52 protein-coding genes (1 of these 52 running past the window's edge) are annotated in these 57,671 nt (G+C 40.1%); 46 read left to right on the forward strand and 6 right to left on the reverse strand.

Annotation, left to right across the window (positions count from 1 at the left end):
* On the forward strand, nucleotides 1–5,835 hold a 5,835-nt coding region (locus H5157_RS07825), incomplete at its 5' end, for an Ig-like domain-containing protein (protein ID WP_182724504.1).
* A 174-nt stretch (nucleotides 5,836–6,009) separates the two neighbouring features.
* On the opposite strand, the gene flgN is transcribed toward H5157_RS07825, so the two are convergent.
* The 3 genes from flgN to flgA all read right to left on the reverse strand — a co-directional run bounded on the left by flgN (nucleotide 6,010) and on the right by flgA (nucleotide 7,538).
* Nucleotides 6,010–6,441 (reverse strand): flagellar protein FlgN, encoded by a 432-nt coding sequence (gene flgN, locus H5157_RS07830; RefSeq protein ID WP_182672290.1) that lies wholly within the window; start codon nucleotides 6,439–6,441, stop codon nucleotides 6,010–6,012.
* Nucleotides 6,434–6,754: a flagellar biosynthesis anti-sigma factor FlgM gene (flgM, locus tag H5157_RS07835; protein ID WP_002959436.1), complete on the reverse strand. Its 321-nt coding sequence runs from the start codon at nucleotides 6,752–6,754 to the stop codon at nucleotides 6,434–6,436. Before flgM ends, flgN begins: the two co-directional genes overlap by 8 nt.
* A gap of 76 nt (nucleotides 6,755–6,830) precedes the next feature.
* Nucleotides 6,831–7,538 carry a flagellar basal body P-ring formation chaperone FlgA gene (gene flgA, locus H5157_RS07840; RefSeq protein WP_007581857.1) on the reverse strand — a complete coding sequence of 236 codons (708 nt, stop codon included), beginning with the start codon at nucleotides 7,536–7,538 and terminating at the stop codon, nucleotides 6,831–6,833.
* 140 nt (nucleotides 7,539–7,678) lie between these two features.
* Here flgA and H5157_RS07845 point away from each other — a divergent pair, with 140 nt between their 5' ends.
* From H5157_RS07845 to fliD, 18 genes are all read left to right on the forward strand, one after another.
* The gene (locus tag H5157_RS07845; protein WP_007581858.1) at nucleotides 7,679–8,611 is read left to right on the forward strand and encodes a chemotaxis protein CheV; all 933 of its coding nucleotides are present in this window, start codon (nucleotides 7,679–7,681) and stop codon (nucleotides 8,609–8,611) included.
* A gap of 20 nt (nucleotides 8,612–8,631) precedes the next feature.
* Nucleotides 8,632–9,462, forward strand: a complete 831-nt coding sequence (locus tag H5157_RS07850; RefSeq protein ID WP_024599234.1) for a protein-glutamate O-methyltransferase CheR — start codon at nucleotides 8,632–8,634, stop codon at nucleotides 9,460–9,462.
* Between the two features lie 145 nt (nucleotides 9,463–9,607).
* Complete coding sequence (flgB, locus tag H5157_RS07855) at nucleotides 9,608–10,015, forward strand: flagellar basal body rod protein FlgB (protein WP_182724505.1); 408 nt, start codon at nucleotides 9,608–9,610, stop codon at nucleotides 10,013–10,015.
* A gap of 5 nt (nucleotides 10,016–10,020) precedes the next feature.
* The gene (flgC, locus tag H5157_RS07860) at nucleotides 10,021–10,452 is read left to right on the forward strand and encodes a flagellar basal body rod protein FlgC (protein WP_010553247.1); all 432 of its coding nucleotides are present in this window, start codon (nucleotides 10,021–10,023) and stop codon (nucleotides 10,450–10,452) included.
* A 13-nt stretch (nucleotides 10,453–10,465) separates the two neighbouring features.
* The gene (locus H5157_RS07865) at nucleotides 10,466–11,146 is read left to right on the forward strand and encodes a flagellar hook assembly protein FlgD (protein ID WP_002959427.1); all 681 of its coding nucleotides are present in this window, start codon (nucleotides 10,466–10,468) and stop codon (nucleotides 11,144–11,146) included.
* Between the two features lie 60 nt (nucleotides 11,147–11,206).
* Nucleotides 11,207–12,577: a flagellar hook protein FlgE gene (gene flgE / locus H5157_RS07870; protein ID WP_182724506.1), complete on the forward strand. Its 1,371-nt coding sequence runs from the start codon at nucleotides 11,207–11,209 to the stop codon at nucleotides 12,575–12,577.
* Between the two features lie 157 nt (nucleotides 12,578–12,734).
* Nucleotides 12,735–13,478 carry a flagellar basal body rod protein FlgF gene (locus H5157_RS07875; RefSeq protein WP_024589964.1) on the forward strand — a complete coding sequence of 248 codons (744 nt, stop codon included), beginning with the start codon at nucleotides 12,735–12,737 and terminating at the stop codon, nucleotides 13,476–13,478.
* Nucleotides 13,479–13,499: 21 nt separating this feature from the next.
* A complete protein-coding gene (gene flgG, locus H5157_RS07880; RefSeq protein ID WP_002959420.1) occupies nucleotides 13,500–14,288 on the forward strand; it encodes a flagellar basal-body rod protein FlgG in 789 nt (262 codons plus the stop codon).
* 16 nt (nucleotides 14,289–14,304) lie between these two features.
* A complete protein-coding gene (gene flgH / locus H5157_RS07885) occupies nucleotides 14,305–14,988 on the forward strand; it encodes a flagellar basal body L-ring protein FlgH (RefSeq protein ID WP_002959418.1) in 684 nt (227 codons plus the stop codon).
* Nucleotides 14,989–14,999: 11 nt separating this feature from the next.
* Entirely contained in the window at nucleotides 15,000–16,094 is a 1,095-nt protein-coding gene (locus H5157_RS07890; protein WP_182693935.1) for a flagellar basal body P-ring protein FlgI, read from the forward strand.
* A 166-nt stretch (nucleotides 16,095–16,260) separates the two neighbouring features.
* Nucleotides 16,261–17,277 carry a flagellar assembly peptidoglycan hydrolase FlgJ gene (gene flgJ, locus H5157_RS07895; RefSeq protein WP_182724507.1) on the forward strand — a complete coding sequence of 339 codons (1,017 nt, stop codon included), beginning with the start codon at nucleotides 16,261–16,263 and terminating at the stop codon, nucleotides 17,275–17,277.
* Between the two features lies 1 nt (nucleotide 17,278).
* A complete protein-coding gene (gene flgK / locus H5157_RS07900; protein WP_182724508.1) occupies nucleotides 17,279–19,282 on the forward strand; it encodes a flagellar hook-associated protein FlgK in 2,004 nt (667 codons plus the stop codon).
* Nucleotides 19,283–19,284: 2 nt separating this feature from the next.
* Entirely contained in the window at nucleotides 19,285–20,538 is a 1,254-nt protein-coding gene (gene flgL, locus H5157_RS07905) for a flagellar hook-associated protein FlgL (protein ID WP_182712646.1), read from the forward strand.
* Between the two features lie 288 nt (nucleotides 20,539–20,826).
* On the forward strand, nucleotides 20,827–22,314 hold the full coding sequence (locus H5157_RS07910; RefSeq protein WP_182712647.1) for a flagellin: 1,488 nt from the start codon (nucleotides 20,827–20,829) through the stop codon (nucleotides 22,312–22,314).
* Between the two features lie 67 nt (nucleotides 22,315–22,381).
* Entirely contained in the window at nucleotides 22,382–23,818 is a 1,437-nt protein-coding gene (locus H5157_RS07915; protein ID WP_182724509.1) for a tetratricopeptide repeat protein, read from the forward strand.
* Between the two features lie 133 nt (nucleotides 23,819–23,951).
* Entirely contained in the window at nucleotides 23,952–25,436 is a 1,485-nt protein-coding gene (locus H5157_RS21055; protein ID WP_182712670.1) for a flagellin, read from the forward strand.
* Between the two features lie 155 nt (nucleotides 25,437–25,591).
* On the forward strand, nucleotides 25,592–26,017 hold the full coding sequence (locus H5157_RS07925) for a flagellar protein FlaG (protein ID WP_182712649.1): 426 nt from the start codon (nucleotides 25,592–25,594) through the stop codon (nucleotides 26,015–26,017).
* Between the two features lie 61 nt (nucleotides 26,018–26,078).
* Nucleotides 26,079–27,479 (forward strand): flagellar filament capping protein FliD, encoded by a 1,401-nt coding sequence (gene fliD, locus H5157_RS07930; protein ID WP_182721216.1) that lies wholly within the window; start codon nucleotides 26,079–26,081, stop codon nucleotides 27,477–27,479.
* Nucleotides 27,480–27,575: 96 nt separating this feature from the next.
* Here fliD and H5157_RS07935 read toward each other — a convergent pair whose 3' ends face one another.
* Together H5157_RS07935 and fliS are read right to left on the reverse strand one after the other, a co-directional pair.
* A complete protein-coding gene (locus H5157_RS07935) occupies nucleotides 27,576–27,890 on the reverse strand; it encodes a hypothetical protein (protein WP_182693698.1) in 315 nt (104 codons plus the stop codon).
* A gap of 8 nt (nucleotides 27,891–27,898) precedes the next feature.
* Nucleotides 27,899–28,300 (reverse strand): flagellar export chaperone FliS, encoded by a 402-nt coding sequence (gene fliS / locus H5157_RS07940; protein ID WP_182712652.1) that lies wholly within the window; start codon nucleotides 28,298–28,300, stop codon nucleotides 27,899–27,901.
* A 432-nt stretch (nucleotides 28,301–28,732) separates the two neighbouring features.
* On the opposite strand from fliS, the gene H5157_RS07945 reads away from it, so the two are divergent.
* On the forward strand, nucleotides 28,733–30,169 hold the full coding sequence (locus H5157_RS07945) for a sigma-54-dependent Fis family transcriptional regulator (RefSeq protein WP_182675115.1): 1,437 nt from the start codon (nucleotides 28,733–28,735) through the stop codon (nucleotides 30,167–30,169).
* Between the two features lie 302 nt (nucleotides 30,170–30,471).
* Here the strand turns inward: H5157_RS07945 and H5157_RS07950 are convergent, their stop codons facing one another.
* A complete protein-coding gene (locus H5157_RS07950) occupies nucleotides 30,472–31,065 on the reverse strand; it encodes a DNA-3-methyladenine glycosylase I (protein ID WP_182721181.1) in 594 nt (197 codons plus the stop codon).
* Nucleotides 31,066–31,197: 132 nt separating this feature from the next.
* On the opposite strand from H5157_RS07950, the gene H5157_RS07955 reads away from it, so the two are divergent.
* The 26 genes from H5157_RS07955 to H5157_RS08080 all read left to right on the forward strand — a co-directional run.
* Nucleotides 31,198–32,310 carry a PAS domain-containing sensor histidine kinase gene (locus tag H5157_RS07955; protein WP_008168789.1) on the forward strand — a complete coding sequence of 371 codons (1,113 nt, stop codon included), beginning with the start codon at nucleotides 31,198–31,200 and terminating at the stop codon, nucleotides 32,308–32,310.
* Nucleotides 32,307–33,773 (forward strand): sigma-54 dependent transcriptional regulator, encoded by a 1,467-nt coding sequence (locus H5157_RS07960; RefSeq protein ID WP_182724510.1) that lies wholly within the window; start codon nucleotides 32,307–32,309, stop codon nucleotides 33,771–33,773. Before H5157_RS07955 ends, H5157_RS07960 begins: the two co-directional genes overlap by 4 nt.
* Nucleotides 33,774–33,929: 156 nt before the next feature.
* On the forward strand, nucleotides 33,930–34,262 hold the full coding sequence (fliE, locus tag H5157_RS07965; protein ID WP_039484631.1) for a flagellar hook-basal body complex protein FliE: 333 nt from the start codon (nucleotides 33,930–33,932) through the stop codon (nucleotides 34,260–34,262).
* Between the two features lie 20 nt (nucleotides 34,263–34,282).
* The gene (gene fliF / locus H5157_RS07970) at nucleotides 34,283–35,998 is read left to right on the forward strand and encodes a flagellar basal-body MS-ring/collar protein FliF (RefSeq protein WP_039484629.1); all 1,716 of its coding nucleotides are present in this window, start codon (nucleotides 34,283–34,285) and stop codon (nucleotides 35,996–35,998) included.
* Nucleotides 35,991–37,031 carry a flagellar motor switch protein FliG gene (gene fliG / locus H5157_RS07975; protein ID WP_007581881.1) on the forward strand — a complete coding sequence of 347 codons (1,041 nt, stop codon included), beginning with the start codon at nucleotides 35,991–35,993 and terminating at the stop codon, nucleotides 37,029–37,031. The genes fliF and fliG overlap by 8 nt, the downstream gene beginning before the upstream one ends.
* 3 nt (nucleotides 37,032–37,034) lie before the next feature.
* The gene (gene fliH, locus H5157_RS07980; protein ID WP_002959339.1) at nucleotides 37,035–37,841 is read left to right on the forward strand and encodes a flagellar assembly protein FliH; all 807 of its coding nucleotides are present in this window, start codon (nucleotides 37,035–37,037) and stop codon (nucleotides 37,839–37,841) included.
* Between the two features lie 18 nt (nucleotides 37,842–37,859).
* Nucleotides 37,860–39,194, forward strand: coding sequence for a flagellar protein export ATPase FliI (fliI, locus tag H5157_RS07985; protein WP_002959338.1), 1,335 nt, complete (start codon nucleotides 37,860–37,862; stop codon nucleotides 39,192–39,194).
* On the forward strand, nucleotides 39,194–39,640 hold the full coding sequence (fliJ, locus tag H5157_RS07990) for a flagellar export protein FliJ (RefSeq protein ID WP_002959337.1): 447 nt from the start codon (nucleotides 39,194–39,196) through the stop codon (nucleotides 39,638–39,640). The genes fliI and fliJ overlap by 1 nt, the downstream gene beginning before the upstream one ends.
* Before the next feature lie 89 nt (nucleotides 39,641–39,729).
* Nucleotides 39,730–41,751, forward strand: a complete 2,022-nt coding sequence (locus H5157_RS07995; RefSeq protein ID WP_182724511.1) for a flagellar hook-length control protein FliK — start codon at nucleotides 39,730–39,732, stop codon at nucleotides 41,749–41,751.
* A 57-nt stretch (nucleotides 41,752–41,808) separates the two neighbouring features.
* Nucleotides 41,809–42,339: a flagellar basal body-associated protein FliL gene (gene fliL / locus H5157_RS08000; RefSeq protein WP_002959335.1), complete on the forward strand. Its 531-nt coding sequence runs from the start codon at nucleotides 41,809–41,811 to the stop codon at nucleotides 42,337–42,339.
* Between the two features lie 9 nt (nucleotides 42,340–42,348).
* Entirely contained in the window at nucleotides 42,349–43,440 is a 1,092-nt protein-coding gene (gene fliM, locus H5157_RS08005) for a flagellar motor switch protein FliM (RefSeq protein ID WP_002959334.1), read from the forward strand.
* Between the two features lie 20 nt (nucleotides 43,441–43,460).
* Complete coding sequence (gene fliN / locus H5157_RS08010; RefSeq protein WP_002959332.1) at nucleotides 43,461–43,859, forward strand: flagellar motor switch protein FliN; 399 nt, start codon at nucleotides 43,461–43,463, stop codon at nucleotides 43,857–43,859.
* Nucleotides 43,856–44,239, forward strand: a complete 384-nt coding sequence (fliO, locus tag H5157_RS08015) for a flagellar biosynthetic protein FliO (RefSeq protein ID WP_182724512.1) — start codon at nucleotides 43,856–43,858, stop codon at nucleotides 44,237–44,239. Before fliN ends, fliO begins: the two co-directional genes overlap by 4 nt.
* A gap of 4 nt (nucleotides 44,240–44,243) precedes the next feature.
* Nucleotides 44,244–44,984 (forward strand): flagellar type III secretion system pore protein FliP, encoded by a 741-nt coding sequence (gene fliP, locus H5157_RS08020; RefSeq protein WP_002959327.1) that lies wholly within the window; start codon nucleotides 44,244–44,246, stop codon nucleotides 44,982–44,984.
* Between the two features lie 40 nt (nucleotides 44,985–45,024).
* Nucleotides 45,025–45,294, forward strand: coding sequence for a flagellar biosynthesis protein FliQ (gene fliQ, locus H5157_RS08025; protein WP_002959325.1), 270 nt, complete (start codon nucleotides 45,025–45,027; stop codon nucleotides 45,292–45,294).
* A 2-nt stretch (nucleotides 45,295–45,296) separates the two neighbouring features.
* Complete coding sequence (gene fliR, locus H5157_RS08030) at nucleotides 45,297–46,076, forward strand: flagellar biosynthetic protein FliR (RefSeq protein WP_024596364.1); 780 nt, start codon at nucleotides 45,297–45,299, stop codon at nucleotides 46,074–46,076.
* Nucleotides 46,077–46,085: 9 nt separating this feature from the next.
* Complete coding sequence (flhB, locus tag H5157_RS08035; RefSeq protein ID WP_024596365.1) at nucleotides 46,086–47,216, forward strand: flagellar biosynthesis protein FlhB; 1,131 nt, start codon at nucleotides 46,086–46,088, stop codon at nucleotides 47,214–47,216.
* 72 nt (nucleotides 47,217–47,288) lie between these two features.
* Complete coding sequence (gene flhA / locus H5157_RS08040) at nucleotides 47,289–49,400, forward strand: flagellar biosynthesis protein FlhA (protein WP_039484610.1); 2,112 nt, start codon at nucleotides 47,289–47,291, stop codon at nucleotides 49,398–49,400.
* Nucleotides 49,401–49,421: 21 nt separating this feature from the next.
* Nucleotides 49,422–50,903 carry a flagellar biosynthesis protein FlhF gene (gene flhF, locus H5157_RS08045; RefSeq protein ID WP_182692825.1) on the forward strand — a complete coding sequence of 494 codons (1,482 nt, stop codon included), beginning with the start codon at nucleotides 49,422–49,424 and terminating at the stop codon, nucleotides 50,901–50,903.
* Entirely contained in the window at nucleotides 50,896–51,756 is an 861-nt protein-coding gene (locus H5157_RS08050) for a MinD/ParA family protein (protein ID WP_002959312.1), read from the forward strand. Before flhF ends, H5157_RS08050 begins: the two co-directional genes overlap by 8 nt.
* Before the next feature lie 26 nt (nucleotides 51,757–51,782).
* Entirely contained in the window at nucleotides 51,783–52,493 is a 711-nt protein-coding gene (locus H5157_RS08055) for an RNA polymerase sigma factor FliA (RefSeq protein WP_002959310.1), read from the forward strand.
* Nucleotides 52,494–52,533: 40 nt separating this feature from the next.
* Nucleotides 52,534–52,917: a chemotaxis response regulator CheY gene (gene cheY, locus H5157_RS08060; protein ID WP_008132609.1), complete on the forward strand. Its 384-nt coding sequence runs from the start codon at nucleotides 52,534–52,536 to the stop codon at nucleotides 52,915–52,917.
* A 17-nt stretch (nucleotides 52,918–52,934) separates the two neighbouring features.
* Nucleotides 52,935–53,708, forward strand: coding sequence for a protein phosphatase CheZ (locus H5157_RS08065; RefSeq protein WP_165742705.1), 774 nt, complete (start codon nucleotides 52,935–52,937; stop codon nucleotides 53,706–53,708).
* A 15-nt stretch (nucleotides 53,709–53,723) separates the two neighbouring features.
* Entirely contained in the window at nucleotides 53,724–55,943 is a 2,220-nt protein-coding gene (locus tag H5157_RS08070) for a chemotaxis protein CheA (RefSeq protein ID WP_182724513.1), read from the forward strand.
* A 58-nt stretch (nucleotides 55,944–56,001) separates the two neighbouring features.
* The gene (locus H5157_RS08075) at nucleotides 56,002–57,165 is read left to right on the forward strand and encodes a chemotaxis response regulator protein-glutamate methylesterase (RefSeq protein ID WP_182724514.1); all 1,164 of its coding nucleotides are present in this window, start codon (nucleotides 56,002–56,004) and stop codon (nucleotides 57,163–57,165) included.
* Nucleotides 57,158–57,671 carry the 5' portion of a flagellar motor protein gene (locus tag H5157_RS08080; RefSeq protein ID WP_024595391.1) on the forward strand. Its footprint extends 251 nt past the window's final position, so the window shows 514 of its 765 coding nt (coding positions 1–514); its start codon is at nucleotides 57,158–57,160; its stop codon lies beyond the right edge, outside the window. The genes H5157_RS08075 and H5157_RS08080 overlap by 8 nt, the downstream gene beginning before the upstream one ends.

A 57,671-nucleotide genomic window follows, 5' to 3' on the forward strand; every position in this document is an offset into this window, starting at 1 on the left:
ACTCAAAGCATTGATGTACAAACCGATGCCAATGGTAACTGGAGTGCGACACCAACAGGCACATTAGCCGAAGGGAATTATAGCGTTAGCGCCAGCATCACCGATGCCGCGGGCAACACAGGTACCGGCACTGACAGTGGCGAAGTGGATGTAACTGCTCCTGAACTTGAAATTATTCCATCGTTTTTATTAGGTAATTTAGTTTCTCTTTCGGGGGATTCTGATTTACCAGGAGGCTCTGTAATCACTATTACAGAGTACCTAGTTGGTGGGTTAGTTGGCGCAACTTATACAGCAACGACAAATCCTGATGGTACCTGGGGGCTTGCAAACATAACAGTACCTTTACTAAACCTTGCCTATGTGACTGCCAGTGCAACGGATGCCGCTGGTAATGTCAGAACAATCAATACACTTGATTTTGATAACGTGGCACCAGACCTAACAGTTAGTGTCGATGCTTTATCTAATGACAGTACGCCAGTAATTAGCGGCACCACCGATATGGGGCAAGGCACTGTAATTAATATAACCGTGACTGATAGTGAAGGAGAAAGCCAAGCGTTTACTGCGACAGTTCAAGCCGGTGGCGACTGGTCAGCAGATGTACCAGCAGAGCTAGCGCAAGGTCAATACACTGTTGTTGCAGAGGTTAGAGACAGTGTTGGTAATTTAACAACGCAGCAGGCTCAAGGTGAAATAGATAGCGTTGCTCCTACATTAATTGTGAACGAAGTTAACGCGACAATAGATACAACCCCTACAATTTCAGGCACGAGTAATGAGATTGGTGCTGATGTAAGCATTATTATTGGTGGTCAAACACTAACAGCAACTGTGGGTACTGATGGCAATTGGCAAGTAGATGTCCCCGTAGCACTTGTTGATGGTGATTATACGGCTCAAGTAAGTGTTACCGATGACGCTAATAATATCAGCAACACGACAATTAATTTAACAATTGATACCCAAGTACCTGTTATTGTACTTAATGATATAACTGTATTTAACACTGAGACACCAATTATAAGTGGCACTACAACTGAACCACAGGATACGGTGGTCGATATAGTTATTACAGATAGCAACGGTGATATACATACTTTAACCGCAATAGTTGATACTAACGGCGATTGGCAAGTTACGGCGCCAAGCTTGCCTGATGGTAATTATGATGTAGAGGTAAGTATTACCGATGATGCTGGCAATCAAGGTGTGGATACAGGCTCGAGCTTTATTGATACTCAAGCACCAAGTATTACTATAAACGCATTAGGTACAATTAATGACAGCACGCCAACTATTTCAGGCACATCCAATGAACCTGAAAACACGAGTATTACAGTAACTGTGACCGATGGAGATAGTACCGAGACTTACACAACTGTTGTTGGTGCAGGTGGTGCTTGGACTGTAGATATTACAGATGCACTGACTGATGGTGAAGTTACAGTTTCTGCAAGTGTTACTGATGCCGCAGGGAATGAATCAGTTGCAAATAGTACCGCAACGTTAAATACCAATGCGCCTACAATTAATATTAATACAATTGTTGATACAAACGATCAAACACCAGCAATATCAGGCACAAGTAGTGCGGCAGATAACACAGAAATCACGGTTGTCATAACTGACGTTAATAACGTTTCACATACTGTAACTACAACTGTGGTAGGTGGGATCTGGAGTGTTGATGCGACAGATATTCTACCTGAAGGTGAATTTACTGTTTCGGCAAGTGTAACTGAAGGAGGCTTAACGAGTAATACAACAGGTAGCGGTGTTATCGATTTAACTCCACCAGCACTTAATATTACACCGCTTACAATTTCAAATGATACAACGCCAACAATTTCAGGCACAACTACAGCTCCACAAGGCGCCATAGTCGCTATTTTAATTACAGATAGCTTAGGTGTAGAGCAAACGGTTAATGCTACTGTTGGTGCAAATGGCACATGGTCAGTCGCTGCAAGTACAGAGTTGAGCGAGGGCACTTACACGGTTTTAGCTTCAACAACAGATACTGCAGGTAATCCTGTAAACACAAGTATTACAGGGGAAGTTGATATAACAGCACCTGTTGTGACTATTAACGATATTGCTGGAAGTACCGATCTAACTCCAGGTATTTCAGGAAGTGTGACAGGTGCTAATGTGGGTGATGCTGTTGCAGTGGTATTCACTGATGCACAAGGTAATGAGCACACTGTAAATACAACTGTTCAAACGGGTGGTATATGGTCTGTAGAGGCAAGTAATTCTCTTTCACAAGGAGATTATTCAGTTGAAGTATTTGTTACTGACAGCGCGGGTAATACCGGGGACGCAACAAATACAGCAACCATTGATACAATTGCTCCCGAAATTAGTATTAATCAAAGTTCATTAATACTTACCCAAGACAGCACGCCATTAATTAATGGCACATCAAACGAGCCAAATACAAACGTTTTAGTTACGTTTACGGACTCAGCTGGTGCATCGCATCAAATGACCGTTCAAACCGATGTGAATGGAGACTGGCAAGCGGCTGCTGATAATATTTTAGCAGAGGGGGTTTACAGTGTTAGTGCAACTATTAGCGATGCTGCGGGCAATACTTCAGTCGACAATAAAACCGGTGGTGAGGTTGATACTGTGGGACCAGAGCTAACAATTGTGCCTTCCTTCCTATTAGGTCAGTTGGTTTCTTTATCTGGTACATCTGATTTGGGCGAAGGTAAAACCGTTACGGTTACTCTAGAGCTTGCAGGTGATTTACTCGATTTAACATACGATGTAACCACAGATGCAAATGGTGATTGGGAGCTATTAGGCCTAGCAGTTAATGTTATTGGCTTATCGGTTGTTGAAGCTTCTGCAACTGATGATGCTGGTAATACAACCACTATAACTACGGCTGATGTAGACGCTTCAACCCCAGTACTGAATGCGGTGGTTGACTTTGTAACTGGAGAAGGCGATTTACCAATAATTAGTGGTACGACCGACCAAGCACCAGGCACTGAAGTGCTAGTTAGAGTGGTGGATAGCGAAAATGTAGTACAAGAGCTTACTGCAATAGTACAAGATGACAATACGTGGGTAGTACAGGTACCTCAATCATTGGCTGAAGGTACATTTAGCATAACAGTTGACGTATTAAGTGAGGTCGGCATTACTACCACGCAACTACTTGACGGAGTTGTAGATACAATATCGCCGACACTTGGCTTACAGGTTATTGGTACAACATCGGATTCAACGCCAATTATCCAAGGTACCAGTGATTTAATTAATGGTGTTGTTGAAATACAACTTGATGGTGGTTCAGTTTTAACCACTACGGTTAATGCAGCTGGATTATTTTCACTCGAGGTAGATGTACTAACTGAAGGGCAACATGTGGCTAATGTAAGCATTACAGATGAAGCAGAAAACGTAGTTACTGATACGCTTGAATTCGTCGTTGATACGCTAGTGCCAGTGGTTGGAATTTTACCACTGAGCATTAGCAACACTGATATATTAACAATTTCAGGTACATCGGAAGAAACACCCGGTACAGACATTGACGTAACAGTTATTGGTAGCAATGGTGATGAAACAGTATTTGATGCTGTAGTTGGTAGCGATGGCACGTGGTCATTAGTAACCACCAGCTTATCAGATGGTGTTTATGATGTGTATGCGAGTATTACTGATGCCGCAGGTAATACTGGGCAGTCAGTCATTGAACAAGTAACTATAGACACCATTCCACCAACGTTAGAAATAGACGCCTTTGGTGTACTTAATACATTAACGCCTACTATTACTGGCACCAGTGACGAAGAAATAGGTAGCTTAATTACGGTTAATGTTACCGACTCTACAAACACACTTTATGAAGTTACCACAACGGTATTAGGAGATGGCACGTGGTTTGTTGTTACCCCTTTACTTGCTGAGGGCGATTTAACCATAGAAGCTATTAGTATTGATGATGCTGGAAATATAGCCACAGTAACGCAAACTGGCACTGTTAGTACCACTTTACCGAGCCTACTAATCAATCCAATAATAGATACAAGCGATACAACCCCTACTATTAGTGGTACTACCGATGTAATAAACGGTAATGTAGAAGTCGTTATTACTGACAGTGACGGTACCGCTACCACTTATAATACAACGGCTATAGCAGGTATGTGGACTCTAATACCTACAACACCATTAGCTGAAGGCGCCTTTACTGTAAGTGCTACAGTTGAAGACTTAGGGCTTTCAAGCTCTACAAGTCTTGGTGGAATAATTGATTTAACACCACCAACAGTTGAAGTTGATCAATTATCTGTAACCAATAACCCGCTACCGACTATAACAGGTATAAGTGATGCACCAGCAGGTACAAATGTGAGTGTTGTTATTACTGATGCTAATAACGATTCACAAACTATTACCGCTCAAGTTTCAGGAAATGGCACATGGTCAGTAACAGCTACCACCGCGCTTAGTGAAGGTGGTTTTAGTGCTACTGCGACAGTGAGTGATGCTGCGGGTAACTCATCAAGCGATACTATGGTTTCAAGCACAGACTACACAGCGCCAACTGTAGTCATAGATCCAATATTGGTAGGGCAAGATACAACGCCTACTGTTACGGGGTCAGTTACTGGAAGCTTTGCAGGTGCAGCGGTTATAGTTATGTTTACTGATTCAGCTGGTGCCACTCACAATGTTCAAACAACAGTTGGAGCTGATGGGACGTGGAGTGTGACATCAGCAGAAGTACTTCCTGAGGGCAACTACAGCGTAGATGTAAGCATTGCTGATGGTGCAGGTAATATCGGTACGCAATCATCAAGTAGCGCAATTGACTCAGGTATTACAATTGACTCGGGGTTAGAGCTAACCGCAGATCAAACACCGCTTGTTACGGGGACTGCCGCTCCAGGTGAGTCTGTAACTGTTACCTTTAATGGTCCAACTGAAAGTATTGTATTAATAAAAACTGTTAATGCATCGGGTGTATGGAGTGCTACAGCTAATACTGACTTAGCTGATGGGGAGTACACAGTAACAGCCGTAGCAACTGATACATCAGGTAATACAACTTCAAGCGGTAGTATATCTGGATTGGTTATTGATACCACGCCAATAGGTTTTGAGGTTACTGATTTTAGTTCAGGAATATTAGGTATTGTACTCCCATCAGTTGAAGGGACAACAGAGCCAGATACTGAAGTATACATTATTGGCTCTTCGTTATTAGGCATTGACTTACTCGGTCTAGATTTAGATGTATTAGAACTTTCAAGGAGCTTTACTTCAGATAGCAATGGAGATTGGGGAGGGTTTTTAAACTTAGCCAACCTAAACATTGGTGGAGGGGAGCAATATTATTTTGTTACTGTTGATGAAGTCGGAAACTACTTGATTAAAAATACGGGTGACGAGGTAGAGCAGTCCGGCAATATTTACACCTCTGAATCAGGCTCAGGTGCTGGCGACATTATGCCAGCGTCATTTAGCGAAGAGTCAGCATTGGGTGATACGCAAGGTGATGAAGTGTTAAACACCGAAACCATTAATTTAGCAAATGTAGGAACAATAGCAAGCACGCCAGAACAGGTGGTAGGAGTTAGTGAAGCAGAACCACTAAGCATAAACGATGTAATAATTGACTCTGAAACAGAGCAGTTAGTTGCTTTAAATAATCTACTTGATGAAGAAGGCTCTGCAATTGCTTATACTCCAGCTCAAAGTGGGGGAAGCATTGATGCAGCAGCGCCTGCGGTTGATGTACAAAATCAATCGGAAGAGATGATTAAACACTTAATTGAAAGTAGTAATAATCAAACGGATATTTAATCTCAATAAAGCCCTCTTAATTATTAAGGGGGCTTACATTATTAAGAAAATTGATATTATTTGACTTGGTCATAATAAATCCTAAATGTGTAAACACATTTCAGGACGAGACAAGGACATTAAAAAAGCCTTATTGATAAATCAATAAGGCTTTTTTAATGTCAAATTTTGGGCTTACGCTTTTAAATTACGAACCAGTTTACTCTCGGTATTTACAGATTTACCGGCTTGGTCGTAGGTCATTGACGTTGGTGCGCCAATTAATATCTCTTTTAATTGTTTAACACTAAGTTGCGCTTGACGGGCAGCATGAGCATTAACATTATTTTGTTTTTGGCATTGCGCAAGTTGAGTTTTAACTTGGCTTATTAGCTCAGATATTTCAGGATTTTGTGTATCGTTACTGGCAATTAGCTTACTTAGCTCTTTATCTAGAGTGCTTAGCTTAGTTAAAAAAGACATTTTTTGTTGGGCAATTTCTTTTAAACCAGCACCACGTCGTGAGGCAATAGCAGTAAGCTCATCGTTTAATAGCGTATGCAAAGAATCTAAACAACTTACTTGTTGGTTTAGTTTTACGCTAATTAAACTATTATGATCAGCCATACACGTTAAACTCAAAATCAGCTAAGTTTTTAGCAAGCTTTTCACTATCCACTTGGTATTTACCTTCAGTTATTGCTTTTTTTAGCTCAGCAACTTTATCGCTGTCAAAGCCAGGCGATTGCTGCGCTTTATCTTGAAGCGTTTTTAATTGCTGTGCCTGCGGCGTTAAACTTACAGAATCACTAGCAGCTTTAGGCGAAGGGGCCTGAGCAGCTTGTGTATTTGCGTTATCTTTTTTTAAATCAACTTGTTGCTGCTTTGCATTTGTAAGCGCATTAGCTTGTTGATTACTGCCATTAACTTGATTAACCATAATAATAAACCCGTATATTACCCAACTTATGCCATGTTATCGGCATATACGTGGGATACTTTAGTATAAATCTAAATTAAATATTCACTTGAACAGACTCTACACCATCTACTCGCGCATTTAAAACTTTACCTGATTTTTTGTTTTTTATTTGTATCTGTTCGCCCAAAGTACCGTCTTCTAAAGCAATACCTGTGGTTTTAATTCTAAGGCCTCTGAGATTAGCGTAAATATTAACAGAGTCACCTTTACACACCATACAAATTTGGTTTAGTAATACTGGCATACCACTTCTAATATTTCGTTTACTTCTGCTGCCTATTAGCATTGTAGGGTCATCTAAGTACTGAATTCGTACAAAGTGAGTTGGTTTCATTTCAATACTTAAATGCGATTTAGTTATTACTTCACCACGAGTTAAATTAGCAGTGGCAACAACAACTGGGGCCATTTCAACAACTCTTACATGAACGTATTGAGCCCACGTTTGCGCATCATTGCACTTGGCTTGTAAGGTTACTTGGCGGTTAAATGGTGGCTCATCGGATGTTGATAATTCAAGCTCTGTATTACAGACACGATCAGGAATGCGACTGTCTAAAGGCAGAGCACTTAATTGAGTATTAGTATTTTGTAATGTACCAATTTGCTTAGCTATGTAAGCAACGGCCATGTCTTGTAATAAATCTTTACTAAACACTTTAGCTTGCAAAGGGAATACAAAGCACAAGCTAGTAACAAAATAAAAAACACTGTATCTTCTGATTTTTTTTAACAAACTCATAATGTTTCGACTATGCTTATGGTTTCAAACAGGGTATAAATATTTTGCGTCAAAAAGTAGACGCACCCGCGATGTTATGTAGCTTTATAAATAGAAAGCAATTATCGTTCCGTATTATTTGTTTTCTTTAGGAGATTTGAATGGCAGGCATTTTAGACTCAGTAAACCAACGCACACAGTTGGTTGGGCAGAACCGCCTAGAATTACTTTTATTTAAGCTCAGAGGGCGTCAGCGTTTTGGTATTAATGTATTTAAAGTGAGAGAAGTGCTGCAATGTCCTCCACTAACAAGCATGCCAAAATCTAATCCGTATATTCGTGGTGTTGCACATATTCGTGGTCAAACCATTTCGGTTATTGATTTATCAATGGCTGTAGGTGGGCGCCCAATCGACAACATTAAAGACAGCTTTATAATCATTGCTGAATACAATCGCTCTGTGCAAGGGTTTTTAGTGGGCGGAGTTGAACGTATTGTAAATATGAATTGGGAAAAAATAATGCCACCGCCATCAGGCGCCGGACGTTATTCATATTTAACGGCAGTGACCGAAATCGAAAATGAATTAGTGGAAATTCTCGATGTAGAAAAAATTCTCAACGAAATTTGCCCAGTAAACACAGAAGTAAGTGCTGAAGTTGCACAAAGTGGCGATATTCAAAAAGATTTAGGCGAACGTATCGTATTTATTGCAGACGACTCTGCTGTTGCGCGTAATCAAGTTAAACGTGCCCTAGAGCCGTTAGGCGTGCAAACAGAGCTTGCCAAAAATGGTAAAGAAGCACTTATAAGATTAAAAGAAATAGCAGAGCTTGATTGTAAAAACGATATTACTGAGCGGGTAGCGTTACTCATCTCAGACGTTGAAATGCCAGAAATGGACGGCTATACCTTAACAGCTGAAATAAAAGCAGATCCCAAACTTGCACCTTTGCATGTTATTTTGCATACCTCTCTGAGTGGTGTTTTTAACCAAGCGATGATTGAAAAAGTAGGGGCTGATGACTTTATTGCTAAATTTAACCCAGACGAATTAGCAACAGCGGTTAAAAAGTGGGTTCATTGTGATTAACAAAAATAGGTGCTACTAACTTGAATAATAAAGATTTGCAGCAAAGTGAATACGACCAGTTTCGTTCGTTTTTAGAGCAGCAATGCGGCATTGTTTTAGGTGAAAATAAACAGTATTTAGTTAAAAGCCGACTTGCTCCGTTAATGACTCGATTTAATGTGGGATCTTTATCGGAGTTGGTTAGTAAAACACTTGGGCCTCACGAGCGGCAATTAAGAGCCGCTGTAGTTGATGCAATGACCACAAACGAAACTTTGTGGTTTAGAGATCAATACCCATTTGAGTTGCTCCAAAATAAGCTTTTTCCTGAGTTTAAAGACTTAAGGAGGCCTTTAAAAATTTGGTCTGCTGCCAGCTCGTCAGGACAAGAACCCTATTCAATAGCTATGTCAGTAGCTGAATTTAACGCCAAGCAACCAGGTGTGCTTCGTATGGGGGCACAAATTATTGGTACCGATATATCTAATACCATGCTTGATATGTGTAAAAATGCAGAATATGACGCGCTTGCACTTGCCAGAGGGTTATCTGCAGAGCGTCGTAAAAAGTTTTTTAAAGACAGCGGCAATGGTATGGCACAAGTAAACGATACAATAAAAAAACAAGTTAGTTTTAGGCACCTAAACCTGCTTGATTCTTACGCGTTAATGGGCAAGTTTGATATTATTTTTTGCCGTAATGTACTTATTTACTTTGCGCCTGAAATAAAAGCTAAAATTATTAATCAGTTTGCACAAGCATTAAACCCAAAAGGGTATTTATTTTTAGGCGCGTCAGAGTCCCTAACAGGCCTAAGTACTGAATATGATATGGTTAGATGCAACCCCGGTATCATTTACCAAAAGAAATAACTAAGTTAATCCATTTCCCTAAAACGACGCCCTCAGCGTCGTTTTTCTATTTAGATACATAACCTTATAAAAATATAACACTTACTAATATTAATGGCTTATTTTTTGCTTTATTCATGGGTAAGTCAATTTTTTGGAGAAGGTTATGGCTATCAGTTTTGATAAAGCATTAGGTGTGCATCCGCAAGCCATGTTGATACGTTCACAGCGAGCAGAATTAATTGCAACTAATATAGCTAACGCTGATACGCCTGGCTATAAAGCAAAAGATATAGACTTTGCCTCAGCTTTAAAAGCGGCAAGGTCAACTCAGCAAAGCGGCAATACTATGGTAAGAACTAATGATAAACACATTGGTGGAGGTACTCGTAGTATGGGCAGCTCTGAATCATTTCGTTCGCCAAATCAATCAGATACAGGCGATGGTAACTCGGTTGATATACAAGTGGAACGAAACTTGTATACACAGAATGCTATGGAGTATCAGGCCAGCTTGCAATTTTTAAGCGGCAGATTCAAAGGTCTGAATAAAGCTCTCGGTAGTCAAGGATAAAAATTATGAGTTTATATAATGTTTTCGATATTGCAGGTTCGGGTATGAGCGCACAAAATGTTCGCTTAAATACCACAGCTAGTAATATCTCTAATGCTAATACCATTAGTTCATCTCAAGATAAAACGTACCGAGCGCGCCAACCTGTATTTGCGGCTGAGCTAACAAAAGCTTCAGCATCAGCAAGTAACCAGCAGGGCTCCGCAGTTGGTGTTAAAGTTTTGGGCATTGTTGAAAGCGATGCTCCATTACAAATTGAATATAACCCAAACCATCCAAGTGCGGATGAAAATGGCTATATCTATAAACCCAACGTTAATGTTGTAGAGGAGATGGCAAATATGATTTCTGCCTCTCGTTCTTACCAAACAAACGTGCAAGTTGCTGATGCAGCTAAGCAAATGCTAAGTAAAACACTGTTGCTAGGGCAGCGGTAACCGAGGGTAGGTTATGAGTAACGATATTAGTACATCTTCATCCTATTTAGACTCTATACGCTGGCAAGAGCAACAAGTTGCTACCAGTGATAATGAGAGTGATGCGTTAACACAAGAAGACTTTTTCTCTTTGTTAACTCAGCAATTATCGTATCAGGATCCCAGTAACCCTGCGGATAATGACCAAATGATTGCTCAAATGACCAGCTTTACGATGGCGCAAGGGATTACAGATTTAAATACTAACTTTGAATCTTTAGCCTCTTCAATGACATCTAATTCAGCACTGCAAGCATCTACACTTGTAGGCAAACAAGCTTTACTAGAGTCAAACACCCTGGATTTAAATGAAACAGGTGATGCCAGAGGCTCTGCAGTGGCAGAAGAAGCCGTTGATAACTTAAAAATTAAAGTTACTGATGCATCAGGTCAGCTAGTAAGAACTATTGATATGGGTTCTCAGCCAGCAGGTGCGGTACGTTTTGCGTGGGATGGCAAAAATGAAGCTGGTGAGCGTTTACCTGAAGGTGAATACTCAGTAACCGCAGAAGGAAGTACTGACGGTGAATTTTCAAGCTTACCCATTGCTACATTTAAGAACATTGAAAGCGTTAATATTAATGGCTCAAGTGGCATTATTATTAACACTAAAGAAGGTGCGGTTAGGTTGACAGACGTCGCAGAAATCGCGTAATAAATTTTAATTATACTTCGCCTGTCAGCAGGCTAAATATTAACAGGTTAGAGGTGAATTATGAGCTTCAATATTGCATTAACTGGCTTAGCTGCCGCACAAAAAGATTTAGACGTAACTGCAAATAATATTGCAAACGTTAATACCACAGGTTTTAAAGAGTCACGCGCTGAGTTTGCCGATGTTTACGCATCGTCAGTATTTAGCTCTGGTAAGACTAAAAATGGTGACGGTGTGCAAACAACCATGGTTGCGCAGCAGTTTCATCAAGGCTCACTACAATTTACAAATAACTCACTTGATTTAGCAATCACTGGTGAAGGTTATTTTGCGATGACAGACGATTTATCTTCGCAAGATTTAACATATACACGTGCGGGTGCATTTAAGCTTAACCAAGATAACTTTATGGTTGACGCAAAAGGTAACTTTTTACAAGCATTCCCTGTTGACTCATCTACAGGTGATACAACGTCGGTAAGTTTGAGCACAACTGATCCAATTCAAATCCCTGATTCGTCTGGTTCACCTCGCGCAACAGAAAATGTATTTTTGTCGTTTAACTTAGATGCAACAGCAGATGCTCCGGGTATTGCTTTTGACCCAACATCTAGTGGTACTTATAACTCATCTACGTCAACAACGGTATATGATTCACTAGGTGAACCACACATTTTACAATACTTTTTTGCTAAAGAAGATGATGCCGCAGCAGGTGGTACAGATAACAGTTGGGAAGTATACGCAACACTCGATGGCAAAGTAGTTGATGCCACAACTGGTGGAGAACAAACAACGACACCTTATACACCACTGACCACCCTAGGTTTTAACTCAAGTGGTTTACCATCAACAACAGGCGGTGTAGCAAATACAAATACAACTACTTTTGATGAAATACTACTACCAGCGGGTTCTGGTACTGGCTTATCAACATTACTAGACAATGGTGCAACTTTCCCAGGTACTGGTATTGAGCTTAACTGGCGCGATGAAAACAACACAGCTGGACGTATCCCAACTCAGTATTCAAGTGGTTTTGAAGTAAAAGCACTCGATCAAGATGGCTCAACAGTAGGTCGTTTAGCCGGAATTGATATAGGAACAGACGGTAAAATTGTCGCTTCTTACAGTAATGGTGACTCAACATTCCTAGGCCAAGTGGCTATGGTACGTTTTCCAAATTCACAAGGGTTATCACAAGTGGGTGATACAAGCTGGAAGCAAAGTATTGATTCAGGTGAACCTGTAGCGGGTGAAGCCGGTTCGGGTACGTTTGGTGGAATTAACTCATCAGCGCTTGAGCAATCAAATACTAATCTTACAAACGAGCTTGTAGACTTAATTACTGCACAGCGTAATTACCAAGCAAACTCACGTGCGCTTGAAGTTAACTCAACTATTCAGCAAAGTATTTTGCAGATTCGATAAGCTAAACCCCATTAAATATATTAGGCTGCATTTTTGCAGCCTTTTTTATAAGTCCTCTTTGTAAGCCCTTCTAAATACCTCTCAATGTTGCGTCAAATTTAATCTGGCACCTATTTTGCATTTATAAGTTCAGAGATTTTTTATGTGAGTCGATACTATGGACAAAATGGTCTACATTGCGGCCTCTGGCGCTAAGCAAAGCCTACAAGGGCTTGCGCTTAAAGCCAATAATTTGGCGAATGCAAATACAACAGGATTTAAAGCTGACTTTGCCCAGGCGCGTTCTATGCAAGCGTTTGGCGAAGGTTTGCCTACACGTGTATTTTCAATGCAAGAGCGTCCGGGTTCAAACATGGTATCGGGTGGCATTGTTCAAACCGGGCGAGACTTAGATATCGCGATGAGCGATAATGCATGGCTTGCTGTGCAAGATGCCTCCGGTAATGAAGCTTACACAAAAGTGGGTACGTTAAACATTACTGCTCAAGGCATGCTCGTAACCAGCCACGGTCGTCAAGTTATTGGCGAAGGGGGACCTGTTATTTTACCCGTCCCAGTCGAAAAAATAGGGTTTAGCCAAGATGGCGCTATTCAAGTTCGACCGCAAGGCGCTCCCGCTAACTTTTTAGAAGAAATAGACACGCTTAGAGTGGTAGAAGCAAATAGCTCCCAGCTCGAAAAAGGTAACGATGGTTTATTCAGACCAAAAGCAAATGTAACAGTAGATACCTCTGCCAATGTAAAAGTTTTAAGTGGTTCGCTTGAAATGTCAAATGTGAACCCTGTTCACGAAATGGTCGACATGATAAGCCACCAGCGCCAATTTGAATTACAAGTGAAATTAATGAAAACAGCTGAAGAAATTGACGAGCGTCAAGATCAGTTATTACGCATAGTTTAACTTTAAAGTGAGGACACGATTATGAATCCAGCATTGTGGATCAGTAAAACTGGGCTAGACGCTCAACAAACCGATATATCGGTTATCTCAAATAATTTAGCGAATGCGAGTACCGTAGGTTACAAAAAAAGCCGCGCTATATTTGAAGATTTACTTTATCAAAATATTAATCAACCAGGTGGTCGTTCATCGCAAGATACCGAAATGCCGTCGGGCTTAATGTTAGGTGCGGGTGCTAAAGTTGTAGCTAACCAAAAAGAGTTTACGCAAGGCAACATGTTGACCACCGAAAACTCACTAGATTGGATGATTTCTGGCGAAGGTTTTTTTGAAGTACTGCAACCAGATGGCAATATTGCTTACTCGCGCAATGGTCAGTTTACTACCGATGGCGATGGACGAATTGTAACATCGGGCGCAGGTTACGTTATTCAGCCAGAAATGAATGTACCTGATGACGCGCAATCAATTACGGTTTCGCAAGACGGCGAAGTATCTGTACGTGTTGCAGGCCAAGCCGATAACGTTGTAATTGGTCAGCTGACTATTAGTGACTTTATTAATCCATCGGGTCTTGAGCCAATTGGTCAAAACCTTTATACCGAAACGGCTGTAAGTGGTGCGCCTGTACAAGGTAATCCTGGTGTTGAAGGGTTAGGTAGTATTATTCAAGGCTCACTCGAAACATCTAACGTAAATGTGACTGAAGAGCTGGTAAATCTAATAGAAACTCAGCGTATTTACGAAATGAACTCAAAAGTAATTTCGGCCGTTGACGAAATGATGAGTTATATCAATCAACAGCTTTAATAGAATAGGGGGAATTATGCGTAATATTATTTTATTTGCAGCGGGCACATTATTTTTAAGTGGCTGTATGTCTACGCAAAATAGTGAGGTAGTGCAGGACGACCCTTACTACGCACCTATGTACCCCGAGCCCATTTTAGAGCCGCTGGTAGCCACAGGTTCATTGTTTAATACTCATACATCAAACGACTTATATTCCGATAAAAAAGCGCTACGTACTGGCGATATAATTACGGTTAAATTGCAAGAGTCTACTCAAGCAACAAAGGCCGCTAAAACAGAAACAGACAAAGAAACTGACGCAAGCTTAGACCCAGTGATTGGCTTAGGTGGTCTACCTGTAAATATAGGTGGCGATAGTATCCAGTTTGGTATTGGCAGCGATTCGTCGTTTACGGGTGATTCAAAATCAAACCAGTCAAACAGCTTAGTGGGCGATATTTCGGTTAATGTAATGCGCGTTTTACCTAACGGTAATTTAGTTATACGCGGCGAAAAATGGCTAACGCTTAATACCGGTGAAGAGTTTATTCGTTTAGAAGGGCTAGTACGCCCGCAAGACGTAAGCGCCGATAATACGGTTGAATCAAATCGTATTGCTAATGCACGTATTCAATACTCAGGTAAAGGGCAAACGCAAGAGGCGCAAAGTCCTGGTTGGCTTACACGTTTCTTTAGCAGTTCGCTGTTTCCATTTTAGAGGGTAACAACATGAATAGCCTTAAAGCTTTATGTTTAGTTGTGTTATTAGGTTGGCAGTTTACTGCCAGTGCTGAGCGCATAAAAGATGTGTCTATGGTTGAAGGCGTACGCTCTAACCAATTAGTCGGTTATGGCTTAGTAGTTGGTTTGCCAGGCACTGGCGAGCAAAACTCATACACACAACAAAGTTTTAGAGGCATGTTGAACAGCTTTGGTATTACGCTACCCTCAACTCAAAGCCCTAAAATTAAAAATGTTGCCGCTGTGGCGGTACATGCAGAATTACCTGCATTTAGAAAGCCTGGGCAAGCAATCGATATTACGGTTTCTTCTATTGGTAGTGCAGGCAGCTTACGTGGCGGTACTTTACTACAAACTTTTTTAAAGGGTGTAGACGGTAACGTGTACGCAATTGCACAAGGTAGTTTAATTGTCGGTGGCTTAGGCGCACAAGGCCTTGATGGTAGTAGAGTTGTAATTAACACCCCTACAGTTGGTCGTATACCAAATGGCGCTACAGTTGAGCGCGCCGTGGAAAGCCCATTTATGCAAGGCGATTACATTACTTTTAATTTAAACCGCCCAGACTTTACAACGGCAAAACGCCTAGAAAAAACAATTAATGACTTAGTTGGCCCAAATAGCGCACAGGCAATTGATTCTGTTTCTATTCGTGTTATAGCTCCACGCGATGCATCCCAGCGTGTATCGTACTTATCAACACTCGAAAACTTAGAATTTAAGCCAGCTGATATGGCCGCTAAAATTATAGTTAACTCGCGCACAGGTACAATTGTAATTGGTAAAAACGTTAAGCTTCAGCCTGCCGCTATAACTCACGGTGGCTTAACAGTAACAATTGCAGAACAACAAAATGTGTCACAACCAAACCCGCTAGCAAACGGTGATACTGTTGTCACGCAGCAGAGCATTATTGATGTAAATCAAGATGACTCGCGCGCCTTTGTATTTAATCCAGGTGTAAGCCTTGACGATTTAGTTCGCGCAATTAACGAAGTAGGCGCAGCGCCTGGCGACTTAATGGCTATTTTAGAAGCACTAAAAGAAGCCGGCGCAATTAACGGACAGCTCGTTGTTATATAAATAACTCAAGCCAATAAATAACGTATTACTTAAGCCCTATATTTTTGAAATTAGGGCTTTTTATTTACAGCAACTTAAGTTTATTATTTTTATCTTCCTTGTTTTATCTGTAGTGGCTCAATTTTTGCATTTTTAACTGTATTATTCATTTTGTGTCAAAAAGCCGATGGAAACTAATCACCTCGATAAACAAAACTTTTTTGATTTAGGCAACTTAGATTCACTTCGTAAAGAAGCCTTAACGAGTGGCGATGCATCAACTGATGCCTCTAAAGCTGCGCTCAAAAAAGCGGCCGCACAATTTGAAGCTATTTTTACGCAAATGTTGCTCAAAGGAATGCGTAAAGCTAACGAAGCATTTGAAGACAAAGACAGCCCATTTAATTCAAGTGGCGTAAAGTTTTTTGAAGAAATGCACGATCAGCAACTTTCAACAGAGCTTTCATCAAATGGCTCGTTAGGCCTTGCCGATCTAATAGTTCAGCAGTTATCGCCTGAGTCTAAAAACTTTATGCCAGGCTCGGTGCTTAGAACAACCAACGATATTTTTAGCGATACGCAAGTCGGTTCCGCTCTTCCTCATGAGCAAAAAAATAAGCAACCCGATCTTATCGTTAAGAGTACTAAAGCCGATATTGCTGAGCCTAAAGTCGATACTGCAGAGACTAAAACCTATAGCCCAACATTTAAAAATGCAGAAGAGTTTGTAAGTTCAGTGTGGGAACACGCTAAAACGGCAGCGCAAAAAATTGGTTTAAATCCTGCGGTAATGGTTGCACAAGCGGCACTTGAAACCGGTTGGGGTAAACACATTATTAATAAAAGTGACGGTGGCAGCTCAAATAACTTGTTTAATATTAAGTCAGATAAAAGCTGGGAAGGTGATAAAGCAAGCAAAATAACGCTTGAGTTTGAGCAAGGTACACCCGTTAAAAAACAAGCCAGCTTTAGAGCCTACGATTCAATTAAAGACAGCGTGAACGACTTCGTTGATTTTTTAACGCAAAACCCACGCTACAAAGAAGCATTACAAAATACAGCTAAACCAAACGACTTTTTAGATTCATTACAAAAAGCAGGTTATGCAACCGATCCAAATTATGCCAGCAAAATAAAAAAAGTGCTCAATAGCAGTCAGCTAAAAGACATTGCGGCAAACGTGATCCGCCAAGGAGTAGAGTAACATGTCGTTTAATTTATTGAACATTGCCAGTTCTGGGGTTAGAGCAAGCTCGGAGCTACTGCAAACGACAAGTAAAAATATCGCCAATGTAAATACCGAAGGCTATGTGCGTGAGCGTACAGAGTTTACCACTATGGTTGATAACCAAGTGGGGCGAGGCGAAACATACCGATTATTAAACGAGTTTGCTCAGTCACAGCTAAATCGTGACACCTCTAATAAATCGTTTTTCGATCAGTTTATTACTGAGGCTAATCGGGTTGATACTATTTTCTCTGAAGAGTCGAACAACCTTTCGACTGGTATTAACTCTTTATTTAATAACGTGCAAGAGGCGTTAAATCAGCCTTCGTCTACTGTTGCTCGCTCATTAGTAATGACAGATGCGCAAAGTTTAATTGATCAAATGGATAGGCTTTCGGGCATCGTGCTTGATCAAAAAAGTATAGTAAACGAGCAGCTCGAAATATTTTCAGATGAAGCAAACTCACTCATTCAAAGTATTAGTACGCTAAATCAAAATATTGCAGCAGTTAATGGCACTAATAACGCCGCAGATGCCAGCTCTACCTATAACGAACGCGATAAAGCAATACGCGACTTGTCAGAGCTAATAGACATAGAAACGCTTGATGGTCCAAATGGCGAAAAACTCGTTTTTATGGGCACAGGCGAAGCGGTTGTTATGCAAAATGGCGCATTTAACTTATTTTCGATGACAGGGGATCCTGATCCTAACTTTAAAGAATTCACGCTTGACGTTAATGGTGGCAAAGCTGTGCCGCTTGAAGTTGATGTAAGCAAGCTTAAAGGCAAAATTGGCGGTTTACTTGCTTTTAGAGATGACATATTAGTCCCTGCGCAAAACCAAATTGGTCAAATGGGCTTAGCTATTGCTGATGCATTTAACGAACAAAACAAATTGGGTATGGATGCAACAGGTCAGCTAGGGGGTAATATTTTTAATATACCTACCGTTGGCGCATATGCGTATCAAGCTAACACGGGCACTGCTGGTATGACTGCAACGGTAGAGCCAGGTAAGGGCAGTGAACTTCCTGCCAGTGACTTTATTATTACCTATACAGGCAATGCCAACGAAGTAAGTATTCAGCCTATAGATAACAAAGGCGATCCGCTGGGGCAGCCTTCACTTGCTGATATATCGTCAGGTGTTATTGATTCATCGACTATAACCTCAGGCGAATCATTTGGTCTTCAAGTAAATGTATCTGGGGCTGGTGTTGAGGGGGATCAATTTCAAATAAAGCTTAATTCAGATGCTGCTTCAAGTATTACACTTGCAACAGGGCGCGCAGAAGATTTAGCACTAGCATCGCCAATCCGTACTGCTAACGATTTAAATAATATAGGTACCGCTACTATTTCAGCGGGAGAAGTAACAAGTGTTACCTCCGGTGGATTTACTTCAACACCAAGCTTAACAAACGGTGAAATAACGCTTGTTAAAACAGGTAATGCTAACGAATATCAAATTACAGATAATAGCGGAACGAGCACTTTTACTATTACGCCTCCTGCAAAAGGAATGTTATCGCAAGCGGGTGCTCCATTTGATACCTACGGATTCGATTTTGATATAGAAGGTACACCAGCAACAGGCGATACCTTTACACTTGAGTTTAACGAAGGCGGCTTTGACGATAACCGTAATGGTTTAAAATTAGCTGATTTACAAAATGGTGAGTTAGTCCGTTTAAATGTAGAAACAACAGCAACGGCCGACAACCATAAAACGTTCAACCAAGCTTATTCAGGATTAGTGAGTGATATAGGTGTTATAACTGGCCAAGCAATCACAAGTGGGGCTGCATTTGATGCTCTAGCACAGCAATCTGAGGCATGGTACGAGTCGTTATCGGGTGTAAACCTAGATGAAGAGGCCGCAAATTTACTGCGTTTTCAACAATCATATTCAGCATCAGCACAAGTTTTAGCAGCAGCTCAAGAAATTTTTGACACCTTATTAAATGCGGCGAGGTAATTATGCGTTTATCAAATAATTTAATGTACCAAAACAACATAAATAAAATACTCGACAACCAACAAGGTGTTGCAAATGCTCAAGAGCGAGTAACAACAGGTGAAAAGTATTTAACCACTTCAGAAGCGCCAGCTGCTATTTCGCAAGCTATGCTGTATTCAAATAAAATACAAACGAATGAGCAATACACTAAAAATATCGATCAGCTAAATGGCCGCCTAGAAACAGAAGAAAGCGTATTACAAAGTATAAATAGTAATATTCAACAAGCGCAAGAGCTCACTATTCAGGCTGGTAATGGTGTTTATACTAAGGACGATTTAAAGACGTTTGCATCAGAACTTAGTGGCATTCAACAAACGTTAGCTAACTTAATGAACACCCGATCAGAAGACGGTAAATTTATATTTTCAGGATACCAAGACAGCACGCAGCCTTATCAGTTTGATTCTGCAGCGGGTATGTACACCTATAATGGCGACCAAGGCCAGCACCAAATAACTATAGCTGAAGGGGTATCAATTAAAGCGAGTGATAACGGCTTTGATACGTTTGAAAAAACTAACGCGCGATTAAATGTAGAATCTAACACGGCAAGTGTTTCAGGCTCTATTACAGCGGCAAGTGTATATGTTGACGGCCAAGCTGAGTTTGATAAGTTTCATCAAGCAAATTACAACGCAGACCCAACAGCTCTAGCAACTGCAAATACATATAGTGTATTAGTAAGCCCAGGTGCTACAGCAACAGATCCACAAACCTACGAAATATACCGAGACGGCGCAGCATTAACCCCCGCAGTAACAGGTGAAGTTACTGATGAGCCTATCGATTTTGCAGGTATGAAAATTGAATTTGAAGGCACTGCACCAGGCCAACTCGATTTTAGCCTTGAAAAACCAGGCAAAGAAAACGTACTCAATACACTACAAGCACTTATTACCGGCCTTAACGATGGCACACTTGAAGGTGATGACTTTCAGCAAGTACTTGCTGATGGCTTAGTGCAATTACAAAACGCCAGTGAGCAAGTCGTGTTTACCCAAGCAAGTTTAGGTGGGCGTATGAATGCACTTGAAAGAGTAAGTGATTCAAACTTAGCACTCGATATTCAAAATAAAAGTAATCGCTCTAACTTAGTTGAAGTTGATATGGCAGAAGCTATTAGCGAACTGACTAAGCAAGAAACGGCACTGCAAGCATCGCAAGCAACTTTTGGTCGCTTAACTAACCTTTCATTATTCGATTACTTATAAGCAGATTATAAGCAGAAATACCTTGCCGCTTTACCTACTTTAAAGCGGCAATATTTTGCGGCAAAAATTGGCTACAAAACCGCGGCAAAAAAATGTCACTCCCTTCTAAACAACTTCACTCTTTATTTACAATTCAATAAATTATATATTTTCACCTAAAAAACAATGGCTTAAAAATTAATTAAAGTTGGCACAGTAAATGCTTTTCTTATTGTAAGAAATTATCGAACAGTGGTTCCTGTTAAATCGTGTTGAACCACACTCTGTTTAAACCTAGGAGATGGTAAAATGGCATTAACAGTAAATACTAATGTGTCGTCACTAAACGCACAACGTAACTTAACTAAATCTGGCGAAGGCTTAGCAACTTCGATGGAGCGTTTGTCATCAGGTATGCGTATTAATAGCGCAAAAGATGATGCCGCCGGCCTACAAATTTCAAACCGGTTGACTACTCAGATTAACGGTCTAGCGGTTGCGCAGCGTAATGCTAACGATGGTATTTCAATGGCACAAACTGCTGAAGGTGCTATGAATGAATCTACTAATATTCTCCAACGTATGCGAGAGTTAGCTCTTCAATCAGCGAATGGTTCAAACTCCGCTTCTGATCGAGAGGCATTACAAAAAGAGGTTTCGGCATTACAGACCGAATTAACTCGAATATCAGATACTACCTCTTTTGGTGGGCAACAGCTGCTTAATGGTGACTTTGGCACTAAGCAGTTTCAAGTAGGGGCTAATGCAAATGAAACTATTTCTTTGTCATTAAATAGTGTTGCGGCAAGTGATATTGGTATTCAGTCATTTGATTTAGCTGGGACTGCTGCTGGCTTAGGTGAAGCTGGAGTTGCGGCAGCTGATGCAAGCTCAGTAACGGCTAATGGTGTTACAGCCGGTGGTCTAACTTTAGTTGGTAAGGATGGTGCAAACACACCTGTTACAAATGCAGCCGGTGCAAGTGCAAATACTATTGCCGATTCTATAAATGCTAATCAAGAATCTACTGGTATTACCGCAGATGCGAGAACTCAAGTTGAACTTTCAGGGTTGAGCAATGCAGGAGCCTTATCGTTTAAAATAAATGGTAATGTTATTTCAGCAAACCCAACATCAACAACAGATATGACTGCTATAGCTAATGCAGTAAACGCTCGAGCCGGTGAAACAGGTGTTTCTGCAGCCGTTGCTGAGACAGGGAATTTAATTCTAACGGATGAATCTGGTGAGAATATAAAGATTGAAGACTTTTTAGATTCCACAGGAACAGGAACTATTGTAGCTAAAGGTGTCGAATATGATGGAACAATTGGTGCAACAGCAATAACTTTAACTGGTGGTGGTAATGACTCTACTTCAGTTGCCGGTACCATTAGACTATCCTCTACTCAGGCTTTTTCTGTTACTGCTGGGGATGTAACATTAGGTGCAGATACCGCCGCTAATGTATCTGAATTAGATACTGTTGGATCTATAGATATTCAAACCCAATCAGGTTCACAAAATGCGCTATCTATAATTGATGGTGCAATTGCTCAGATTGATAGTCAAAGAGCTGATTTGGGTGCTGTGCAAAATCGTTTTGGCCATACAATTAGTAACCTAGCAAATATATCTGAAAATGTTTCTGCATCACGAAGTCGTATTCAAGATACAGACTTTGCGACAGAGACAGCGCATATGACTAAAAACCAAATATTGCAACAAGCAGGGACTTCAATTCTTTCTCAAGCTAATCAAATACCTCAGGCGGCTATTAGCCTTCTTGGCGGTTAAGTTTAATCTTGTTTTTTAAATATTTAAAAAAGGCTAATATCATAGCCTTTTTTTATGGGGATAAATTATGGGAATTAAGGAAAAAATTAGCAGAGCTAGTGAGCTATACAAACAAAGGGAATTTGACCTACTATCTGTATTATTAGAGCAGATATTAAAAAAAAATTCGAATCTTTTTGACGCGCTTCATTTAAAAGCTCTCATGCAGCATCAGCTCGGCGAGTTAGATGAGTCTATAAATATTTTTAATCGGTTAATAAAAAAAACTCCCTACAGAGCTTCGCTTTTTAATAACCTAGGTAATGTTTTTGTTGATAAAAAAGAATTCAAATCAGCAGAAAATAGCTACCATAAAGCACTGCAGATTAAAAAAAATTACTGTGAAGCTTTAATTAACCTAGCAAATACTCAAAAAAGGTTGAGTAAACACATTGATGCCGAGAAAAACTTCCAAAAAGCTATTCAAAGTAATCCAATTGAAGCTAAGTATTTACTAGACTTTAGTATTTTCCTTACAGAGCAAGGACGTTTCCATGACGCACTTAACCTGCAATTAAAAATTTTAGAAATTGATTCAAAGCAATCAGAAGTTTACTTTCAGATATTCAGTAACTTTATGTTTCTACATCAATATGAAGATGCTCTTGAGTTCGCTGATATTGGCTTAATGAGCCACCGGCTTGATGACTTTCAATTATGTGAGTTATTAATAGGTAAAGCTATTTTATTTTGGCTTTTCGATAATGATATTGAAGGAATGCAGGCTATATTGTTAAGTGAAAAAATACATACTATTGAGTCTAAAAATTTAAACTTAAAAAATCATCGTATTTTCCACCACTACCTCAAGCAACTATTTATATATCGTCAATCGAATCAGTTTAGCTATACAGCAGAAATACAACCCAGCATTTACTTTATATCTGAAAGTAATGGTTTTGCACCTAATGGAATGACAGTAAAATATCAAAATAAGAAAAATACAGTAAAGTCTCTTTTTATTACTGGTACAAAAATATTTCACCTGATAGGTGATTACAACCAGTACAAATCCAGCCTAAAAGTTGTTTTTAGCGGTCTGCCTAAAAGTAGTACTATTATTCTAGGTTTTGGTGAAATTGATTGCAGGGTTAACGAAGGCATATTTAATTACAGTTTAAAGCATGGTAAAGATCCTTTGTTAGTGGTTGATTTCATGCTAGAAAAATATTTTAATATGCTAAAAGAAGAAAATAAAAATAGGCATACTTTTATTATATATGGTGTTCCTTCCCCGCACCCCCAAGCTATATTGAGTCTTGATGTTAACAAAAAAAATGAATTTAAGCTTTTAATTGCCTACTTTAACTCTAAACTTAAAAAACTTTGTAAAACTAATTCCATGCCTTTTTTAGATGTGTACAAATTAACTGACGACAATGGCGTAAGTAATCTTAAGTATCATATAGATGTTCATCATGTTAAACCGAATACTGTTTCTGAACTTTTCGAATTACAAAAATAAATAAAAATACAAAAAAGATTAAAGTTATTTTTTTTGCTGCCGTTAACCTAATCAGTAAGGAGCTTGAACATATAATTGTGATAGCTCTTGGTTAAACTTAAACAGCAACATTACGAAAGTAATCAGGAGTTTTATTATGATTTCAGTAAATACAAACGTATCTTCACTAAACGCTCAACGTAACCTTTCAGCTTCAGGTTCTGACCTTGCAACGTCAATGGAGCGTTTATCATCGGGTATGCGTATAAATAGCGCAAAAGATGATGCGGCAGGTCTGCAAATTTCAAACCGTTTAACTTCACAGGTAAATGGTTTAGCGGTTGCACAACGTAACGCTAACGACGGTATCTCAATGGCGCAAACGGCTGAAGGTGCAATGAATGAGTCTACCAACATACTACAACGTATGCGTGAACTTGCATTACAATCATCTAATGGTTCAAACTCAGCTACTGACCGTGAAGCATTACAAAAAGAAGTTTCAGCGTTACAAACAGAACTAACACGCATTTCAGATACGACTTCGTTTGGTGGGCAGCAATTGCTAGATGGTAGCTTTGGTACAAAACAATTCCAAGTTGGTGCTAATGCTAACGAAACAATTTCTGTATCTTTAAAGAATATTAGTGCGAGTAACATTGGTGTACAGTCATTCGATTTGGCTGGTACCGCTGCCGGCTTAGGTGAAGCAGGTACTGCTGGTGCAACTGCAGCAACAAACGGTAATGGTGTTACTAATGGTGGTCTTACGTTAGTAGGTAAAGATGGTGCTAATACTCCTATTACAAATGCTGCGGGAGCTAGCGCTTCTACCATTGCCGATTCTATAAATGCTAATCAAGCAGATACCGGTATAACAGCTGATGCTCGTACGCAAGTTGAACTTTCTGCGTTAAGTAACTCAGGAGCGTTATCTTTCAGCTTAAACGGAAGCGTTATTTCTGCTAATCCAACATCAACAACAGATATGGCTGCAATTGCCGATGCTGTTAACGAAAGAGCTGGCGAAACAGGGGTTTCGGCTCAGGTTGCAGAAACTGGTAACCTAATATTAACTGATGAGTCTGGTGATGATATTAATATTGAGGATTTCGTTGATTCTACAGGAGCAGGCACAATAGTAGCTAAAGGTGTAGAATATGATGGAACAGTTGGTGCAACAGCAATAACCTTAACTGCTGGCGGTACTGCGGACTCTACATCAGTTGCTGGGAGTATTCGATTATCATCTACTCAAGCGTTTTCTGTAACATCAGGTGATGTAACTTTAGGTGCAGATACTGCAGCGAATGTTTCTGCATTGGATACTATTGGTGATGTTGATTTATCTACAGCTTCAGGCTCTCAAAATGCGTTGGCTGTTATTGATGGTGCGATTGCTCAAATCGATAGTCAGCGAGCAGATTTAGGTGCGGTACAAAATCGATTGGATTTTACTATCAGTAACCTCTCTAATATCTCAGAAAACGTATCTGCATCACGCAGTCGTATTCAAGATACTGACTTTGCAACTGAAACTGCAGAGATGACGAAAAACCAAATCTTGCAACAAGCGGGTACATCAATCTTGTCGCAAGCGAATCAGTTGCCACAAACAGCACTTAGCTTATTAGGTTAATAAGTCAAAAGTAATAGCTTAATGGTTAGCTAACTAATACATAAAGTCAGTATTAGTATTCTAAAAAAGGAGGTGGCTTTAGCTACCTCCTTTTGTGGTTTAAGAATATAAACTAAGCTATTGTTGGTTTAATTAAGTACACATAGGAATCTGTTATGAATACAATTACTTCAAACGCAGAAATTACAACATTACCGACTCCCATTGCTGGTGATGATAAGCAAATAGGACAAGCTGCTCACTCTTTAACTGAGCGAGCAATTGATGATGTAAAGCAGACGGATGCACAAAATCAACAAAAATTACAGCAAAATCAATACAACAATAATAATCAAGATGAAAAAGCTCAGCCGTTAGAACGCGAACAGCTAGAACAAATGGCGCAACAATTGCAGGATTTTATGGGTGAAATGAACCGCAGCTTACAATTTAAAGTTGATGAAGATTCAGGCCGCGATGTGATTAAAGTGCTCGATAAAAACAGTGGCGAAGTTATTAAGCAATACCCTTCTGAGGAAGTATTAAGTTTAGTGTCTAAACTGTCTGAATCTGCAGGAATTTTAATTGACCAAACAGTTTAGTTGGTAGTTGTAATTACCAATATTAAGTTAATATATTTTTAAGTATTCAAAGAGGTGAAGTATGGCTATTTCGTTTACTGGTTTAGGTTCAGGGCTAGCGGTATCAGATATTGTTGATGCACTTGTTAATGCTGAACAAGCACCGGCTGAGTCTCGCTTAAATACTACAGAAGGTAAATTAACGACAGATATTTCTGCTGTTGGTGCACTTAAGTCAGCGCTTGAAAAAGTGCAAACCTCAATGGAAGCATTGGGTGATAGCGACAAATACCAACAACGTAGTACATCAGGTACTGATGACTTTATATCTATAAGTGCAGACGAAGATGCTCAACCAGGTGGTTATGATGTAAAAGTTAACAACTTAGCCACGGAGCATAAAATATTGTCGCAAGCATTCGATGCTGATACGGCGGTAGGTGAGGGAACAATGACCCTAACCTCTGGTGATAATAGCTTTGAAATTGAAGTCTCAGATACTGCGACACTTAGTGAAATTCGTGATGCGATAAACGATAGCAACGATAACGACAGTATTAATGCGACTATCATTACTGATGATAGTGGCCAGCATTTGGTTATGTCCGCTAAAAATAGCGGTGCAGAAAATGAAATTAAAATAGAGATTGCTGATACCGATGGTAATAACACTGATGTAAATGGTCTTTCCCGTTTGGCATTTGACACTGCTGGTGTGCAAAATGCGAGTGAAGTAATTGCAGCAATTGATGCATCAATTACCATTGATGGCTCGCTAACTGTAAGTAGTTCATCTAATGAATTTGCCGGAGTGATTGACGGTATAACAATAACAGCTAAAAAACCGCACGATATCGATGACGACATAAGCGACATATCAATTACCGAAAATAATAATAATATTAGAGCAGGCTTAAATAGCTTTATTGAAAGTTATAATGAGCTGTTAGAGCTGAGCAATAACCTAGGTGCCTCAAGTGAAGCGGGTGCAGGAGTCATGGCTGGAGATTCACTACTTCGAGGCGTTATGTCAAAGCTTCGTAGTGAAATAACTGAATCAGTTGATTTAGGTGACGGTAACTCGTTATCACTTTCGCGGCTAGGTGTAGAAACAGACCGTTATGGTGTTTTAACGCTAAATACAGAAACACTCGATGAGCAAATAGACGCAGATGTAAATTTAGTGCAGCAGTTTTTTGTAGGTAATGACGATGATGGCTTCGCACAGTCTTTTGATGAGCTAATGAGCTTTTATACAGATTCTGACGGCATTATCCAAAACCGAATTGATAGTAAAACAAATCAGCTAGACGATTTAGATGATCAGCGCTTGGACCTTGCCAGTAAAATGGAGTCGCTATCGTCTCGCTTATATGCTCAATATAATGCGATGGATTTATTAGTGGCGAGCCTTAATAACACCAGCAGTTATGTTCAAGCTCAATTAGAGAATATGCCAGGCGTAGTACGAGATAACTCTTAGTAGATAAGTATGATATTAAATTAATAACTAAATTAAGAAAGCACAAAAAAACCGTTATTTAAAACGGTTTTTTTGTGTTTTCTATTTAAGTAGATTTTAGCGACTTGCTTTATAAGCTTTAATCGCCTTACCTGATTTTTTATGTTTAATAATAGCTTTAGATGACTCGTTTTTTGCACTATTCGCTTTTACTAAAATAGTATTTATACGAAGCTGAACTAATTCTAATTGCTCTGCGCTTGGGCCGTCGCTGCTCTCGCACCATTGCTTTAGTTCAACATTTAAAGTGTCTAAAAGAGGCTGAGCTTCGTCTGCATTATCATCATTTACTAACACTTCAATTTTACTAAGCAAGTTTTGTATGAGCTCAGAGTAGTTAGTTAATGGCTCTGAAAATGTTGGCGAGTCCATAATTGAAATTAAACCGCAGGGCTTCGTTGATCTAGCGGAATATTATCCCAGCCTTCTTTAATTTCTTTAACAATACTTGATACTTCCACAATTGCTTCAATATCGTTGTTTATGTTCGCTTGCGTTAAACGGCGCTGGCAGTAATCGTAAAGTGCCAATAAATTGTTAGAAATACTAGGGTCTTGTTCTACTTCTAAATTAAGTGCGTCTTGCAGTGCACCAAATAATAAAACACAGGCTGAAATGTTTTCACCTTTTTTTTGTATTTCTTTGCGCTCAATAAACCCTTTTGTTGCTGCTAAGCGACCGATAATATTACTGAATATAAGGTTTATTTGTTCGTAAGGAGCCATTTCGGCAATACTACTGGCACGAACTTGACTGTATTTTTTTACTGAGACATGAGCCATGGGAAAATCCTAAAATTTAAAACGATAAAATTATGTGAAAGCTAATACAAAAAATTAATTAAGCTTTTATACTTTTATAAGAACAAAGCAATATTAATGCCAAGCATTTTCACTTATTTATGTATCGGCATTTGTAACTTCAACTTAAATTTATAATTGAGTTTATTTACTAACAATAGCATTTTTATTGCAGAGTAAATTAATTTTTAGGGCTAAGTTATAGTTAGGTAATAGTTAGGTAATAGTTAAGTAATGGCTAAGTTAAAACTATAACCCATACTTAATGATTAACTATTAAGTATGATTGACTTAACTAGCCCGCCTGTTTTTTGGCGTTTATGTCAAAAAACTGCCGCTATCACTTGCATCCATGCTGAACTGGCTTACAATTTAACTAATTATACAAATTAGTGAAAGTACGGCTCGCTAAATATGATCTTGATTTTAGATAATAATAACAACCGCGCAATAGGATTAAATGCTTCACTTGGCTTTATTGGTGAGGCTGCTCAACTATTAAGCGAAGACTGCTTTGAACAAGAATGCAAAAAATATCAGCAGCAAGAATGCATGATTATTTTAGGAGCGTTGCAATCACTTGACCACGAAAGCTTAATTAAACGCTATCCAACATTACCCTTTTTGTTAATTGGCGAAACGCTAAAACCACTATTAAGTATAGCTAATGTAGTGGGGCTTATTTGCGAGCCGTTTAATCACGAAGTAACAACTCAGTTACTTCACGACTGCCAGCAGTATCAGCGTATGCTGCCTAATGAGCATAAGCATTCTAAACCACATAAAACTTTTGATGGACTTGTTGGTGAAACAGAGGCAGTCAAAGATGTTCGCTTTTTAATTGAACAAGTGGCAAAAACTGATGCTAATGTTTTAATTTTGGGCGAATCAGGCACAGGTAAAGAAGTGGTTGCCCGTAATGTACACTTGCTTTCAAAGCGCATTAATGGACCGTTTGTACCTGTAAACTGTGGTGCTATTCCGGCAGAGCTGCTCGAAAGTGAACTATTTGGCCACGAAAAAGGCGCGTTTACTGGTGCTATATCGGCTCGTAAAGGGCGCTTTGAACTAGCTCAAGGCGGGACGCTATTTTTAGATGAAATAGGCGATATGCCACTGCAAATGCAAGTTAAGTTGCTGCGAGTATTGCAAGAACGCAGCTACGAACGTGTTGGTGGTACAAAGGCAATCCAAGCTGATGTACGCGTTATTGCGGCCACGCATCGTAATCTTGAAACAATGATTGAAGAGGGTAGTTTTAGGGAAGATTTATATTACCGTTTAAATGTATTCCCTATCGAAAACCCATCGCTGAGTGAACGAGCTGATGATATTCCGCTGCTTTTAAAAGAGTTAATGCGCCGTGTTAACGACCAGACTGGTTCTACCGCTAAGTTTACAGAGCGCGCAGTTGAGAGCTTAAAAGAACATGCTTGGCCTGGTAATATTCGTGAGCTTGCTAATTTGGTGGAGCGTATGGTTATTATGTTCCCTGACAAAGTGGTCGATATTCCTGATTTACCTAACAAATATCGTTACATTGAAGTTGAAGCCTACGAGCCAGAATACCCTGAAGAGTTAATGGAAAAAGACGCCTTTAACGACATATTTAGTACAGGCTTTAGTGATTACGAAAGTGAGCCAGACGCTGAGTTTAGCCAAACGGGTAGTGGGCTATTACCTGATGATGGTATTGAACTTAAAGATTATTTAGCAGAGCTTGAAATTAGCTTAATTACCCAAGCGTTAGAGCGCTATGATTACGTTGTAGCTCGCGCTGCAGAGATATTAGGGGTTCGCAGAACAACACTCGTTGAGAAAATGAAAAAGTATAATCTTTCACGAGATTAGAAGTACGAAAATGGTGAAATACTTTTCGTTATTTATTATTCATTTGTGATCAATCACTTTACGGGCTTTGCCCGTCACGCAAGCATGGCGTCTACAAGATAACCCAAACTTAAACCTTGGCGGTAGACGCTGAGTTTGCTCGCGTGAAAAGCGTAGCTTTTAATCATTTAAATAAAACGTTATTTCACAAAGAGAAAAACGAAGGTAAATGAGAAACCATAGTCAATTTACGCTTTACTTCTCTAAAGCGCAGCGTCTCTTAACCTCTTTGTGAACTAATCACTTTTATGGTTATAAATCACTTACTCACTAAAAGTCTTAATAATTTCTTCTTTCCTAAAACAATCATTACTGTGATCGTTAACCATACCGCAGGCCTGCATATGCGCATATACCGTTGTTGGGCCTAAAAACTTAAAACCCCGTTTTTTTAAATCTTTAGCAAATGCAGTTGATGCCTCTGTAATTGCTGGGTAGTCCTCAGCGTTATTTAAATTACTTATAATCGGTTTATTATCGACAAACTGCCATTGGTAGTTACTAAAACTTCCAAATTCTTTTTGTATTTCTATAAAGCACTTTGCGTTGTTAACAGTTGCCGCAATTTTTAATCGGTTGCGCACAATCCCTTCATCAAGCATTAGTCTCTCAACGTCATCTTGTGTGAATTGTGCCACTTTATCTACATCAAAATTAGCAAATGCTTTTTTGTAACCGCTACGCTTTTTTAAAATTGTGTACCAGCTTAAGCCGGCTTGCGCTGATTCAAGAGTGATAAATTCAAACAGCTTTGTATCATCATAAAGAGGGACGCCCCATTCTTCATCATGGTAAATAACGTAGTCGGGTTTAGTGGTGTCGAGCCACGGGCAACGGCACTTTTTTTGCTCACTCATTATTATTCCTTTTTGTGTGCGTCATTTTTATGTCGCTCAAATTATTGATGTAACTTAATGATAAGTATGTAAATAAATTTTGGTATAAATCGTGCATTTAGACATGTATCTACATCAATTCGAGATTTGATTATGGCCCTTGCTAGCGTGCTAAAACCACAGTTTTTTTCTGCAAATCAGTATAACCCATGTTTACTTCAAGAGGAGTACATTGGTGAATTAAGCGATCTGCGCAAGCAAGCAAGTTGGCTTTCGCATTTGGTTGATACCATGCCAGCAGGCGTGGTTGTACTTGATGGCAAAGGGTTGATTGCAAAAGCGAATCAAATAGCGATTGATATGCTTGGCGAGCCACTTGAAGGCGAACGCTGGTTTAATGTTATTCAGCGCTCTTTTAGGCCACATCAAGATGATGGCCATGAAGTGTCTTTAAAAGACGGACGCCTAATAAAACTTGATATTACTGCTTTAGCACCAGAGCCTGGGCAACTTATTTTAATGACGGATTTAACCGAAACTCGCCGCTTACAAAAACGTGTTGCACATATGCAGCGATTAAGCGCGCTGGGCAAAATGGTTGCATCATTAGCGCATCAAGTCCGTACGCCGCTCTCAGCCGCTATGCTTTATGCTGCTAATTTAGGGTCAAAGCGCTTACCCGAAGCATCTCGCGATAATTTTCAAACAAAGTTAATGTCGCGTTTAAAAGATTTAGAAACTCAAGTAAACGACATGCTGTTATTTGCTAAAAGTGGCGATCAGCAAGTTGTTGAGCAAGTTTCAATGCAGCAGCTTTTAACCGAAGTTAAAGCAGGTGCTGATGCGATGGTCGCACTTAATGAAAGTGAGCTAGATGTAAGCTTACCAGAACCCGATATACAAATAGTTGGTAATAAAACGGCATTGGCCAGTGCTATTCAAAATCTAGTGCACAATAGTATTCAAGTTATTGGCGGTGGCGCAAAAGTAAAAATTAGCGCACAAAGAGATTTAAAAGATTTAGATATGGTTCGTATTAGTGTGAGCGACAACGGCCCAGGTGTTGATTTAAGCCAAAGCGATAAAATTTTTGAACCATTTTTTACTACAAAAAGTCAGGGCACAGGTTTAGGGCTTGCTGTAGTGAGTTCGGTGGCTAGTGCGCACCAAGGCCGTGTTGATGTGACTAATAATACGCATGGTGGTGCCTGCTTTAGCTTGTTACTGCCTATTAAGGCAACATCTAAATTAGAGGGGTCATTATGAGTAACACTATTTTAGTTGTCGAAGATGACGCAGGGCTTCGTGAAGCCTTAATAGATACCCTTGAAATGTCGGGTATTGAATGTGTTGCAGCGAGCAGTGCTGAGCAAGCAATGTTACTGCTTAAAAAAGATCAATTTTCGCTTGTTGTAAGCGACGTGCAAATGGGCGCAATGAGTGGACTTGATTTACTACGCAGTATTAAATTAAACCACCCTGATTTACCTGTATTGATGATGACGGCGTATGCCACAATTGACGATGCGGTAGAGGCCATGCGCCTAGGTGCAATTGACTACATGGCAAAACCATTTGCACCTGAAGTGCTGTTAAATATGGTGAGCCGTTATTTGCCTGAAAAAGCAAAAGAAACCGACGGCCCCGTTGTTGCTGATCCAACTAGTATTCAATTATTGGAGCTTGCAAGTAAAGTAGCACGCTCTGATGCAAGTGTAATGGTACTTGGCCCAAGTGGTTCGGGTAAGGAAGTACTTGCGCGTTATATTCATGATAAGTCGAGCCGATGTAATGAGCCATTTGTAGCGATTAACTGCGCGGCTATTCCTGAAAATATGCTCGAAGCCACGTTATTTGGTTACGAAAAAGGGGCTTTTACGGGGGCGATTCAAGCATGTCCGGGTAAGTTTGAGCAAGCACAAGGCGGTACTATTTTACTTGATGAAATTACTGAAATGGACTTAGGACTACAAGCTAAACTTTTACGCGTACTGCAAGAACGTGAAGTAGAGCGTTTAGGGGGGTGTAAAACAATTCAGCTCGATGTACGTATTTTGGCAACCAGTAATCGTGATTTAAAAGAAGCCGTGTCTGAAAATCAGTTTAGAGAAGATTTATATTACAGGCTTAATGTTTTTCCACTTATGTGGCGTCCATTGTGCCAACGCCCTGGCGATATTATTGTATTGGCTAAGCATTTAATTGAGCGCCATATAAGTAAAAGCAAGGAGCCTATGGCGTATTTAGATAAAGCTGCCGAGCAAAAGTTACTGGCTCACGCGTGGCCTGGTAATGTGCGCGAACTTGATAACGTTATACAGCGTGCACTTATACTGCGAAGTGGCGATACAATAAACGAGCATGCTATTTTTATCGAAAACTTAGTATCTAATAACTTTGTTATGGAGCCTTCATTGGCACCGGCGCAAACCGTATCGCCAACAGAATTAGCTCATGCAGATAAAGGTGTTGATAAAAGCACGTTAAGCTCTGCATATTATGATGAAAAATTGCATGCTGAGGATGAGCCTAATCAAGGTTTGCTAGCGGCAGATACCGGTAGCTATAAAGATGAGCTTAAAGACAAAGAGCATCGTATTATTTTAGAAACCCTTGCACGTTGCCAAGGTAAGCGTAAAGACGTTGCTGAAACGTTGGGTATAAGCCCACGAACTTTACGTTATAAACTAGCGCAAATGCGCGATTTAGGTATTTCACTTCCTGCATAACCTCCTATAAACCCTAAGTTTGCGCTGCGAGCTTAGGGTTGTCAAAACTCTGACTCACACAAATTAAAGTTAACCCATTGTATTTTAATGATTAATTATTTGGCATGCTTTGTGCTTTATTACTTATAAGAGTTCACTGCGTGTCAGAGATAAATTATGAAAATTCAAAACAGTGCTGTATTTCAAGAAATGCAATCAATGGCTTTAGAAGCCGGCCGTAATAATCAAACTAATAAACTGCCAACTCAGGTGCAGTCTACTTCTACAGCACAATTTGGCGACATGCTAAGTGATGCAATAAATTCAGTGCACGGATTACAACAAGATGCCGCGCAAAAAGTAACAGCGGTTGAGATGGGGGATCGAAGTGTATCCCTTGCTGAGGCGATGATTGCTTCTCAAAAATCGTCAGTTGCTTTTGAGGCTACAGTACAGGTTCGTAATAAACTTGTTGAAGCTTATAAAGAAATCATGAACATGCCTGTTTAATTAGGTAGTGGAGAATTATTGTGGCGCAATCTAACCAATCTACAGACCTAGCACTTGCTGGTGGCGGTATTGACCAAAGTGGTGGTGATGATCAACAAGAACAAAAGTCAGGCTACTTAAGTGCTTTAAATGGTGTTGATGTATTGCGCCAAGTAACATTGGTTATAGCATTGGCTATTTGTTTAGCTATCGCGATTTTTATTATTATTTGGGCTCGTCAGCCAGATATGCGCCCGTTAGGCAAAATGCAAACAGAAGAACTTATTCAAACATTAGACTTTTTAGATGCGCAAAAAATTGAATACCAACTAGATGGCAATGTTGTATCGGTTGATGAAAGCGAATACCAAAACATTAAATTGCTAATGACCCGCGAAGGGTTAGAGCAAGGCCCTGCATCTGGCTCTGACATAATTATGCAAGATATGGGCTTTGGTGTAAGCCAACGCTTGGAGCGTGAACGTTTAAAACATGGTCGTGAACAGCAATTAGCACGCACCATTGAAGAGCTAAATAACATTACTCGCGCCAAAGTATTGTTAGCCATCCCTAAAGAAAACGTATTTGCCCGCAGAGAGAAAAAACCATCCGCTACTGTTGTATTAACACTTAAGCGTGGCCGCTCACTTGACCGTGAAGAAGTAGACTCTGTTGTTGATATGATTGCTTCTGCAGTACAAGGCTTAGAGCCTGCACGTGTTACAGTCACTGACCAAAATGGTCGATTATTAAATTCAGGTTCGCAAAGCTCATTAGCAGCACGCTCTCGTAAAGAATACGATTTAGAACGTAAGCGCGAACAAGAGTATCTTGAAAAAATAGACAGTATTTTAATACCGGTTGTTGGGCTTGCAAACTATACAGCTCAAGTTGATTTGAGCATGGACTTTAGCTCAGTTGAGGAAACTCAAAAGCGTTATAACCCAGACCTACCAGCGGTTAGAAGCGAAACCACATTTGAAGAAAATAACATTGGTGGTTTAGCTGTTGGTATTCCTGGTGCGCTTACAAATCAACCACCGCTAAACTCAAACATCCCTGAAGTTGCAGGACAAGGCGGCGCAGGCACAGCTACGTCACCAACACGTAGCCACAAAGAAGCAACACGTAATTATGAACTCGATACAACTATTTCTCACAAGCGCCAGCAAAGTGGTGTAATACGCAGAATAAGTGTGTCAGTTGCTGTTGACTATGTCCCTAAAGTGGGAGAAAACGGCGAAACAACTATGGCCCCGCGCTCGGTAGAGGCATTGTCAAATATTCGTCGCTTATTACAAGGTGGTGTAGGTTTTGATATGCAACGTGGTGATGCACTTGAAGTAGTAACAGTGCCGTTTGTACGTGAAGCAACAAATTTAGCAATAGAAGTGCCACTGTGGGAACAAGACTGGTTTATGAAAATAGCCCGCCTTGTACTAGGCGCCTTAGTTATAATTGTATTGATAATGGCAGTAGTAAAACCAATGCTTAAGCGCTTAATTTACCCAGACGATACACTAGAAGAATACGACGAAGATGCATTAAGTTCAGGCGTAGATATTGGCGACAATACACTTGATATGCTAAATAAAGACTTTGATTCTGCTTCGGTTGGTTTCTCAAGTGATGGTACACTGCAGTTACCGGATTTACATGGCGACGAAGATTTACTCAAAGCAATTCGTGCCCTTGTAGCTAACGAACCAGAACTATCATCACAAGTAGTGAAAGCGTGGTTAACAGAAGATGACTGATCAAGAACAAAAACAACTCCCGCCAGCCTTTGATGTTGATAAGCTAGATGGGGTAGATAAAGCCGCTATATTACTTTTGAGTTTATCAGAAGAAGATGCCGCGCAAATCCTTAAACACTTAGAACCTAAACAGGTGCAAAAAGTGGGTATGGCAATGGCTGGGCTACAGGATTTATCTCAAGCTAAAATTAGCGCTGTACACAACTTGTTTATAGAACAAATTCAAAGCTTTAGTACCATTGGTTTTCAGTCAGAAGACTTTATTAAAAAAGCGCTTACAGCAGCACTTGGTGAAGACAAAGCCGCTAGCCTTATTGACCAAATTGTTATGGGCTCAGGTGCTAAAGGCTTGGATTCATTAAAATGGATGGACTCTAAGCAGGTAGCAAACATTATTCGTAATGAGCATCCGCAAATTCAAACCATTGTATTATCGTATTTAGAGCCAGAACAGTCAGCTGAGATTATTGCTCAGTTCCCTGAAAAAGTGCGTTTAGATTTAACAATGCGTATTGCAAACCTTGAAGAAGTTCAGCCAGCAGCACTGCAAGAGCTAAACGAAATTATGGAAAAACAATTTGCCGGCCAAGCAGGTGCACAAGCCGCTAAAATGGGTGGCTTAAAAGCAGCTGCAGATATAATGAACTACCTAGATACCAATGTAGAAGGGCAGTTAATGGACTCTATTCGTGAGCATGACGAAGAGATGTCGCAGCAAATTCAAGACTTAATGTTTGTGTTTGAAAACTTAATGGATGTTGAAGACCGTGGTATTCAAGCAATCCTGCGAGAAGTACAACAAGACGTATTAATGAAAGCAATTAAAGGCACCGACGATGCCCTTAAAGATAAGATACTGGGCAATATGTCTAAGCGTGCAGCCGAAATGCTTGCTGATGATTTAGAAGCTATGGCACCTGTTCGTATAAGTGAAGTAGAAGCGGCGCAAAAAGAGATTTTATCAACAGCGCGTCGTTTATCTGACTCAGGTGAAATTCAGCTGGGCGGCGGCGGTGGCGAGGAGTTCTTGTAAACCATGAGCAAACTCAAAGGGCGCACACTTCGGGCTGATGAAGCAGATGAATTATTAAAAAACTGGGCTATTCCAGATGTAGCACCAGATGAGAGCAGCTTTGGCAATCGCTCTACAGCTTACGGTACACCGCTTAGTGATCTGTATAAAAAAGAATTAGCTGAAGAAATGCCAATTGATGAGCCACAAGAACCAGAATTGCCTGCGCTTACTATGGTTGAGCTTGAACGCATTAGGCAAGACGCCTACGAAGAAGGCCTCAAGCAAGGTCATGAGCAAGGCTACATAGACGGTTTTGAAAAAGGCGTTGGCGAAGGCAAAGAGGCTGGCTACAAAGAAGGCTTAGAGCAAGGTAAAACCAAAGGCCTTGATGACGTAAAACCATTAATTGAAGAGCAGTTAACAAGTTTAAAAACTATTTTAGAGGGACTTACTGCACCGCTAGATAAAGTCGATGAACAAGCTGAAAAGCAATTAGTACAACTTGCTAGTATGTTAGCGGAAGCTGTTATTTATCAAGAAGTAAAAACATCGCCAGATGTGATTTTACATACGTTAAAGCAAAGTATAGATTCTCTTAATGCCGAGCAAGAAAAAGTACGAATTCATTTAAACCCCGAAGATTTAGAGCTCATAAAAGAGAGTTACGGTGAACAAACCATTATTGATAATAACTGGCAACTAATGGCAGAGCCCACTCTTGAGCGCGGTGGCTGTGAAGTTAAAACAGCGCAATCATCACTCGATATGACCCTTAAAACACGTGTCAAAGAAACGTTGGATAGTTTTTTGCATAATAGTGGTATCTAACTATTTTATTGGCGTGTTATGTCAACTCAACGTGCACCTTTAAGCGAACGCTTATCTCAATATCAACAACATATTAAAACCCCAGCGCCTGCTGTGGCAGGTATTTTAACGCGTGTTGTTGGCCTTACCCTTGAGGCTAGAGGTTTACGTGCTCCCGTTGGTAGCCAATGTAAAATAGAAACTATGAACGGCTTTGTAGACGCCGAAATAGTCGGTTTTAACGATCAAACTTTGTATTTAATGCCTAATGATCATATCTCTGGTGTACTTCCTGGTGCGCGTGTAATTCCTCAAGTTAATAACTTAGGTTTACCTGTAGGGATGAGTTTACTAGGGCGCGTGGTTGATGGCTTAGGGCGACCGCTAGATGGCCTTGGTAAAATTAATGCTGAGCATCATTTAAAGTTTGCACAAAATACTATAAACCCGCTTTCAAGAAGACCAATCACTAAGCCTATGGATGTAGGTGTGCGTGCTATTAACTCGGTTATTACAGTAGGGCAAGGCCAGCGCATGGGCTTATTTGCAGGCTCTGGTGTGGGTAAATCAGTACTTCTCGGTATGATGACCCGAGGTAGCGAAGCCGATGTCATTGTTGTTGGTTTAGTGGGGGAGCGTGGTCGCGAAGTAAAAGAATTTATTGAAGAAATACTCGGTGTAGAGGGGCGCAAACGTTCAGTTGTTGTCGCAGCGCCCGCTGATTCATCACCGCTTATGCGTTTAAAAGGCTGTGAGAGCGCCGTAACTATTGCAGAGTATTTTAGAGATCAGGGTTTAAACGTATTATTGTTACTCGATTCGGTAACGCGTTATGCAATGGCGCAACGTGAAATTGCACTTGCTGTAGGCGAGCCGCCTGCTACAAAGGGTTATCCGCCTTCGGTGTTTGCTAAATTACCTGCGCTGGTGGAACGTGCTGGTAATGGCGGTGAAGGGCAAGGTTCAATTACCGCCTTTTTTACGGTGTTGAGTGAAGGCGATGATATGCAAGACCCTATTGCTGATGCAGCGCGAGCTATTTTAGATGGCCACATTGTATTATCGCGTGATTTAGCCGACAGCGGGCACTATCCCGCTATAGATATAGAAAAATCGATTTCGCGTGTTATGCCTCAAGTCGTTTCTGAACCACACATGCAACAAGCCCGTGTACTTAAGCAAGTTTATTCAATGTATCAACAAAACAAAGATATGATTACTTTAGGTGCTTATCAAAAAGGGACCGATCAAATGCTCGACCAAGCCATAAATATGATGCCAAGAGTAAATGCATTTTTACAACAAGGTATGCGAGATGTCATTAGTTACGATGATGGTCTGCAAGGTCTTGCTCAGTTACTAGGACAAGCATAATGGCTAAAAATAAACTCGATTTATTGCTCAAAATTGAAAATGATAAAGAAGAAAATTTGCGCATGAGTTACTTACAAGCCAATCAAAATTTGCAAGCAAATCAACAAAAGCTGCAAGGCTTAAATAACTTTAGACTTGAATATTCTCAACAGTTACACCTAAAAGGTAAGTCGGGTTTATCTAGTGCAGGGTTTGGTCAGTACCATGCTTTTATAGCTAAAATTGAAGAGGCAATTCGCCAACAAGCAAGTACAGTAAATACCGCTAAGCAAGTTGTTACTCAACGTAAAACGCTATGGCTTAAGCAGCAAATTAAAGCTAAAGCAGTTGCCAAATTAATCGAGAATCAAAAACTCAAAGCAAATGCATTAATGGCTAAAAACGAGCAAAAAATGTTAGATGAGTTTTCAGCTAATCAGTTTTTTCAACGTCGGAAAGCTTTGTAATTCAGGCACGTTAATTGCTTTGTTACTTAGTGGTATTCAACTTTTGGCGGTATGCGGTGGCATATTGCCGTAATGGTATTAGGTGATTTATGGCGATGAATAACATTTCGTTTTTAGTTTCTTCTGAAAAAGATTCACTGTTAGCTTTTAAAGACAATAGCTTAGCTAATGGCGAAGGAAATTTAGGCGAGGAATTTTTAAGCCAGCTAAACGAAGCGCATAACTCTATGGGGCCTTTGCTTAAGGGCAATAAAAATCCCGATGCCGAAAACTCGATTGCCATACCTAAGCATAAACAGCCAGAAGAAAATGAAAATCTGAGCGTAAAGCTAGATGAAATAACAACAGACGAAGTTACTTTTTTATCTGTTGAGATGCTTGATCAAATTAATTCAGCACAAGCAATGAGCACCTCGATTAATAAGCCGTTCGATGCAACTAAAAGTATAGAATCAGAAGACGCAGACTTAGAAACCACCTCAGTAATTTTATCTGCTAATACAAGTGATGAAGTAACGACTGAAGAAGCGAATACAGCGAGTGTAGTGCAAAATCCAATTGCCACTAATGTAGACTCTAAAACGGCTAAATTAATTGATTCAAAAAGCGATAACTTAAGCTCACTACCTTTGAACTCTTTACCATTAAATGAAGGCAAGCATCGGAAAAGTGGTGTTGCTGAAGCTATTGAAGGGCCATTAAATTCTATAAATAAAAAGCCAGATGACAGCCCTGGCTCTACAGTAGAAAAACCTGAATTTGCATTAATGAGTTCTAAAGAGCAGCTAGGACAAAATAAGTCTGCTGATAAAAATAATACAGTTTTGCCAACTCCCGCCGACAAAGCGAGCGTTACTCAGTCTCCTTTAGCCACAACTGAAGGTGATAATAATGCAGCAATAGATACGTTAATGACTAAAGATGCGAGCTTAATTAAAGCTAATAGCGTTATTGCTAGTTTAACGTCTGAGCAGCGCTCACAACTTAACGCGCAAGTTAAGGTATTAGAGAACGCTGATTCAACAAATAGCGCAACTAGTAACACTTCAAATCTTAAGCAAATGCTTGCACAATTTATTACTGATAACGAAAAAGCGCAAAGCGCGGTAACAAAACACTCTTTTAGCGCAGAAATAAATTCACTTAATACAACTGAAAAACAAAGTTTATTAACGCAATTAAACGCATATATTAAAACAGAGCAGCCTAAAGGCGAGCAGTTGTCAGTGCTTAAGCAAACAGTTAATGAGTTAAAAGCTTCTATTGAAATTGGGCTTGCTGATACCGCTAAATCAGACTCAAAAACGTTTGTGGCCTCAGAGACTCCTAATACAGTATATGATCCACAAAAGTTAAGCTTAAAGGCATCTACAAACGAAGGCGCGGATATTAATAAAGCCGTAGCAACCTCAGCTAAGCGTGATGATTTATTAAAATCATTTGAAGAGTTACAAAAAGATGGGCTTAGAAAAATAACGGCAGAACAAACTCCTGGACGCGTAGCACAAGTATTTACGCAAATTACAGCCGCTTTAAATACTCAGCAAACGAGCACATTAAGCCAATACGACTCATTAAGTTACGAGCAGAGCTTACTTGATACCCAAATAATTCAAACTCAACAATTACAAAGTACATCACAAGTTAAGCAAGTAAGTATTGATCCAGGTGTAATGCAGGCAATTAATATTGTTAAAAGTGATGCAGCTAAATTACTGCAAGAGCGCGTTAGCTCAATGTTGAGCATTAATAATAAAGAAGCAGAAATTCGCCTCGATCCTCCAGAAATGGGCAGCATGCAAATACGTATTCGTAGCGATGCAGAACAAGCACATATAAACTTTGTTGTACAAAACCAGCAAGCCAAAGAAGCGCTTGAACAATCAATGCCGCGCTTACGTGAAATGTTAGCGCAACAAGGGCTAGAGCTTGGTGAAAGCACTATTTCTTATGGGCAATCAGGTGGTGAAACAGCTGAGCAAAGTGAGAGTGGAGCCCAAGGTAATTTGGCTAATAATAAGTCAGTTAATGATGAAAATGACGAGCAAGCAAATAACACTGCACAAAGTTCTCGACAACAAACTTCATCATCAATAGATTACTATGCCTAAGTACTGCTATTATAATAGTTAAAACAAGCAAGTACCTTTGCGATTAAAGGAATCATGATGGCTGAAGAAGCAAGTTTAGAAATCGAAGAAACCGGTAAAAGTAAAAAGAAACTAATAATAATCATAGTAGCTGTACTACTTATTGCAGGTGGTGCTGCGGGTTACTTTTTTATGTCAGGTTCGGATGCGCCAGTTGAAACCTTAGATGAAGAGACTGCGATGTCGACTGATGCTGCTCCTGCAGCTTCTGGTTCATCAGCAGAAGTTGGTAGTGCTTTATATGTTGCTATGCCACGCCCATTTGTATTTAACGTGCCTGGCTCAAGTCGCGATAGAATTGTACAAATTAAAGTACAATTATTAGTACGTGGCGAAGTAAATGAAGAAACAGCCAAAAAACATATTCCACTAATAGAAGGGACGCTATTAAGCGTGTTTTCTACTACAACAGCTGATGAATTAAGTACGAGCTCTGGTAAAGAAACACTTCGTTTTTCTGCACTTGAAAAGGTACAAAAAGCCTTAATGGATGTTGAAGGCAGTAAAGTAATTGAGCGGGTATTGTTTACCGGCTTTGTGATGCAATAAGGGGTTAGCGTGAGCGATTTATTATCCCAAGACGAAATTGATGCGCTATTACATGGCGTTGATGACGTTGAAGAGGAAGATATACACGAAGGTGAAGATGGCGGGGGAAGTACGCTTCAGTACGATTTTTCTTCGCAAGATCGGATCGTACGTGGTCGTATGCCGACGCTGGAAATTGTTAACGAACGCTTTGCTCGTCATATGCGAATTAGCCTATTTAATATGATGCGTCGCACCGCAGAGGTGTCTATTAACGGCGTGCAAATGATTAAGTTTGGCGAATATATTCATACTTTATTTGTTCCAACCAGTTTAAATATGGTCCGTTTTAGGCCTTTAAAAGGCACTGGCCTGATTACCATGGAAGCACGACTTGTGTTTATTTTGGTAGATAACTTTTTTGGTGGTGACGGGCGTTATCATGCAAAGATAGAGGGCCGAGAATTTACCCCAACAGAGCGCCGGATTGTACAAATGCTCCTTAAAATAATCTTTGAAGATTATAAAGAAGCATGGGCACCGGTTATGGATGTATCGTTTGAATATCTCGATTCAGAAGTAAACCCAGCTATGGCGAATATTGTAAGTCCAACAGAGGTTGTGGTTATTAGCTCTTTTCATATTGAGCTTGATGGCGGTGGCGGCGATTTTCATATTGCACTTCCGTATTCGATGCTTGAGCCAATCCGAGAGCTTTTAGATGCGGGTGTTCAATCTGATACAGAGGATACCGACTTACGTTGGAGCAAAGCACTTCGTGATGAAATAATGGATGTTGAGGTTGATATGTCGACTCAGTTACTTGAAGTTGATTTGACCTTAAAGCAAATTATGGAATTAAAAGCAGGTGATATTATTCCGGTTGAAATGCCTGAGCATATAACCGTATTTGTTGAGGAACTCCCTACATTTAGAGCCAAGATGGGTCGCTCTCGCGATAATGTTGCGCTTCAAATTAGTGAAAAAATTAAACGACCTGATTCAGTTAAATCTGAGCTGCATGTGTTTACCAAAGGCGGCAAGAAAATTGACTCAGATGCAGAATTAGCAGAACTAGAAGATGATTTACACCTCTCTGACGGTGTAGACTTAGACTGGTAATTGATTAAAAGGTTAAAAGTATGAGCGATGATCAAGACACAATGGATGAATGGGCAGCAGCATTAGCAGAAGCCGAAGGCCCAGATGATAGTGGCGAAGCACATGTTGCAGAGCTTGATGAGTTAAGTGATTCAAAACATGAAATGAGTGGTGATGAAAAACGAAAACTCGACACTATTTTAGATATCCCCGTTACTATTTCAATGGAAGTAGGGCGCTCTAAAATCAACATTCGTAACTTACTGCAACTTAATCAAGGCTCTGTTGTTGAGCTTGACCGTGTTGCGGGTGAGCCGCTAGACGTGCTAGTTAATGGTACTTTAATCGCTCATGGCGAAGTAGTTGTAGTAAACGACAAATTTGGTATTCGCTTAACTGACGTGATAAGCCAAGTAGAGCGGATCAAAAAATTACGATGAGCTTATTAGTTGCTTTAACGACTACCGTTTTTTCAAAAGCAAATGTGGCAACACCCACTGGGGATATACTCTCTATGGTGCTGTCGCTTGTAATGGTGCTAGTACTGATTATTGTACTGGCATTTTTTGTTAAAAAGCTTAACCCTAATTTAGCAAATAGTGATGAGTTTAAAGTAGTTAGAAGTCTACCTTTAGGTTCTCGCGAGCGTTTAATGGTTGTTGAGATAGATAATGCTCAGCACTTACTTGGTGTAACTCCCCACAGTATTAATTATTTACACAAGTTAGAAACCCCATTAAGTGAAAAAGAACTGCCTGAACTCGCTAAACGATTTGGTAAACTTTTAAACCCGCAATCAAACCAAAATAAAAAGAATTAAACCTATGACAAAGTGGCTGCTTATTATTTTTGCCATGGTGTTTGTACCAAATGTAAGTGCAGAAGGAATTGATGCCCTTACTATTACAACAAACGCTGATGGCACACAAGATTACTCAGTAACGTTACAAGTTTTAGCAATTATGACGGCGCTGAGTTTTATACCGGCCGCCATAATTATGATGACCTCTTTTACACGAATTATTGTTGTACTCGCCATTTTGCGCCAAGCAATTGGCTTACAGCAAACACCGTCAAACCAAGTGTTATTAGGTATGTCACTTTTTTTAAGTATTTTTATAATGGCGCCTATTTATCAGCAGGTAAACGAGCGAGCTATAGAGCCTTACTTAAATGAGCAGGTTACATCAGTAGAGGCTTTAGAGCTTGCTAAAGAGCCAATGAAAGCATTTATGCTTTCACAGGTGCGTTTAAAAGATTTAGAAACGTTCGCTAAAATTGCTGGTTACGATCAGCTAAATTCGCCACAAGATACGCCATTAATAGTGTTAATACCGGCCTTTGTAACCAGCGAACTGCAAACGGCATTTATAATTGGGTTTATGTTTTTTATCCCATTTTTAATTGTTGATTTAGTGGTCGCTTCGGTATTAATGGCGATGGGTATGATGATGCTTTCCCCCATGATAGTGTCCTTACCGTTTAAAATTATGCTGTTTGTACTTGTTGATGGTTGGAGCTTAGTGATGGGGACTCTAGCTAAAAGCTTTGGTTTAGGGACTTAGTATGCAAAGCATTAACATGACCCAACAATAGGAGTACAACATGGAACCGGAAATTTTTGTTGATATTCTAAGTGACGCGCTGTTTTTAGTTATTAAATTGGTGTCTGCAATCGTTGTCCCAGGCCTAATTATTGGTTTAGTGGTTGCTGTGTTTCAGGCGGCAACATCAATCAATGAACAAACGTTGAGCTTTTTACCTCGTTTATTAATTACCATTAGTGCGCTAATTGTAGGTGGGCACTGGCTTACTCAAGAACTGATGGATTTTTTTACTCGCCTAGTATTACTTATTCCTGAAATTGCAGGTTAAACGTGGAATACCCCTTTGCAGTTGTTATTCAATGGTTGAGCGATTTTTTGCTGCCCCTAGTACGCATTAGCTCAATGATTATGATTATGGCTGGTTTAGGTGCTAAAAATGTCCCTACGCGTATAAAAATGGGGTTATCAGTTGTTGTAACTTTTCTTGTCGTTCCTGTTCTGCCGCCCGCTACATTCACTAATTTATTTTCGTTTGAGATGATTTTAGTCGTTATTCAACAAATGCTGATTGGTGTTGCTATTGGTTTTGCATCTATACTTTTATTAAATACTTTTGTGTTAGCAGGGCAAATACTTGCGATGCAAACCGGTTTAGGTTTTGCTTCGGTTATTGACCCCTCTAATGGCGCAAGCGTCCCAGCGGTTGGCCAGTTTTTCCTTATTTTGGCCACCTTGCTATTTTTTGCTTTTAACGGTCATTTAATGATGATTCAAATGGTGGTGCATAGCTTTCAAGTGCTACCCATTGATGGCACATGGTGGTCTGTAGATCATTACTGGGACATAGTGACTTGGGGTGGCTGGATGTTTACTACAGCACTGGTACTCTCACTTGCACCGCTTACCGCAATGCTCGTTATTAATATGTCGTTTGGGATTATGACGCGTGCAGCGCCGCAATTAAATATTTTCTCTATTGGTTTTCCGTTTACCTTGGTAGCTGGACTTATTATTATTTGGGCAACACTAGGTAACTTTGTTACTCAGTTTGAGTTTCAATGGTTAAAAATGGTTGAGCTAATGTGTACTTTAGTTGGTTGCTCACCTTAGGAGAAAGTCATGTCTGAAGACTCAGGACAAGAAAAAACAGAAGAACCGACATCCAAAAAGCTTGAAGAATCTAAAAAGAAAGGCCAAATAGCACGCTCAAAAGAGTTAGGTACCATGTTTGTACTTATTTTTTCGGCTATATCGCTTTTGATGTATGGTCCTGAAATTGGTAAAGGTTTATACAATGTAATGGGCCGAACCCTTAGCTTAAACCGCAACGAAGCCTTTGATACTACTAAAATGTTTGCCGTGTGGGGAGAGGTTGCAGACGCGTTGATGTTTCCTATGGCTATGTTTGTGTTAATTATCGTTTTGGCTGCATTTATTGGTAATACGTTACTCGGTGGTTTTAACTTTAGCTGGGAAGCTGCTGCACCTAAAGCAAGTAAAATGTCGCCAATGAAAGGCTTTAAGCGGATGTTTGGCCCACAAGCGGCTATTGAGCTTGTAAAGTCACTTTTAAAATTTGGTTTAGTAGCAAGTTTTGCAGTGTTTTTAATTAATACTTATTTTGATGAAATACTGCATTTAAGTTTAGAAAGTGCGCCGGGTAATATTATTCATGCCTTAGAGATTTTAGGGTGGATGTTTTTAGGCCTTTCGTGCACTTTAATTGTTATTGCCGCCATTGATGCACCATTTCAAAGTTACAACCATAACAAACAACTTAAAATGACAATGCAAGAAATTAAAGATGAGTATAAAAACTCTGAAGGTGACCCACAAATAAAAGCGCGCATTAGGCAAACACAAAGGCAAATGTCGCAAAACCGCATGATGCAAGATGTTCCTGACGCTGATGTTATTGTTACCAACCCAACTCACTACTCTGTAGCATTAAAATACGACACGGAGCGCGCAGGTGCGCCTATAGTGCTTGCTAAAGGCATTGATGAAATGGCGATGCAAATTCGAAAAGTAGCAATAGGGAATGAAGTACCTATATTAGAATCCCCCATGTTGACCCGAGCGCTTTATCATACGGCTGAAGTAGGAGAGCAAATACCCGATCAGCTATTTACCGCAGTAGCACAAGTTTTAGCGTATGTATTTCAGCTTAAGCGCTTTAATAAAGGGCGCGGTAAACGTCCAACTAAGCTCAATAAAAAGCTGCCAATCCCTGATGCCTACAAGTATTAAACCGTTAACTGAGTAACTTGGAATAGTTATTGCAAATTCTACGTAGTGTCAATTTTTTGAAATTGTAGAATTATGAGTTTTAAAGCGGTATTACAACAACTTAACAGAGACAAAAAAGACTATGCCAAAGGGGTAGGTACACCTTTGCTTGTGCTTGCTGCCTTGGGAATGGTGATTTTACCACTACCGCCATTTTTACTCGATATCCTTTTCTCGTTTAATATTGCTCTCGCGTTAGTGGTTTTACTTGTAACTGTTTACACGATGAAGCCAGTTGAATTTGGTATTTTCCCCTCTGTATTACTAATCGCTACAATTATGCGCTTAGCACTTAACGTTGCCAGTACTCGAGTTGTGTTACTTGAAGGCCATAATGGTGGTGACTCTGCCGGTAAAGTAATTGAAGCGTTTGGCTCAGTTGTTATTGGTGGTAACTACGCTGTTGGTTTGGTTGTGTTTTTAATCCTGATCATTATTAACTTTGTAGTAATTACTAAAGGTGCTGGTCGTATTTCTGAGGTATCTGCGCGTTTCACCCTTGATGCAATGCCGGGTAAACAAATGGCAATTGACGCCGATTTGAACGCAGGCTTTATCAGCGCAGAACAAGCGCGTGACCGCCGCGAGGAAGTAACTCGCGAAGCTGATTTTTACGGCTCAATGGATGGTGCGAGTAAATTTGTAAAAGGTGATGCGATTGCAGGTATTGTTATACTAATCATCAATATTGTTGGTGGTTTATTTGTCGGTATGATCCAGCACAATTTGAGTTTTGGCAATGCAATGGAAGTATATACATTACTTACCATTGGCGATGGCTTAGTTGCTCAACTCCCTTCTTTACTGCTTTCAATTGGTACCGCGATTGTTGTAACACGCCAAAATGAGTCGCTCAATATGGGGGACCAATTTAAGAAACAACTAGGCAACGAAAAGTCACTCTTTATTGCATCTGGTATTTTGATCATCATGGGCTTAGTGCCTGGTATGCCGCATATTGCTTTTTTAAGTTTAGGTGCGTTACTGGGTTACTTAGCTTACTACACACAGCAAAGTAAATTAAAAGCTGCTGCGGCAGAAGCTGAAGAGGCCGCTAATGGCGGAAGCGTTGCAACGGGGGTTGCTAATAAACAAGAACAAAAAGAACTAGGCTGGGATGACGTTCAACAGGTTGACGTAATTGGCTTAGAAGTCGGTTATAGATTAATTCCGTTAGTGGACCAATCACAAGGTGGTGAGCTACTTAATCGTATTAAGGGTGTACGTAAAAAGCTTTCTCAAGAGCTTGGTTTTTTAGTACCGCCGGTACATATACGCGACAACTTAGAGCTTGACCCTAATGCTTACAGAATAACGCTAATGGGGGTTTCAACCGGTGAAAGCGAGCTTAAGCATGGCGACGAGCTAGCGATTAACCCAGGACAAGTATTTGGTCCAATTAAAGGGGTTGAAACAAAAGATCCTGCGTTTGGCCTTGATGCCGTATGGATCAAGCCAGATCAAAAAGATGAAGCACAATCACTAGGTTATACCGTTGTAGATTCAGCTACGGTAGTTGCCACTCATATTAGCCAGTTATTAACTAACAGTGCAGCGTTATTACTAGGGCATGAAGAAGTTCAAAACCTACTTGATATGCTTGCTAAAAGCCATCCTCGCTTAGTGGAAGGACTAGTACCTGATGTATTGCCATTAACTGCTATTGTAAAAGTACTACAAAATTTATTAAATGAAGGCGTGGCTATTCGCGATATGCGCTCAATTGTTCAAACTCTTGTTGAGTATGGCCCACGTAGTCAAGACCCTGATGTATTAACGGCTGCAGTGCGTATTTCACTGCGTAGATTAATTGTTCAAGATGCGGTGGGTATGTCATCAGAAATCCCTGTCATAACCTTGGCGCCTGAGTTGGAACAGATGTTGCATCAGTCATTGCAAAATGCAGGCGATGAAGGTGCCGGTATTGAGCCAGGACTTGCAGAGCGACTTCAAGTGTCATTGACACAAGCGCATCAAAATCAAGAAATGGCCGGCGAACCTTCTATATTGCTAACGTCAGGAATGTTACGCACTGTGTTATCTCGTTTTGTTAAGTACACCATTCCAGGATTGAGAGTGATGTCTTATCAAGAGGTACCAGACGAAAGACAGATCAAAATTGTAAGCTCGGTAGGCCAACAATAAGATTTTAACAGGGGTTGAATCATGAAAATTAAACGTTTTTTTGCTAAAGATATGCGCACAGCACTTAAAGAAGTTAAAGATGAGTTAGGTGTTGATGCGGTTATTATGTCAAATAAAAAACTGGCTAACGGTGTAGAAATTGTAGCGGCAGTTGATTATGACAAAGCAGCCCCTAAAGTAGCAGCGCAACCACAACGCCCTGCAGAGCCGCGTACTCAGGCGCCACAACAAAGCATGCATAACTTTGTAAAACCAGAGCCACAGCGTGCCAAGCCTGAGCCTCAAGCAAAAGTTGCTGACAGCCTACAAGCATTATTAGAGCGTCAATCACCGCGTCCTCGTTCTCCTGAGCTTGCATCGATGTTTTCACAATCGGGTATTGATACTACTGATAACTATCAAGAACCTGATATGGGGCAGCGTACTAAAAATATGTTTGCTCCTGAAGCTGCTGCGCCAGTTCGTCCACAAACTCAAGCGGATAGCTTAGGCTTTGATGATTTAGACCGCGACTTTGATGATTTAGATAGCCCAGTAACCACTCGCCAACAAGCACCTAATAATGAAAGCGAAGAAATGACAACAATGCGTGAAGAAATGAACGCAATCCGTCAATTATTAGAACACCAAGTATCAGGCTTGATGCAGCAAGATATGGCGCGTCGCGATCCAACACGCGCTTGTATGGTTGACCGTTTAGTCGGTATGGGTATCGATAAAGAAGTAGCACAGCAAATGGCATGTTTTGTACCTGATGATGTGTCTCGTAAGCAAGGTTGGAAAGCATTGTTAACTATGGTCGAAGATCAAATGCAAACAACCAATAATGAAATACTTCGCCAAGGTGGTGTATATGCGTTAGTGGGTCCAACAGGTGTGGGTAAAACAACGACTGTTGCTAAGCTTGCAGCTCTAGGCGCACAAAAATATGGTGCCGATAAAGTGGCGTTAATAACCACTGATACATACAGAATTGGTGCTTATGAACAACTTGCAACATATGGTCGTATTATTGGTTGTGGTGTTAAGCAAGTTAAAGATGCTAATGAATTAGCTGAAGTTTTATATCATTTACGAAATAAACGTCTAGTATTAATTGACACAGCAGGTATGAGCCAGCGAGATTTACGTTTAACTGAGCAATTAAACACGTTAATGCGTAACCAACGTGTAGATATTCGCAGCTACTTAGTACTTAGCGCGACAGCACAAATTAATGTATTGCAAGAAACTGTACGTCACTTTAAAAAAGTACAGTTAAGTGGCTGTATTTTCACTAAGTTAGACGAATCATTAAGTTTGGGTGAGATTATTAGTATTGCGATTCAAAATCGCCTTCCAATAGGGTATCTTACTAATGGTCAACGAGTACCAGAGGATATTCGTGTTGCAAATGCTGAGAAACTAGTTAAAAAGGCTGAGCAATTATATTTAAAAAGAACAAAAGAACAACATTCAAGGCACCAAGCAGTGGCGCCAAGCACAGTAGGGATGTATGATTAACACAGTATTAGATCAAGCAAGCGGCCTGCGCAAAATGAGTCAAAACAATAACAACGGCGTAAAAGTTATCGCTGTAACCGGTGGTAAAGGTGGAGTAGGGAAAACAAATGTTTCTCTAAATACAGCTATTGCACTTGGGCAGCAAGGTAATCGAGTATTAGTGCTGGATGCTGACTTGGGTTTAGCAAACTGTGATGTGATGCTTGGTTTACGTGTAGAGCGTAACTTGTCACATGTCTTGTCTGGTGAATGTGAGCTTGATGAAATTTTAGTTGAAGGCCCTGCAGGAATTAAAATTGTACCCGCTACATCGGGTTCGCAAAGTATGGTTGAATTATCACCATCTGAGCATGCTGGGCTAATTCGTGCGTTTAGCGAATTGAATACCGAATTTGATATTTTAATTGTAGATACAGCTGCTGGTATTTCAGACATGGTACTGAGCTTCTCGCGTGCAGCGCAAGATGTAATGGTTGTTGTATGCGATGAGCCGACATCAATCACCGACGCTTACGCACTTATTAAAGTATTAAGTCGTGAGCACGGCGTTTATAAATTTAAAATTGTTGCCAATATGGTGCGCAGTATGCGTGAAGGCACTGAATTGTTTGCAAAGCTATCTAAAGTTACCGACCGCTTTTTAGATGTATCAATGGAGCTAGTAGCAACGGTTCCTTATGATGAAAATATGCGCAAAGCAACACGTCGTCAAAAAGTAATAGTAGAGCTCTTTCCAAATTCGCCAGCCGCTCTTGCGTTTAAAACGCTGGCAACAAAAGCAGTTAAATGGCCAATACCCAACCAACCATCTGGGCATTTAGAGTTTTTCATTGAGAAACTAGTAAACGGTTAATTATGACAACACTGGTGAATAGAGCTATGGGATATCAATCAACACAAAATTTAAATGTGATTGTTGAGAAGCATGCATCACTTGTTAAAAAAGTGGCATGTCATCTAATTGCTCGATTACCACCTAGCGTTCAACTTGATGATTTAATTCAATCAGGAATGATAGGCTTAATAGAAGCTTCGAAAAACTTTGATGCAACAAAAGGCGCAAGCTTTGAAACTTTTGCAGGTATTCGTATTCGCGGTGCTATGCTTGATGAAATGCGCCGTGGTGATTGGGCTCCTCGTTCAGTTCACCGTAAAAACAGGCAAGTTGCAGAAGCAATTACTGAGCTCGAAAGTAGTCTGAACCGCGAACCAACGGACATAGAAGTTGCTGAAAAACTTGAAATTTCGCTCAATGAGTACCATCATATTTTAAATGATGCGAATACGAGTAAAATATTAGGCATTGAAGACCTTGGTGTAGATGAGGATGTTATTACTCCTGTAGGCCAAGATTTAGCACAAGATAAACCTTTTAATAATGTTAAAAATGATAGGTTTAATGAGTCTTTGCTAAGTGCAATTAAGTCATTACCAGAGCGTGATGCAATGGTGCTTTCTTTGTACTACAACGATGAAATGAATTTAAAAGAAATAGGACATATACTCGATGTAAGTGAATCGCGTGTAAGTCAGATACATGGTCAGGCGATGATTAAGCTTAAAGCTAAAATCAATGACTGGATAAATTAGTAGTAAGTAAACAAAGGTTAATACCTCACTGGGGGATGTTTTGGATAAAAACATGAAAATTCTTGTAGTTGATGATTTTTCAACAATGAGACGCATTATAAAAAACCTGTTACGTGACTTAGGTTTCACTAACGTTCAAGAAGCTGATGATGGGTCTACAGCTTTGCCTATGTTGCAAAATCAAGTGTTTGATTTTGTAGTTACGGATTGGAATATGCCTGGAATGCAGGGTATTGATCTTTTAAGAGCAATACGTGCAGACGATAAGTTAAAACATATCCCTGTATTAATGGTAACGGCAGAGGCTAAAAAAGAACAAATAATAGCTGCAGCGCAAGCTGGTGTTAATGGTTATATTGTTAAGCCATTTACGGCTGGAACATTAAAAACTAAATTAGAAAAAGTATTTGAACGCTTAGGCTAATGATGGGGGAGAGGCTTATGCCAGCACCAGCTGCGCCTCAAATAACGTTAGAACAAGCTCGTCAGCTCGTTGTTTTTTTAGAAAATGATGAGCAAGACAAAGCAAATCAGTTGATTTTAGAGGCTGCATCTAAAGAGCAGTCTGAATTATTTGCTGAAGTTGGAAAGTTGACTCGTCAACTGCACGAAGCCCTTAAAAGTTTTGAGCTTGATACTCGCTTAACTGATATAACGACAGATGCGATTCCAGATGCTAAAAAGAGGCTTAATTATGTTATAGAAATGACAGAAAATGCGGCTAATAAAACAATGGATGCAGTGGAGGCCAGTTTACCTATAGCCCAACAGTTAGCGGACGAAATATCTCATATCAAACCGACATGGGATCGTTTAATGAGCCGCGAGATTGAGCTTGGTGAGTTTAAGCAACTTTGCCATAGCATCGATAAGTTTATGAACAACTCTCATCATAAGACTGATGAGCTTCAAAACTTAATGACAAATGTATTAATGGCTCAAGACTATCAAGACTTAACAGGTCAAGTTATTCGCCGTGTTATTGAACTTGTTAGGGAAGTAGAAGAAAGTTTACTGCATCTTTTAACTGCGTTTGCTGAACAAGACGACAGTAACAGCACCGCGAATAAAGTAGAACAACAAAAAATAAAAGAACCAGTTGCCACACAAACTTTAGCAGGTCCTGAAGGCCCTATTATTGATAAAGAATCGCGTAATGATGTTGTATCTGATCAAGATGAAGTTGATGATCTTTTATCAAGTTTGGGCTTCTAAGAGGAGAGTAACTGCATGTTTGAAGTCGATGAAGATATTTTACAAGACTTTCTTGTAGAGGCTGGAGAAATCCTAGAGCTTTTATCTGAACAGTTAGTTGAGCTGGAAAATAATCCAGAAGATACCGAGTTACTAAACGCTATATTTAGAGGTTTTCACACTGTAAAAGGTGGTGCAGGCTTTTTAGCTATGACAGAGCTTGTTGATGCTTGTCACGGTGCTGAAAACGTATTTGATTTACTACGTCAAGGCGTGCGAACAGTCAACTCAGAGTTAATGGATGTTATTTTACAAGCACTAGACACCATTAATGAGATGTTTGCGACTATCCAAAACAGAGACAAGCCTGAACCTGCAGATCCTGAATTACTTCATACTCTTCATATCTTAGGTCTACCTCCAACAGAAGCCGAAGCCACTGAAGCCTCTTCACAAACAGAGGTTGAACAACCTCATAATGAAGTGGTGGATACACCGGTAGCTGATGATGAAGATCCGTTTGCATTTGATGAACTATTTAGCGGAGCGCCTTCGGTTAGCGATGCTGAAATAGATGAAATCACTGAAGACGAATTTGAAAGCTTACTTGATGAGCTGCACGGTAAAGGACAAGGTCCTGCAGTTGAAAAACCAGTAGCAAGTAGTAGTGATTTTAGTGGTGATATTACTGATGATGAATTTGACAGCTTATTAGACGAGTTACATGGTGTTGGCAGTTTTGGTGAAGTTACGAGCAAACCTGAACAAAATGATGCCAATAAAACACCTGTAGAATCTGCTATACCAGCTGTAAATACAGTTAATTCATCAGATGATGAAATTAGTGATGACGAATTTGAAGCGCTTCTTGATGAACTTCATGGTAAAGGCACTGCTCCTAAATCGATAGAAAGTGCGCCAGCTGCAAAACAACCTGAACCTGTTTCACCGCCAGCTAAACAAGTGAGTGAACCAGTAAAAAAAGCTGAGCCAGCTAAAGCTCCTACTCCAAAACCAGTTGAAAAAGCGCCAGAGAAGCCAGTAGCTAAAGTACCATCAGCAGCAGCTCCAAAAAAATCAGCGCCACCAGCAGCAGAGACCACTGTTCGCGTAGATACAAAACGACTCGATCAAATTATGAATATGGTTGGTGAGTTAGTTCTTGTACGAAATCGTTTGGTTAGTTTAGCGACTAACTCAGACAGTGAAGCGATGGGTAAAGCAATCTCTAACTTAGATGTAGTGACTGCGGATATTCAAGGTGCGGTTATGCAGACGCGAATGCAACCAATTAAGAAGGTATTTGGTCGCTTCCCTCGCGTTGTACGCGACTTAGCACGTAGCTTAAATAAAGATATTGATTTAAAACTTATTGGTGAAGAAACCGATCTAGATAAAAACTTAGTTGAAGCACTTGCCGACCCGCTTGTGCATTTAGTTAGAAACTCAGTTGACCATGGTATTGAAATGCCCGCTGTTCGTGAAGCAGCTGGTAAGCCTAGAACAGGTAATGTTACTTTATCAGCGTCTCAAGAGGGCGACCATATTTTGCTAACCATCAAAGATGATGGTGCAGGTATGGATGCTGAAAAACTGAAAAAAATTGCAATTAGTAAAGGCGTACTCGATCATGACCAAGCGAGTCGACTTTCTGACACCGAAGCATATAACCTGATTTTTGCACCTGGCTTTTCTACAAAAGAAGAAATATCTGATATTTCAGGCCGTGGTGTAGGAATGGACGTAGTTAAAACTAAGATCACGCAACTCAATGGCTCAGTAAGCATTCAGTCTGAACTTGGTGTTGGTACTATTTTAGAAATAAAAGTACCACTTACCTTGGCTATATTACCGACATTAATGGTCGTTGTTGGCGCACAAACATTTGCGTTACCACTGGCTGGTGTTAGTGAGATATTCAATTTAGATTTAACGAAGACGAATGTAGTTGATGGGCAATTAACAATTATTGTGCGTAAAAAGGCGATACCGTTATTTTACCTTGAGCATTGGTTAGTAAAAGGCTCAGATCGTTCTCAGCGAAAATCTAAAGGTCACGTCGTTATTGTACAAATTGGTACGCAACAAATTGGTTTTGTTGTTGATTCATTAATTGGCCAAGAAGAAGTAGTGATTAAGCCGCTTGATGCGTTACTTCAAGGAACGCCAGGTATGGCAGGGGCTACAATAACTTCGGATGGTGGCATTGCACTGATTTTAGACGTTCCAAACATGTTAAAACATTACGCAGGCTAATAATAAAGTAGGTATATATTTAATATATACCTACGCAAAAATTTAATAAGAGAGCTAAATGGCCGTTAAAGTTTTAGTTGTTGATGATTCAAGCTTTTTTCGCCGTAGAGTAAGCGAAATCCTTGAGCAAGATAGCGATATACAAGTTATAGGCTTTGCTGTTAATGGCAGAGAGGCTGTTGAGAAAGCAGCTCAATTGCGTCCTGACATGATCACCATGGATGTCGAAATGCCTGTGCTTGATGGTATTAGCGCAGTTAAAGAGATAATGGCGAGTAACCCAACTCCTATCTTAATGTTTTCATCACTTACACGTGATGGTGCAACAGCAACGTTTGATGCGTTAGATGCTGGCGCAATGGATTTTTTACCGAAAAAATTTGAAGATATTGCACGCAATAATGAAGATGCAATTAAGCTTTTGCAAAGTAAAGTAAAAGATATAGGGCGAAGACGTTTACCGCGAACATTTAGAGCGGCAACACCAGTTAAACCATCCATTTCAACTAAACCAACAAGTTCACTTTCGCAAAGAGCAAGCACATCAACAACTCAAATCAAGCAGCCTGATAGAAGCTTTCAAAGAGCTGCGCCTGCTGCATCGACAAGTTCAAATGTTGCCTCAATGCGAGCAAGTGGAAAACAATATCAACTTTTAGCTATTGGTACTTCTACAGGTGGTCCTGTTGCTTTGCAAACTATATTGACTCAATTGCCTGCTAATTTTCCTCACCCTATTTTACTTATTCAGCACATGCCAGCTGCATTTACGCCCGCGTTTGCAGCGCGCTTAAACGGTTTGTGCCAAATAAAAGTGAAAGAAGCACAACAAGGCGATCGTTTACAACCAGGAACTGCTTATTTAGCGCCTGGCGGGCAGCAGATGATGGTAGAGGGGCGTGGAGCAAATAGAACGCTGCGCGTATTTGAAGATCATAGCGAGAGAATAAGTTATAAACCAAGCGTAGATGTAACGTTTGCTAGTGCAGCTAAAACGTATCAAGGCGATGTACTTGCTATTGTTTTAACAGGTATGGGCGCTGATGGTCGTGATGGTGCAAGAATGTTAAAACAAACGGGGGCAACTATTTGGGCACAGGATGAGAAAAGCTGTGTCGTTTATGGAATGCCCCAAGCAATTGCTAATGCGGGGCTTTCAAGTGAAAGCTTAGCATTGAGCGATGTTGCAGCACGTATAATGAGAGAGGTAGGTTGTGGATAAACTCTCAATATTTGGACTATTGGTAGCACTTGGTGCAATAGGTTTAGGCTATTCTTTAGAAGGCGGTGTTGTTTCAGCTTTATTTAATGGCCCTGCGCTTATTATTGTACTTGGTGGCACGCTTGGCGCTGTTATGTTGCAAACCTCTGCTAGCACATTCAAAAAAATGCTAAATATGAGCTCGTGGGTTTTTGTTGCACCACAATACGATATTGAAGACGCAATAGAGCAAGTTAAACGATGGTCTCATAAAGCACGTCAAGAAGGTTACTTAGCGCTTGAGAATGAAGCTTTAGCTCACCCAGATGCGTATGCAGCAAAAGGTTTAAGCTTACTTGTCGATGGCTGCTCAGAGCAAAAACTACGAGACACGCTTGAAATTGATTTACTGCTAGAACGCGATCGTTTGCTTGAAGCCGCGCGTGTTTATGAAGCAATGGGGGGTTACAGCCCTACCATTGGTATTTTAGGTGCGGTGCTTGGCTTAATACAGGCAATGTCGTTTA

The sequence above is a fragment of the Pseudoalteromonas sp. SG43-3 genome, from assembly GCF_014164385.1.
GTDB classification, from domain to species: domain Bacteria; phylum Pseudomonadota; class Gammaproteobacteria; order Enterobacterales; family Alteromonadaceae; genus Pseudoalteromonas; species Pseudoalteromonas distincta.

Bases quoted from the DNA above. Each gene is read 5' to 3' on its own strand.
- flgN (WP_182672290.1), bottom strand. From the start codon at position 6,441: ATGGCTGATCATAATAGTTTAATTAGCGTAAAACTAAACCAACAAGTA.
- flgM (WP_002959436.1), bottom strand. From the start codon at position 6,754: ATGGTTAATCAAGTTAATGGCAGTAATCAACAAGCTAATGCGCTTACA.
- flgA (WP_007581857.1), bottom strand. From the start codon at position 7,538: ATGAGTTTGTTAAAAAAAATCAGAAGATACAGTGTTTTTTATTTTGTT.
- H5157_RS07845 (WP_007581858.1), top strand. From the start codon at position 7,679: ATGGCAGGCATTTTAGACTCAGTAAACCAACGCACACAGTTGGTTGGG.
- flgB (WP_182724505.1), top strand. From the start codon at position 9,608: ATGGCTATCAGTTTTGATAAAGCATTAGGTGTGCATCCGCAAGCCATG.
- flgC (WP_010553247.1), top strand. From the start codon at position 10,021: ATGAGTTTATATAATGTTTTCGATATTGCAGGTTCGGGTATGAGCGCA.
- H5157_RS07865 (WP_002959427.1), top strand. From the start codon at position 10,466: ATGAGTAACGATATTAGTACATCTTCATCCTATTTAGACTCTATACGC.
- flgE (WP_182724506.1), top strand. From the start codon at position 11,207: ATGAGCTTCAATATTGCATTAACTGGCTTAGCTGCCGCACAAAAAGAT.
- H5157_RS07875 (WP_024589964.1), top strand. From the start codon at position 12,735: ATGGACAAAATGGTCTACATTGCGGCCTCTGGCGCTAAGCAAAGCCTA.
- flgG (WP_002959420.1), top strand. From the start codon at position 13,500: ATGAATCCAGCATTGTGGATCAGTAAAACTGGGCTAGACGCTCAACAA.
- flgH (WP_002959418.1), top strand. From the start codon at position 14,305: ATGCGTAATATTATTTTATTTGCAGCGGGCACATTATTTTTAAGTGGC.
- H5157_RS07890 (WP_182693935.1), top strand. From the start codon at position 15,000: ATGAATAGCCTTAAAGCTTTATGTTTAGTTGTGTTATTAGGTTGGCAG.
- flgJ (WP_182724507.1), top strand. From the start codon at position 16,261: ATGGAAACTAATCACCTCGATAAACAAAACTTTTTTGATTTAGGCAAC.
- flgK (WP_182724508.1), top strand. From the start codon at position 17,279: ATGTCGTTTAATTTATTGAACATTGCCAGTTCTGGGGTTAGAGCAAGC.
- flgL (WP_182712646.1), top strand. From the start codon at position 19,285: ATGCGTTTATCAAATAATTTAATGTACCAAAACAACATAAATAAAATA.
- H5157_RS07910 (WP_182712647.1), top strand. From the start codon at position 20,827: ATGGCATTAACAGTAAATACTAATGTGTCGTCACTAAACGCACAACGT.
- H5157_RS07915 (WP_182724509.1), top strand. From the start codon at position 22,382: ATGGGAATTAAGGAAAAAATTAGCAGAGCTAGTGAGCTATACAAACAA.
- H5157_RS07925 (WP_182712649.1), top strand. From the start codon at position 25,592: ATGAATACAATTACTTCAAACGCAGAAATTACAACATTACCGACTCCC.
- fliD (WP_182721216.1), top strand. From the start codon at position 26,079: ATGGCTATTTCGTTTACTGGTTTAGGTTCAGGGCTAGCGGTATCAGAT.
- H5157_RS07935 (WP_182693698.1), bottom strand. From the start codon at position 27,890: ATGGACTCGCCAACATTTTCAGAGCCATTAACTAACTACTCTGAGCTC.
- fliS (WP_182712652.1), bottom strand. From the start codon at position 28,300: ATGGCTCATGTCTCAGTAAAAAAATACAGTCAAGTTCGTGCCAGTAGT.
- H5157_RS07945 (WP_182675115.1), top strand. From the start codon at position 28,733: ATGATCTTGATTTTAGATAATAATAACAACCGCGCAATAGGATTAAAT.
- H5157_RS07950 (WP_182721181.1), bottom strand. From the start codon at position 31,065: ATGAGTGAGCAAAAAAAGTGCCGTTGCCCGTGGCTCGACACCACTAAA.
- H5157_RS07955 (WP_008168789.1), top strand. From the start codon at position 31,198: ATGGCCCTTGCTAGCGTGCTAAAACCACAGTTTTTTTCTGCAAATCAG.
- H5157_RS07960 (WP_182724510.1), top strand. From the start codon at position 32,307: ATGAGTAACACTATTTTAGTTGTCGAAGATGACGCAGGGCTTCGTGAA.
- fliE (WP_039484631.1), top strand. From the start codon at position 33,930: ATGAAAATTCAAAACAGTGCTGTATTTCAAGAAATGCAATCAATGGCT.
- fliG (WP_007581881.1), top strand. From the start codon at position 35,991: ATGACTGATCAAGAACAAAAACAACTCCCGCCAGCCTTTGATGTTGAT.
- fliH (WP_002959339.1), top strand. From the start codon at position 37,035: ATGAGCAAACTCAAAGGGCGCACACTTCGGGCTGATGAAGCAGATGAA.
- fliI (WP_002959338.1), top strand. From the start codon at position 37,860: ATGTCAACTCAACGTGCACCTTTAAGCGAACGCTTATCTCAATATCAA.
- fliJ (WP_002959337.1), top strand. From the start codon at position 39,194: ATGGCTAAAAATAAACTCGATTTATTGCTCAAAATTGAAAATGATAAA.
- H5157_RS07995 (WP_182724511.1), top strand. From the start codon at position 39,730: ATGGCGATGAATAACATTTCGTTTTTAGTTTCTTCTGAAAAAGATTCA.
- fliL (WP_002959335.1), top strand. From the start codon at position 41,809: ATGGCTGAAGAAGCAAGTTTAGAAATCGAAGAAACCGGTAAAAGTAAA.
- fliN (WP_002959332.1), top strand. From the start codon at position 43,461: ATGAGCGATGATCAAGACACAATGGATGAATGGGCAGCAGCATTAGCA.
- fliO (WP_182724512.1), top strand. From the start codon at position 43,856: ATGAGCTTATTAGTTGCTTTAACGACTACCGTTTTTTCAAAAGCAAAT.
- fliP (WP_002959327.1), top strand. From the start codon at position 44,244: ATGACAAAGTGGCTGCTTATTATTTTTGCCATGGTGTTTGTACCAAAT.
- fliQ (WP_002959325.1), top strand. From the start codon at position 45,025: ATGGAACCGGAAATTTTTGTTGATATTCTAAGTGACGCGCTGTTTTTA.
- flhB (WP_024596365.1), top strand. From the start codon at position 46,086: ATGTCTGAAGACTCAGGACAAGAAAAAACAGAAGAACCGACATCCAAA.
- flhA (WP_039484610.1), top strand. From the start codon at position 47,289: ATGAGTTTTAAAGCGGTATTACAACAACTTAACAGAGACAAAAAAGAC.
- flhF (WP_182692825.1), top strand. From the start codon at position 49,422: ATGAAAATTAAACGTTTTTTTGCTAAAGATATGCGCACAGCACTTAAA.
- H5157_RS08050 (WP_002959312.1), top strand. From the start codon at position 50,896: ATGATTAACACAGTATTAGATCAAGCAAGCGGCCTGCGCAAAATGAGT.
- H5157_RS08055 (WP_002959310.1), top strand. From the start codon at position 51,783: ATGGGATATCAATCAACACAAAATTTAAATGTGATTGTTGAGAAGCAT.
- H5157_RS08065 (WP_165742705.1), top strand. From the start codon at position 52,935: ATGCCAGCACCAGCTGCGCCTCAAATAACGTTAGAACAAGCTCGTCAG.
- H5157_RS08070 (WP_182724513.1), top strand. From the start codon at position 53,724: ATGTTTGAAGTCGATGAAGATATTTTACAAGACTTTCTTGTAGAGGCT.
- H5157_RS08075 (WP_182724514.1), top strand. From the start codon at position 56,002: ATGGCCGTTAAAGTTTTAGTTGTTGATGATTCAAGCTTTTTTCGCCGT.